Source organism: Catellatospora tritici, from assembly GCF_019083965.1.
Taxonomy (GTDB): domain Bacteria; phylum Actinomycetota; class Actinomycetes; order Mycobacteriales; family Micromonosporaceae; genus Catellatospora; species Catellatospora tritici.
On the sequence record NZ_JAHRCY010000003.1, the window covers coordinates 194377 to 252047 of the forward strand.

The following is a 57671-nucleotide window of genomic DNA, read 5'->3' on the forward strand; positions in this document are numbered from 1 at the left end:
GACCGGCACCGACGCCGCTCGGCAGGCCTATGAGCTGCTGCCGCACATGCTCAACATGATCGCCCTGCACCCCGAGGCCGCGATCGCCGCTCCGATCATGAAGGAGCTGCTCGACACGGTCGTCAGCCCGGACGCCAAGGCCTACGGCGAGCGCCTGGACCAGGTCGCCACCGCCCAGTTCGAGTACGACCAGTTCCAGCGCCTCTACCCGGTGCAGGACATGATCTGGCGCCGCATCACCGCGCTGGCGCAGCAGGACCAGTCGTTCTCGGCCGCGTGGGACGGCAGCTTCGGCGCCCACCTGGGCGTGCTGTCGACGGCGTCGCTGGACCAGCTCGCCGCCGACCCGATGATCTCGGTGTACCTGAACGTCGACGCGATCCTGGCGCACCAGCAGAACACCGAGCAGTACCTGGCCGAGGCCAAGGCGCAGCTGCTCAACGCGATGCACCGGCTCGAAGAGCAGAACACCGTGATGGTGTCGACGGTCGGCCAGCTCAACGCGGCGTACCCGGCCACCGGCATCGGGCCGCGCCCGGACACCACGGTCTTCAACCGGGAACGTGACGCCGCCGCCGCGCGGCAGAAGATCATCGACGGCGCGGGCAGCGCGGTCGAGGTGCTGGCGAAGCTGATCGGCTACGTCGACGCCAAGTCCGGCCGGATCGCGGCGGGGCTCGGCAAGGCGGCGGTGCAGATCGCCACGTCGATCAACAAGTACATCCCGTCGATCGCGGGTCTGAGCCTGGGCCAGGCGCTCACCTCGATGAGCACCGTGGCGCTGACCGGCAACATCATCGGCGCGATCGGCGCGCTGCTGCCGGTCTTCGCCGAGCAGGTCACCCCCGAGCAGATGATCATGGATCAGATCCACCAGCTCCGGCAGGAGGTCGGCGCGCTCGCCACCACCATGCAGAGCCGCTTCGACCGGGTCGAGCACGCGCTGACCGTCGTCTACACCGACATGCTCGACAAGTTCGACGAGGTCATCGAACTGCAGAACGCGACCCTGGCCCAGCTCGCCGAGCTGGAGCGCGGGCTCTACCAGCTGAACACCACGGTGGACAACTGGGGCGTGCAGATCATGCAGTCGCTGCAGCAGGGCCAGCTCAACGCGGTCAAGGAGCGCATCAACTGGGGTATCGGCCACAAGCAGACCTACGGTGAGCCGATCCAGAGCTACGGCGACTACCAGACGGTGGAGAACCCGCTGCACCTGATGGCGACCGACACCGCCTTCAACCCGCCGTTCGCCGGGCCGGACGCCTCGACGTACGCCTCGCAGAACCCGATGACGGTACTGCAGACGTACCAGGCCAAGGGTGCGGTGGACTACCTCGACTGGTACGCCCGCCAGTACTTCGGCTGGCAGGCCCCGCAGGTCAACCAGCCCGCCGACGTGGTGCCGTGGATCGTCGCGGCCCGCGCCTACGCCCGGCTGGTGGCGGAGAACCCGACCTACGCCAGGCAGGTCAACCAGGCGCGCACCGGCAGCATCCTCGGCGCGGGCCAGGGCATCATCAACTCCACCACCCAGTTCAGCAAGCCGCTGTCGACTCCGGACGCCAACGGCAAGCGCACCAACGCGCTGTTCACCGGCCTGTCGGCCGAGTACCGCGCCGCGCTGCAGAACTTCTCGGGCCAGCTCGCGGCCATCCGCGGCACCAACCCGGGCGGCAAGACGTACAACATGTTCGGCAACGGCGACCAGTTCACCGCCGCCACCCTGCCGGACGCGGCCAAGATGAGCGACCCGACGAAGGTGCCGCCGTGCACCGGCACCGGCCCGTCGCTGACCCGCCCGTCGACGGTCACCCTCAACGGCACCCCGGCCAGCCTGCTGTTCGCGCAGTACGCCCACCCGGACGCGCCCACGGTCAAGCTGTGCTACTCCGGCGGCCTGGCCAACGTGGAGACCTACGACGACATCAAGTGGCACCACGAGTACGCCGACCTGCAGGTCATCATCCGGGTCTGGGTCCGCTGGGCGGGCCAGGAGTACGACTACCGCGCCTGGTCCATGACCTGGAACCTGGGCGAGGTCTGCCGCCAGTACCTGTCCGGCGCTCCCGGCGGGTTCTGCCGCAACTCCGCGTACTACCTGAACCAGTGGGACGCCAACTACCTCACCGGGTTCACCAACGGGGCCCTGGACCAGGCGAACTACAGCCTGGGCACGATGGCCCGCGACCGGATGAACGAGTACCTGTCCGGGCGGCAGAAGGTGTACTACGACCGCGTCCTGGGCGCCCTGGGCGACTCCAACAGCGCGCTGTTCGCGGCCGACGCGCGGCTGAGCAAGGCGGTGCGCCTGATCCAGGCGTACACCCAGCTCGGCTTCGCCAAGGCCCTGATCAACGACGACGTGCTGGCGGTCATCACCACCGGCATCGAGCGGCTGCCGACCGACCTCGACGGCGTCCAGTTCATCACCAGCTCGTTCGCCAAGGCGCAAGCCAACTACGCAGGCTGCAACCCGGTGACCCCGGGCGGAGCCTGCGCCCCCGGCACCGGCACGTTCAACCCGCTCGCGGGCCAGGCGTACCTCCCGACTAACTGCAACCCGGGCAACCCGGCCGGTGCGTCGGGCGATCCGATCGGCGACTGCGTGCTGTCCATCGGCAACGTGCGCGACGCCGTGTACGACCAGCGGATCGAGCAGCACTCGCAGGAGCTCGCCACCGGCGTCTACGCCGAGGGCCTGCCGGACGTCCTGGCGATCCTGGAGGAACTGACGCTGGCCGACACGGTGGTCCGCCGCTGACCGCGGCAACGTGAGACCCGTGCGGCGGGACCGGTGACCCCGGCCCGCCGCACGGGCATTTCCGCCTCTGTTCAGTCGCGCGACACGCTGCTGTACTCATATGCATGAATACAAACATCACTCGATTCATGTCGGCGGTGATGCTGGTCCTCGCCGCCACCGCGGTCGCCGCCAGCACCCCGCACGTGCCGACCGATGTGACCATCGGCTGCACTGCCGAGAAGGCCGAGGCGGCCGAGGAGGCCGAAGAGGCCCGCGAAGCCGAACGGGCGGCGCGGGGCGAGCCGGAGAGCGAGGAGGCCGAGGAGGCCCGCGAGGAGCGGGAAGCCGAGGAAGGCTGCGGCGGCGAGGAGGAAGAGGAAGAGGAGGGCGTGGAGGGCCCCGCCGGGTCCGACGGCTGGTTCGCGTTGCAGCGGGTGTACCCGCACACCTCGCTCGACCTGGCCACCCTCGACAAGTCAGCCCGCGACCAGGCCGTCAAGCTCGCCTCCGCCCGTCCGCCAGGACTGGCCGCCGCGGCCTGGACCGCGCTCGGCCCGGCCAACATCGGCGGCCGCATCACCGACCTGGCCGTCGACCCGACCCACGCCAACACCCTGTTCGCCGGAGCCGCCACCGGCGGGGTCTGGAAGAGCACCGACGCCGGGGCCACCTTCAGCCCGGCCTGGAGCTCGGCCAACCCGCCCGCCATCGGCGCGCTGGCGATGACCTCCACCGGCGTCCTGTACGCGGGCACCGGCGAGGCCAACCCGGGCGGCGGCAGCGTCACCTTCGCCGGTAACGGCGTCTACCGCAGCACCGACGGCGGCGTCACCTGGACCCAGTCCGGACTGGCCGGTTCGGCGCGCATCGGGCGCCTGGCGATCGACCCGACCAACGCCAACCGGGTCTTCGCCGCCGCCACCGGCAACCTGTTCGTCCCCGGCGGCACCCGCGGCCTCTACCGCACCACCGACGGCGGCACCACCTGGCAGCTCGTGCTCGCCGGAGCCAACAGCACCACCGGCGCCGTCGACGTCGCGATCGACCCGGCCAACCCCAACCGGGTGTACGCCGCCATGTGGGACAACTCCCGCCAGCCCGGCGTACGGATCTACGGCGGCACCGGCTCCGGCATCTACCGCAGCACCGACGGCGGCGGTACCTGGACCCGGCTGGGCGGCGGCCTGCCCGCCGCGAGCAGCAACCTCGGCCGGATGAGCGTCGCGCTGGCGCCCAACACCCCGACCCGCCTCTACGCCATGGCCGTCGACACCTCCGGCGACTTCACCGGCTTCTGGACCTCCGCCAACGGCGGCGACACCTGGACCGCCATCACCAACACGTCGTACCTGTCCTCGTCCCAGTCCACCTACGGCTGGTGGTTCGGCCGGATCTGGGTCGACCCGGCCAACGCCCAGCACGTCTTCGTCCCGGGCGTGCCGATGCTGGAAACCCTCGACGCCGGTGCCACCTGGCGGCGCAACTCCAGCACCTTCCACGCCGACCAGCACGCCATCGCCTGGGATCCGGCCAGCTCCGGCCGCGTCTACCTCGGCAACGACGGCGGCGTCTACCGCTCGCAGGCCAACGGGTCACTCACCGGCGCCTGGACCAAGGGCACCTACCAGCCGTTCAACCAGTTCTACTCGGTCGCGGTGTCGCGTCAGGACATCACCCGGGTGCTCGGCGGTGCCCAGGACAACGGTTCGCTGCGCTCGTGGGGATCCACCGCGTGGAACTCCATCAACGGCGGTGACGGCACCACCAACCTGATCGACCCGACCAACCAGAACAAGGTCTACACCTGCTCGCAGTACGGCGCGTGCAGCAAGTCGACCACCGGCGGCGGCAGCCTGTCGAGCTTCGGCAGCACCACCTCCGACCGCCGGGGCTGGCTCACCCCGGTCGTGTTCGACCCGAGCAACCCCGCGATCATGTACTACGGCGGCAACCGCCTCAACCGCTCCACCAACAGCGCGGTCTCCTTCACGGTGATCAGTCCGGACCTCAGCCGGGGCGTGGGCGGCACCGACGGCTACCCGTTCGGCACCATCACCACCGTCGCCGTGGCCAAGACCAGCGCCGCCACCATCTACGTCGGCACCGACGACGGCCGCATGTGGATCACCCGCAACACCGGCGGCAGCTGGACCGAGATCACGACCGGGTTGCCCAACCGCTGGATCACCCGCGTCGCCGTCGACCCCGGCAACGCCGACCTGGCGTACGTCACCGTCTCCGGCTACCGCAACGGCGAGGCGACCGCGCACGTGTTCCGTACCGCCAACGGCGGCTCCACCTGGACCGACATCTCCGGCAACCTCCCCGACGCCCCCGTCAACGTCGTCGTCCTCGACCCGCTGACCCCGTCCAAGCTCTACGTCGGCACCGACGTCGGCGTCTTCACCACCACCAACGGCGGCACCACCTGGACACCCGTGGGCACCGGGCTGCCGTCGACCCCCATCATCGACGTCGACGCCGTCGCCTCCGGCGGCGCAACCGTCCTCACCGCCGCCACCTTCGGCCTCGGCATGTACCGCACCACCGCCTGACCGCAGGTAAGGAAGGGCACCTTCTTATCGCTTTGCGAGGTAGAAGGTGCCCTTCTCATCGCTCTGTCGCCGCTGGGACCGCAATGACCCCAGGTCCACCGTTCGGCTGAAGCAAGGGTGTCTGAAGGTGCTGTCGTCCGGATCGGGCCGGGCGCGCGTCTACCAAGGCGCAACGCAAACGTACGGCGCCCGGCGGGCGATCTCCCTTCCCCACCCTCGTCTCGATCGGATCAAACATGGACAACCACGGGGATGACTACGCCACGTTTGTTCGGTCTCGAAGTCATGCCCTGCTCCGCTCGGCCTACCTGCTCACCGGCGATCAGCACCTGGCCGAGGACCTGGTGCAGGAGGCCCTCGCCCGGACTCACCGGGCCTGGTCCCGGCTGCACCAGAGCGGCAACGCCGAGGCATACGCCCGCCGGGTCATGTACCACACGCAGGTCTCGGTGTGGCGGCGGCGCAAAGTCGCCGAGGACCTGCCCGGTGACCTCCCTGAGCAGGCGGACCGCTCCACCGACGACGAATCGATCACCCGGCGGATGGCCCTGGCGCGGGCGCTGAGCTCGCTCAGCGCCAGGCAGCGGGCGGTCGTGGTGCTGCGCTTCTTCGAAGACCACACGGAGGTCGAGGCAGCCGACCTGCTCGGGGTGTCCGTCAGCACCATCAAGACCCAGACCGCGCGCGCTCTGGACCATTTGCGCAAACGCGTGCCCGAGCTCCAGGAGTTCCGGACCGCAGAGGGGACCGGACGATGAACGACGACGACCTGCTGCGGGACGGCCTCGCACGGATCGGCGACCAGGTGAAGCCGGTGGATTTCCTCGACCGCTCCCTGTCGCGCTCCAGGCGCATCGGCCGCAACCAAGGGATCATGGCCGGTGCTGGCGCCGTCGCCGTGATGGCGGTGGTCGGCGGGCTCGTCTGGCAACTGGGCGGCCTGGCGCACCGGCCCGCACCGGCCACGACCCTCTCGGCGACCCCGTCCGCCGTCGCCGCCCCGACCTCGGTGCCACCATCGTCGCCGCCGACGGCGTCACCGTTGCCGGGGTTGCCGGGTCGGTTGTTCTACACGGATGCGGACCGGGTGGTCTGGTGGGCGGCGCCGGACGTGGGTGCGGTGCCGGGTGTGCCGACCGATACGGCGAACGTGTCGCCCGATGGCGGAAGTGTCGCGTTCGTCGACGAGAACGGCGATCTGGTGGTGGCCGACCTGCTCGGAGGCCATCGGTCGACGGTCTTGCGGGGTGTGGTCGGGGTCGGGTACGAGCCCGTGTGGTCGCCGGACTCGCGACGGCTGCTGGTGGCCAGAGGCTTGCCTGAGACGCTGACCTACGGGGTGGTGACGGTCGCGTCGGGGGTCTTCGTGCCGTTGGCGCATCAGCCGCAAGGGTTGCACGCGCTGTGGTCGGCCGATGGCAAGCACCTGGGCTATGTCACGGGCCGGTGCCGGCTGGTGACGGCGGACGCGGACGGCGGCAACGCACGTGTGGTGCCGGTCTTCGGGGACCTGGACCGGGCGGTGAACAAGCAGCGGCGGCGCAGCTGTGACCCGTTCAGCATCTCGGCGGACGGTCGGCTGATCGCGGTCCACCAGCGTACGGGCGATGAGCCCGACGGTGACATCGCCCGCGACCAGGTCGCCAACGCGGTCGTCGACACCCGTACCGGCGCCGACGTGCGGTTGCCGGTCGCGGAGCCGGTCACGGCGGTGCTGTTCCTGGCCGACGGCGGCATGCTGGTCCGTACCGAGGGCCGGTTGACGTTGCTCAACCCCGACCGCACCGTCAAGACCCGGTTCACCGAACCGGAGCAGGTGAAGAACCTCAACCTCCTGGGCTACACCGCCGACTGACGGCGCTGTCCACGGCTCTGCCCGCGCCCGCGCGCGGGCAGAGCCCGTGCCTCAGGCCGGGGTGAGGACGGCGGCGGGCAGGGGAGTGACGCTGGGCAGCAGGCGCTTGCCGTTGATGCGGGCGACCAGCGAGGAAGTGTCCTCGTACAGGTGGATGGAGCGGATCCGGCCGTCCGACACGGTCAGCCACATCGCCACCGGGGTGCTCAGGGTGCGGTCGCCGGGCAGCACCGCGTGCGTGAACCGGCCCACCACCACGGCCGACTCCCCGTCGACGAGGATCCGCTCGGACTCGAAGCCACTGCGGCCGAGGTGGTGCCCCGGCAGGCGCAGGCGCAGGAAGTCGGCGGCGAGGCTGCGGCTGGCGTGCCACGGCCCGGCCGTCGCGGCGGGCGAGTCGCACTCGTCGTGCTCGGCGAACAGGTCCCGGAGGCCGAGCTGGTCGCCCAGCGTCATCCGGTCCACGTACGCCTCGGCGACCTCTCGGGTGCTGGCGATCATGGTCTGAAGATTACCGAAGGTGACCGAGGTGGCGAAGTAGTTGAACCGTCATATACATCACAAGGTCAACTGGAATGCCCGCGGCTCTCGTCTTCGGCCCGTTCCAGCAGGGCCTGCCGCTCCGGCTCGGTCCGGGCGGTGGCGGCGGCCTGGCGGAACAGCGCCGCTGCCCGATCATGGTCGCCATCACGCGCAGTGAGGTGTGCCTCGACCGCGATCGTATGCGGATAGTCGTCGAGAGCGCCGCCCGCGCGTGCCCGCGCCAGCAGCGCCAGACCGGCGGCCGGACCGTGCGCGTACCCGTGCGCGACCGCGCGGTTCAGTTCCACCACCGGGCTGGGCGCGAGGCGCATCAGCGCGTCGTAGCAGTCCGCGATCATGGCCCAGTCGGTGTCGTCGGGAGTCGCCGCGACCGCGTGGCAGGCGGCGATCCGGGCCTGCAGCGCGTACAGCCCGTGGTCGGGCACCCCCGCCAGCAGCGCCACTGCGTCTGCGATCGCGGCCGCGTCCCAGCGGGACCGGTCCTGCCGGTCGAGGGTCACCAGCCGCCCCTGCCCGTCGCGGCGGGCGGCCCGGCGCGAGTCCTGCAGCAGGCACAGCGCGAGCAGCGCCCGCACCTCCGGCTGCTCGGGCATGAGGTGGGCCAGCAGCCGGGCGAGCCGGATCGCCTCGGCGGCGAACGCGGGCTCCCCGTCGGGGTTGTAACCGTGCGTGAACAGCAGGTACAGCACCGCCAGCACGCCCGGCAGGCGCTCGGTCAGGGCGGATCCCCGCGGCACCCGGTACGGGATGCCCGCCTGGGCGATCTTCGTCTTCGCCCTGGTCAGCCGCCGGGTCATGGTCGACTCGCGGACCAGGAACGCCCGTGCGATGTCGCCGGTCGGCACGCCGCAGATGGTGCGCAGGGTCAGCGCCACCCGGGCCTCCAGCGGCAGGGCCGGATGGCAGCAGGTGAAGATCAGCCGCAGCCGGTCGTCGACGACCTCCCCGTTGGCGGCCGCCTCGCCCGCGCCGAACTCCTCGGTACGCGCCAGCACGGCCAGGTCGTGCAGCTTGCGGCGCTCGACCGCGGCCCGGCGCAGCACGTCCAGGGCCCGGTTGCGGGCCACCGTCATCAGCCAGCCGCCCGGATTGTCCGGCACGCCGTCGCCCCACCGCCGCACCGCCTGCGCCAACGCGTCCTGGGCGCAGTCCTCCGCCAGCGTCCAGTCGCCGGTGAGCCGGATCAGGGTCGCCACGATGCACGGGTACGACTCCGCGGCCGCGGCCGCGACGGCCGAAGCCGCCGCGGCCCCCCGATACGCGGATGCGCTCACTGCTCGAAGACGGCGAACGGCCGCAGTTCGATCCGGCCGCCTCGGGCCATCGGGTGGGTCCGGGCCACCTCGATCGCCTCGTCCAGGTCGGCGCACTCGATCAGGTCGAAGCCGACGATGATCTCCTTGGTCTCGGCGAACGGGCCGTCGGAGACCAGCAGCTGCCCGTTGCGCACCCGCACGGTCGTGGCCGCCGACGGCGGCGTCAGCTCGTGCCCGTCCAGGCGGCGTCCGGCGGCGTCGTTCTCGGCCACCCACGCGTGTATGTCGGGCTCCGGGGCCCGGTCGGTGTCGGGCTCGGTGTCCGTGCAGACGAACATCATGTACTTCATCCTGCTGCGCTCCTTGTTTCAGGCTTGCTTACGCCACTCTGACGAACACTCACCGCCGTACCGGACAACCCCGCCCCGGAAATTTTCGACTTTCTTTCCCGCGCCGCGATCTTCGCCCCAGCACTCGTGCGGTTTCCGGGAAAGCGCAGGTAAGAGGCCCAAGATTCCCGCACTTTCCCCGCAACCGCCGCCGCAGTGGCGCGGTGAAGGATTTTTTCGTGTGGTGAAGGTTAGGGGAAAGTATTGACCGGGCCGGGGATTGGGAGAAGGGTGGCTCGCATCGGACATCGACAAGGAGTCATGCGTGTCACCCCGATTCCCCCTGCGCCGGTTGGCGCTGCTCACGACCGCCGGGCTCGCCCTCGGCACCGCCGCGGTCCCCGCCCCGGCCGGTGCCGAACCCGCCCCGGACACCCGCCAGGCGACCTACCAGGCCGCCGCCGACGAATTCGGCGTACCCGTCGACATCCTGTTGGGTGTCTCCTATCTGGAGTCGCGCTGGGACGCGCACACCGGTGAACCCAGCACCTCCGGCGGCTTCGGCCCGATGCACCTGACCGACGCCGACTACGTCGCCGCCCTGCCCGTGCCGGAAGAGGTCGCCGTCGCGGCGCCCGAGGACGCCCGGGGCGACGACAGCCGCCCCAAGCAGGTCGGACATCCGGCGGAAGCACCGGCACCCAGCGACGAGTCGCTGCGTACCCTGGCCGCCGCGGCGGAGCTGACCGGCCTGGACGCGGCGGTGCTGCGTACCGACGCGCAGGCCAACATCCGTGGCGGAGCCGCGCTGCTGGCGTCGTACCAGCAGCAGTTGCAGGCCCCGGTCGGCGCGGGCAGCGACCCCGCCGCCTGGTACGGCGCGGTGGCCCGCTACTCCGGCGCCGACGACGAGGCCACCGCGGCCGCCTTCGCCGACGAGGTCTACACCACCCTCGCCGAGGGCGCGGCCCGCACCACCGACGACGGCAACGCGCTCAGCCTGCCCGCCCGGTCGATCACCGCCGACAAGGGCTGGCTGTCCCACCTGCGCCTGCGTCGGCTCGAGCGGCCCGACGGCATCGAGTGCCCGATCGACGTCTCCTGCGAGTGGCTGCCCGCGCCGTACCAGGCGTTCGGCGACGGCGACTACGGCAACCACGACCTGGGAAACCGGCCGCAGAGCCAGCGCATCGAGTACATCGTCATCCACGACACCGAGGCCAGCTGGGCCACCACCCTGAAGCTGGTCAACGACCCGACCTACCTGGCCTGGCACTACTCGCTGCGCTCGGTCGACGGCCACATCGCCCAGCACGTCAAGGCCAAGGACGTCGGCTGGCACGCGGGCAACTGGTTCGTCAACGCCAAGTCCATCGGCCTGGAGCACGAGGGCTTCGCGGCCCAGGGCAGCTGGTACACCGAGGCGCTGTACCGCACCTCGTCGAAACTGGTGCGCCACCTGGCGCTGCGGCTGGGCATCCCGCTGGACCGCCAGCACATCATCGGCCACGACAACGTCCCGGGCACGGTCACCTCGACGGTGGCCGGGATGCACTGGGACCCGGGCCCGTACTGGGACTGGTCGCACTACTTCGAGCTGCTCAAGGCGCCGTTCCGGGGTCTGCCGGACGTGCTGGCCCCGCACGCGGGCCTGGTCACGCTCGACCCGGACTACGCCACCAACAAGCCCGCCTTCACCGGCTGCACCGGCGCCGCGAGCAACCCGTGCCCGCTGCGCCCCAGCTCCGCGGTGATCCTGCGGACCGCCCCGGACCTGACCGCGCCGCTGGTGCGCGACCCGGGCCGCTGCGGCACCAAGGCGAGCACGATGGTGGTCAGCGACCACTGCGCCCGCGCCTCGGCCGGGCAGACATACGCGGTCGCCGAGCGCTCCGGCGACTGGACCGCGATCTGGTACCTGGGCCAGAAGGCCTGGTTCCGCAATGCCGACGCCGGTCCGCGCTGGAACATCGGCTTCGTGGTCGAGGCCAAGCCGGGCGTGGCCGTGGTGCCGGTGTACGGCCGGGCCTACCCGGAGGCGGCCGCCTACCCGGCCGGGGTGCCGGTCCAGGCGGTCAGCCCGTTCGCCCAGTACACCTTCGCGGCCGGGCAGCGCTACGCGGCCGGACCGGTGCTGAGCCCGGAGTACTACCGCGCCACCACGTTCGACTGGTCCTCGCCCGGTGACGGCACCGTGATCCGGGGCGCCGACAAGTACGTGCAGATCCAGTTCGGACAGCGCATCGCCTACGTCCGTCTCGCCGACGTGGTGATCCGCCCCTCGGTGGTGTCCTGACGAGTGGGCGGGCGGGGTGTCGTATCGACGCCCCGCCCGCCCAATGGGTCCCGTTCTGTCACGTATGTCGATCACATACCCGCCCTGACGTGCGGCGACATGATCATTCCAGATACATCTTGGACAAATAGCGCGCACCTGAGATCCTTGTCACAGCGGACTTTCGCTGCTCAGTACGCGCGTCGTGCGACCCGTCACGGGGGTTGTCGCGGCAAGCCACGCTGGGATCCGTCCACCACACACGAGGCGGTGACCCCTATGCGTAAGCGCCCCCGGGACGTCCTGGTCAATCTCGCCTACCTACTGATCTGCGGCCTGCTCGCCGGAGTGGTGGTGGCTGCCGCGGTGTTCCCGGCGGCGGCCCTGTCCGGCTACGCCGCCGAGATCGGCGGCCACGCCCTGGGCCAGCTGCCCGACGACCTGATCGTCAAGCGCTCGCCCCAGATCAGCTACCTCTACGCCGCCGACGGCGAGACCCTGCTGGCCAGCATGTACGACGAGAACCGGCGCGACGTGCCGCTGTCGCAGATCCCGACGGTCGTCCGGCAGGCGATCCTGGCCGCCGAGGACCAGGCCTTCTACAAGCACGACGGCGTCGACATCAAGGGCATCGCGCGCGCGTTCATCGCCAACAAGCGGGCCGGTGACGTCCAGCAGGGCGCCTCCACGCTGACCATGCAGTTCGTGCGGCTGTCCATCTCGTACTCGGCGGACACGCCGGAGGAGGTCGTGGCCGCCACCGAGGACACCCCCCAGCGCAAGCTCCGCGAGATGCGGTACGCGCTGGCCATCGAGCAGCGGCTCACCAAGGACGAGATCCTCGAGGGCTACCTGAACACCGCCTACTTCGGCAACCGGGCGTACGGCATCTTCGCCGCGGCGCACGTCTACTTCGGCAAGGAGCCCAGGGACCTCGGCACGGCCGAGGCGGCGTTCGTCGCGGCGCTGGTCAAGTTCCCCGGCGACTTCGACGCGATCACGGGCAAGGGCCAGGCGCTGGCCGTGGACCGGCGCAACTACGTGCTGGACGAGATGGCGCAGACCGGGTCGCTCACCGACGCGCAGGCCGCGGCGGCCAAGGCCGAGCCGCTGAAGGTGGTCGGCGAGTTCACCCCGAACGGCTGCGTACAGGCCACCAACATCAAGTGGGGCTTCTTCTGCGACTTCCTGGAGCGGTGGTGGAACCAGCAGGAGGTCTTCGGCGCCACGCCCTTCGACCGGGAACGGCAGCTGCGCTCGGGCGGCTACCGCATCATCACCTCGCTGGATCCGGCCACGCAGAGCGCCATGGACCGCAGCATCGACCGGGCGCTGACGAAGAATCCGGACCTGGACAAGAACCGCTGGGCGTGGCGGTCCGACGCGGTCATGCTGGCCGGGGTGGAGCCGGGCACCGGCAAGGTGCGCGGGCTGGCGGTCAACCGCAACTTCCGGCTGGACAGCAAGGTCAAGCCGCAGAACGGTCCGGCGTCGAATCCGGCGCTGGCCCGGCGCGGCATCCGTGGCTCGTACCCGAACACCACCAACCCGCTGATCACCGGCAGCCCTGATCTGGGCGGCTACCAGGCCGGATCGGTCATGAAGATCTTCACGCTGACCTCGGCGCTGGAGAACGGCTTCCCGCTGTCGTACACGATCAACACGACGGTGCCGTACGTCTCCCGGACCCACATCACCGGCAGCCCGAGCTGCGGCGGGCGCTGGTGCCCGACCAACTCCGGCGGCAAGTCCTGGGGGGCGATGAACATGTGGACCGGCTTCGGCAACTCGGTCAACACGTTCTTCGTGCCGCTGTTCGAGCGGGTCGGCGGCACGAAGGTCATCGACACGGCCAAGCGGATGGGCCTGACCTTCCACGACAACCCGGGCGTGGAGATCGACGACTACTACTGGTCGAACCACGCCGAGCTGTGGGGCCCGTTCACCCTCGGCGCCTCCGACCACACCCCGCTGCAGATCGCCAACGCCTTCGCCACCCTGGCCGCCGACGGCCTCTACTGCGAGCCGATCCCGGTCGACGCGGTCTACAACAGCAAGGGCGAGAAGCTGGGCGTCGGCGACCCCCGGTGCAGCCAGAACCTCCCGGTCGACGTGGCGCGGGCGGCCATCGACGCGGCCCGGTGCCCGATCGGCGACCAGTCGCTGTACGGCCGCTGCAACGGCACCACCGCCCGCGACTCCAAGGAGATCATCGGCCACTGGATCGCGGGCAAGACCGGCACCACCGACAACTCCAAGTCGGTGACGCTGACCATCACCACCAAGCAGTTGGCCATCTCGGGCTTCCTCACCGACCCGGACTGGGCCCAGATCAGCACGCACAAGATGTCGCACCGGGTGGTCAACCCGGCGGTGCAGTACGCGATGAAGTGGGCCATGCAGGGCAAGAAGAACATCCAGTTCAGCAAGCCCGGCAACCAGAAGGTGGTGTTCGGCAACTCCCCGCCCGCCCCCACCACCCAGTCCAAGCCCAAACCCAGCGCCAAGCCGAAACCGAGCGCCAAGCCCAAGCCGAGCACCCAGCCCAGCCCGGTGACGCCGCCGCCACCCGGCGACGGCACCGCCCCGGTGCTCCCCGACGCCCTGCCCGCGCTGCTGCGTCGACTGCTGCCGTGACGTGAGCAGGCCGCCCCACCTCAGCCCAGGTGGGGCGGCCTGCGGTCGCGCAGGTCAGGGCTGCGCGACCAGGCGGAACGACTGAGCCGCGGTGCCGTTGCAGGTGTACTGCTGCAGCTGCACGCTGTCGGCCGTGGACGCGGCGGGCACATCCAGGCACTTGCCGCTGTGCCGGGCCACGAAGTGGTAGTAGCCGCCGCCCTCGTCGACCGGCAGCCACTGCTGGTTGTTGCCGCCGCCGTAGGCCCACAGGTTGATCAGGGCACCGTCGGCGGTGGACACGCCCGACACGTCCAGCACCTGCGCGGCGTTGTTGCGGTTGTTGATCCGCACGTAGCCGTTGCTGGTCGGCTGGAACTGGTACTGCTGGGCGTAGCTGTTGTTGCAGGTGTACTGCTGGATCACGGTGCCGTTGGCGGTGCCGGAGGACCGGGCGTCGACGCACTTGTTGCTGTTCTTGTTGATGACGGTGTTCCAGGTGTTGGCGGGGATGCCGCCGCCGCCACCGCCGCCGCCCGCGCCGAACGGGCTGAGGATGATGCTCGCCGAGCGCGGGTCACCGTCGTTGACCAGCGACTCGAACGCGCCCACGTCGTCGAACGCGAACGCGTACGCCTTACCGTCCACCATGTTCGCGTGGATGATCTTCGCGTACTGGTTGGTGGGGTTGTTCTGGTAGAACTGGGCCGCGTTGGTGCTCGGCTGGGTGTCGATGGTGCCCAGCGTGCCGCGGTTCAGCGCCGCGCACAGCGTGCGTGAGATCGGCCCGACGACCTGGTCGTTGGGGGCGGCCAGGTTGCCGTCACAGCCCCACACGTTGGCGCTGCTGGGCTTGTTGAACGAGGCCACCTGCGCGCCGGAGCTGTTGGTGAAGTTCATGACGTTGCCGCTGGTGCGCCCGAAGTACTTGGTGTTGGGCTGGTCGGCGAACGGCACCACGGTCAGCGTCTTGGACGCGTACGCGTTCCACGCCGAGGTGATGTAGGAGTCCAGGTACGTGGCGCTGAACAGCCCCGCCCCGGCGGCCTTGCCGGGTGCCAGCACCCGCAGCACCGTGCCGTCGGACCTGGTGTAGGCCGTGTTGCCCCACCCCGACTGCGCCTTGATCGAGTTGATGGTCTTGTTGCGGCCGTCGCTGACCACGTCGCCGGTGCGCTTGGTGACCCCGGTCGCGCCGGTGACGGTCACCGCGTGCGGGATGGCGAACATGTCCACCTGCGAGCTGTTGAGCCACAGCCCGGCGTCGTTGTAGGTGAACTCGCTCCAGTCGAACAGGATGTTGTAGTTCGGGTCGCCGGAGGCCCACGGCGCGGGCTGGACCAGGCCGTCCGGGGTCAGGAAGAACTTCAGCTTCTCGCCGAACGAGAAGTAGACCCGGCCGGAGAAGCCGCGCGGGAACCGGATGGTCGTGCTGCCGCCGTTGCCCGGCCCGGCGATGGACACGTCGGGAGCGGGGGAGGGCGGAATCTGGCCGCCACTCCAGGCGGTGAAGGTGCCGGCGGAGTTGACGTAGCCGAGGCGGCCGGTGGACAGGTCGATGCCGATGACGTACAGGAACGTCGCGTCGGCGCGGCCGGTGCTGTTGGTCACGGTGACCGGGAGCAGGGTCGGCCCGATCGCGTGGGCGGGCGTCGCCGTGGCGGCGGCCGCGGGCACGGCCAGCGCCGCGGCGGCCAGGGCGCCGAGGATTCTTCGTCGGGTACGCATGTCGTTGAGCCCTCACATTCCGAGAAAGGGACGGCGGTACGGGGCGGTGCCCGAGCCGGAGCGGGACGCGGGCATACGAGGGGCGAGTGGCAGCGCCTGCTCGCATGGGCCGATGCGAGAGCGCTCTCTCACTGCGGACAGTAAGCCGCCCACGTTCACGCGACACTTCGGCCCGAAGCTGCGGCGCAACGCTGGCGACATCTTGCGTTCATGAGAGCGCTCTCACGATACGCTCCGCGCAAAGAGGGCGTCAATAGACCACAGGCGATGGCGGGCAACGATGGCGGGCCGGGCGGGCGGGCGCGGGCGGGGTGGGGGTTGGCTGCAGTTTCGGGGAAAGTGCTGGAATCTCGGGCCGAATTCGTGCATTTTCCCCGAAACTGCACGCATCTCCTCGCCGGAGAGGGGGCGCCTAGGGACGGGGCGGTTGTCCAATTAGTGGGACGCCGGGATTCGTGGTGGTGGGAGGACATCGCCCTGGTGTAGGCGCGACTCTCATTGTTGGCCGTGGATTGGTGTTTCGGAGGGTGAGACGATGGATCTGGATGGCGCGGTGAGGTGCCCTAGACTGAGACTTCGAGCACCAAATCGACTTCTTCTGCGCTAGGTGGGCCGGTCATGACGTTCGACTTCGCGAATCCCTACTGCCTCGTGCACAACCAGGGGACCGTGACGTACACGACCGGCTCGATCGTGCGGAACCCGCTGCTCGCCGACGTCCCGAAGTCGACCGGCCTGCCGGTCATCAGCATGGTGCCGTACGCCCAGCTGCGCGAGCGCGGCTTCGTCTGCCACGACGGCGGTGAGCCGATCATCTCGCTGGTGCCCGCCGAGAGCCGCGAGGTCGAGCTGTCGTCGTTCGCCGACGTGGCGGTGCCGATCCACATCGCGGGCGAGCCGCGATACTCGCCCGGCGACGAGGAGTTCGAGCAGATCGTCCGCCGCGTCGTCGAGCAGGAGATCTGCCGGGGCGAGGGCTCCAACTTCCTCATCTCCCGCCGCTGCGACATGGACATCGCCGACTTCGGCCCCGAGGTCGCCCACGCGATCTTCGCCCGGCTGGCCCGCAACGAGTTCGGTGCGTACCTCACCTTCTGCTTCTTCGATGGCGAGCGCTACTTCATCGGGTCCTCGCCCGAGCGGCACCTGACCTACCGGCGCGGCACCGTGACCATGAACCCGATCTCCGGCACGCTGCCGCGCTCGGCCCTGACCTCCCGCGCCGACCTGGTGCAGTTCCTCTCCGACCCCAAGGAGATCAACGAGCTGTTCCAGGTCGTCGACGAGGAACTGAAGATGATGTCGCGCATCTGCCGCGAGGGCGGCGTCGTGCACGGGCCGTACCTCAAGGAGATGAGCTCGCTCGTCCACACCGAGTACGTGCTGGAGGGGACGTCGTCGATGGCCCCGATCGACGCCTTCCGCGAGTCGATGTTCGCCGCGACCATGATCGGCGGCCCGCTGGAGAACGCGGCCCGGGTCATCCACCGCCACGAGACCGAGTCCCGTCGCTACTACTCCTCGGCGCTGCTCATCACCGGTCTCGACGACGAGGGCGAGGAGTGGCTCGACAGCGCGATCACCATCCGGACCATGGAGGTCACGCCCGCCGGGCACGCCATGATCCGCTCAGGTGCCAGCATCGTGCGCGACTCGGTGCCGTGGAAGGAGGCCCGCGAGGTCCGGGCCAAGGCCGAGGGCATGATCACGGCGATCACGTCGACGGAGTCGCCCGGCCGCTTCCTGCAGCAGTACGTCGACCCGTTCGTCACCGACCTGCTCCAGCTGCGCAACAAGTACCTGTCCCGGTTCTGGACCGACCGGCAGGCCGACGACCGCTACGCCTCGCCGCAGCTCATCGGCCGGACTGTGCTGATCATCGACAACGAGGACCAGTTCACCGAGATGCTCAAGCACGCGCTGGAGCACCTGGGCATGAAGGTCACCATGTCCGGCTACCGCGACCCGGAGATCGCCCTCGACGGGTACGACCTGGTCCTGGTCGGGCCGGGGCCCGGCGACCCGAACGACCTCGACATGCCGAAGATCGCCCGCCTGAACGAGCTGACCCGCGAACTGCTCGACCGGAACCTGCCGTTCCTGGCGGTCTGCCTCGGCCACCAGATCCTGTCGCGCAACCTTGGCCTGAGCGTCATGGTCAACGACCCGCCGATGCAGGGCGTGCAGCAGACGGTCGACCTGTTCGGACGCAGCGAGCCGGTCGGCTTCTACAACACCTTCTTCCCGCGCGTCCCGGACGCCGCGCCGACCGGGGTGGAGATCGCGTCCGAGGCTGACGGCCGGGTGATCGCGCTGCGCTCGGAGAAGTTCTACAGCTTCCAGTTCCACGTCGAGTCGGTCCTCACCACCAACTGCATCTCGATCCTGCGCGAGGCGCTGCTGTGGCTGGTGCGCTGAAGGGCGTACCGCCGGCAGTCGCGTGAATGCGCGCTCCCGGTCACTCCGGGACGCCGGACAGGGCGGCGCACACCTGCGGGCGGTGCGCGGTCCACCAGCGCAGCGTCCGCTCGTTGGCGACGAACTGGTGATCACAGGACGTGTCCCCGTGGTCGTAGCGCCGGTCCAGTGGCCAGAAGTTGGTGAACCACTGCCACCACGCCAGCTGGACGAGGTTGGCGAGAACCTCGCCATCGACCGGCCGGATCGCGCGGTAGCCCCGCACGACGGCGGCGATCCGATCCAGATCGAGCGTGCCGTCCTCGCCCGCGAAATGCAGCAGGCAGGCGCGGATCAGCTCGGCGCCCGGCGGCTGCCTGCGGACGCGGTCCCAGTCCAGCACGGCGACGACGGCACCGGCCCGCCAGACGAGGTTGAACTGGTGGAAGTCACCGTGGGTCCAGTCTTGCTCCGGCCGCTCTCCGACCGGCCGGACCGCGGTCGCCAGCAGTGCCCGCCGCCAGCGCAGGTGGTCGGCGGCCACCCGATCGACCGGGTCCGGAACCGGTCGGGCCGCGATCGCGGCGAGGTAGCGCTCGATGCGCCCGGCGGCCGCCACGCGGCTGGACGGGTCCGCCGGTGCCGAGGCGGGGACATCCGGCCGGACCGCGGCCAGGGCCGTCTGCACCCGCCCGAGCAGCCTGCCCAGCCGGTCGCACGCGGCGACATCCAGCCGCGCCCCGGCCAGGTGCTCACCGTCGACCCAGGGCGTCACCGTGAACCCCACCCCGGCCACCTGTGCCACCGTCTCGCCTGCGGCGTCCGCGACCGGGAGCACCACCGGGATGCCATGCTCGGCCAGCCGCCCCAGCAACGCATGCTGCGTCCGGGCGTGCGCGGGCGACACGTCGCGCAGCTCCTTGACGGCGTACTCCCGGCTGTCGTCGGTGGCGATCCGCCAGTTGCGGTTCATCAGCCCGTGCGCCAGCCGGATCGAGGAGCGCGGAGCCGGCAGGCCGAACGCTCGACAGACTTCGGCCGGCGGCGGATCACTTGTCACGGCGGCACCCTAACCGGATCGGAAGTCGAACGTCGGCCCATCGGCCGAGCCGGGCGGCAGCGGCTGGCAGACGCTTGATCGGCGGCATCCGCGAGCGTCCGCGACGGTGCCCGGTGGACGAGGCTTCCGTTCGTACGAATCGATCTGCGCCATCGCGTTTTCGCGCCGTCGCGTACGCCGACCGTCCGGCTTTGACCGGCCGATCGACGGGCTCGCCCACATCGATCATCTTCTTATGATCGTGTGCTATGTGGACCGATCCGGTCCCACCTGATCACTGGAGGATCTGTGCGTAAGTGGTATGCGGCGGCAATGGCGGCGCTCGGCCTGGCGGTGCTGCTCGTGGTGCCCGGCACCGCGGGTGCGGAGGCGGACGAGGCGCGTGGGTGCGAGCGGCACTTCGACCAGGCGGTGGCGGACTTCGACGCCGTCTTCCTGGCCAAGGATCTGCCCGCGGTCATGGCTTACTACCACGACGACGCGGTGCAGATCGGCGCGACCGGTGCCTACCGCCCGAACAAGGCGGCGATCGAGGCCAACTTCACCAACCTGTTCAAGTACGACTTCACCGCGACGTTCCCCGCGGTCAAGAAGACGATCGACGCATGCCGCGGGGCGACCCTGGTGGTCGACTTCACGATCGCCATTCCGTCGGTGAACTTCAAGCAGCACTTCTACAACGCGTTGACCTTCGTGCGCGACCGCGGCCAGTGGAAGATCATCCTGGATGTCAGCTCGCCGCTGCCGGTGGTCTGACCACGGTGACTCGTCCCGCCATCGCCACCGGTCATGCGCCGGCGGACGGTGGCGGGACGGCGCTGTGACCGAGGGGCCGCCGCCGCTGCTGAGAGGGCGTCGGAGCAGACCGAAGCTCGCCTATGCGGTCGGTTCGAGTGGCAGCGGGACCGGCCGCTTCGCGCTGATGCCGTCGCCGGAGGACTGACCCCGCGCGTGCCGGACGATCCACGGCCACAGGTGTCCGCGCAGCCAGGCACCCTCGGCGGCGGCCCGCTGCCACACCGTCCGCGCGGGCTCGTCGGGCAGCGGATGACCCCAGGACTCGTCAAAGCCCGGCAGTCCCAGCGCCCACGCCAGCCCTCGCCCGATCCGCTCGTGTCCGGCGCTGTTGGCGTGCAGCCGGTCGAGGCTCCACAGCCGTGGATCTCCGGCGACCGGATACGCCCCCAGGTCCAGCAGGACCGCCCCGGTGCTCGCGCTGACCTCGCGCAGCGCCGCGTTGTACGCGGCGAACCGGCCCCGCAGCGGCCGCGCCAGCGGCAGCACCCGCATCGGGTCGGGCATGGTGAAGGTGAGCACCGTCGCCCCGGCGCCGATCAGGGCCGACTGCATCTGCCCGATCCGCCCGACCACGTCATCGACGTCGAAGCTGCGCCGCAGCATGTCGTTGACCCCGGACACCACCGTGCACAGGTCCGGCCGCAGCTCCAGCGCGACCGGCAGCTGCTCCTGCTGGATCTGCGCGGTCTCGCGCCCCCGGATGGCCAGGTTGGCGTACTCCAGCCCCGGGTGGGCGGCCGCGACGTGGGCGGCGAACCGGTCCGCCCAGCCCCGGAACCCGCCCCGACCGTCCGGGTCGTCGAGCCCTTCGCTGGTGCTGTCACCGATCGCCACGTACCGCCGCCACATGATCGGTGAGGGTACCGTCGCCGGACCGGGCGGCCGCCGGGGGCTACCGGCCGGTCACAAGTCGAGCAGGGCGCGGAGGTGGTCCGGGACGCCGCGGTTGAAATCGGCGCGGCGTTCGGAGTAGCGGGCGTTGCCCGCCGACCAGGCGAGCTGTCCGCTGGTCCAGACGCCCGGGGCGGCGGCGACGGCGCGCACCGCGGCGTCCCATACCGGGAAGACGCGGACGGCTGCTTCGACGGCCGAGACCGCGTCGCGGTAGTCGGCCAGCCGCCGCCGGTATCGCGCGACCAGCAGCTCGGTCGCCTCGCCGAGCGAACACGACTCCTGCGCGGCCAGGATCGGGACCAGGTTCAGGGTGCTGCCCTGGCCCAGTTCCACCTCGGCGGAGAGCAGATCGTTGGAGATGGCGATCAGTTCGATGCCGGAGTCGAGGGCGCTGCGCAGCAGAGGGTCGTCGACGACCGGTTCGGGCAGCTCGATGTCGAGCGCCGCCTCGGTCAGCACGATCGCGATGTGGGCGCCGAGGTAGCGCGGCCGCTGGTCCAGGTATTCGGCGACGGTCGGGGTACGCCCGGCGCGGGCCTGGACCGCCTCCCAGCGGCAGCCGTCGACGTACTCGTGCCAGGCCCGGCGGAAGCGGGCCTGCCACTCGGGGGAGGTGCGCGCGGCCAGCGCCTGCCAGGCGTGCCCGACGGCGGTGCCGAGCACGCTGTCCTCGGTGGTGCCGGGTGGGGTCAGCAGCCCGGTCAGCCGGGCGCAGAGCGCGTCGAGTTCCGGGGTCGACAGCTGCGGCGCGAGGGCTTCGAGCTGGTCGTCGGCGACCGACCACAGGGCCATCCATTGGGCGAGCAGCGGCAACATCTCCGGCCGCGCGTCGGGGTACATGCAGCCGACCATGGCGCCGAAGTCGGTCTCGGCGAGGTAGTCGTCGCCCAGTTCGGGGTCGACGATGGCATGGCGGTAGAGGAAGTCACGCGCGGCCCGGTCGGCCTGGTCGGCGGCGGGGTGCAGCCGGAGCGGCACCGGTGGTTCCAGGTCGGCGGCACGCAGCGAGAACGAGGTCACGTGTCCAGGATGGACGGTCCCGGCCGATGTCGCCAGGCTGTCCCGCCAACGTGGCACGCTGAGCGCTCAGTCTGTCACCCGCAGTAGTGCCGACCTGTTGGGGACGCCGTAGCGGCGGTACAGTCGGGTCAGGTTCGCCTCGACTGCCTTGACCGACAGGTGCATCGCCCCGGCGATGGCCCGGTTGGTGGCGCCGGAGCGCAGCAGGTCGAGCAGCCGCCGGTCGGCGTCGCTGAGATCGGTCTCGCCCGCGTCCAGCCGGGCCAGCTCCTGCCGCGCGAACAGCGCGTACGGGGCACACCCCGCCTGCTCGTACCCGTCCAGGGCCTCGGTCAGCGCCGCCCGAGCCGCACCGCGCCGCCGCGCCCGCCGCTCCAACCCGGCCAGGGTCAGCGCGCACCGCAGCCGCTCCAGCGGGTACGGGTGTGGCGCCGCCATCAGCGCCCGCAGCCGGTCGGCGGCCTGCCGGGCGTCCCCGGCCGCCCCGTCCACCAGTGCGTCCACCCGGTCGAGTCCGAGCAGGACCACGGTGCGGTTCTGCCGCAGTGCCGCCGCCCGCGCCTGGGCCAGCACCTCCCGGGCCCGCCCCGGTTCGCCGCCGGTCGCCAGCGCCTCGGCCAGGTCCGCGTCGACCAGGATCATCGTCGGATCGTGGTAGCCCAGCTCGGCCAGCAGTTGGCGGCCCCGGTCGAGGTTGCGCGCGGCGGCCGCGGCGTCACGGCGTAGCAGGTCGCAGCGGCCCAGGAAGATCAGCGCGTACGCCTCCCACTCGCGGTCGGCCAGCGTGCCGCCGAGCACCACCGCCTCGGCCAGGTGCGCCGCAGCCCGCTCCACCGTCCCGCTGTTGAGCTCGGCCGCCCCGGCCATCACCAGCGCCCCGGTCGGCGGCAGGTCCACCTCGCGCCACAGCAGCGCGCACAGCCGTCCCGCCTCCCCGGCGTCGGCGCACAACCCGGCCCGGTTGTACACCGACGACGCCGTGTACAGGGTGCGGGCCAGGTCGCGGGTGCGCCCGGCGCGTTCGGCGTCGACGACGAAGCGGCGGGCCGCGTCGACCGCCGCGCCCATCTCGCCCCGGCGCATCTGGACGATCGCGTACCCCATCCGCACCCACACCGACGCCTTGTGCAGCGGCAACGCCTGCGCCAGCGTCAACGCCTCGGCCAGCGCGGGCAGCTCGCCACCGGTGTCGGCCTGCATCTCGGTCTGCAGCCGGTGCGCCATCACCTCCAGCAGCAGGTCGGGGTCGCCGGACTTGCGGGCCAGCCGCTCCGCCTCGTCGACCTCCGACACCGCCACGGCGACGCCCAGATCGCGGGCCAGCACGTCGGCGCGCATGGCGTGCAGCAGCCCCAGCAGCCGGGGGTCGCCCTCGGCGTCGGGTTCGGCCGCGTCGAGCATCGCCCGGATCGCCTCCGGGGTGTCGGTGAGCAGCTCGGCCAGCAGCAGCCGGGCGCCGACCCGGGCCGTACGGTCGGGGCGGCGCAGCACCGCCGCGCAGGTCGCGCGGGCCTGCTCGGTCAGCCCGGCGGCGGCCGCGTGCTCGGCCGAGGCCAGCAGCCGCCGGGCCGACCGGCCCGGGTCGGGACTGCGCGCGGCGGCCAGGCGGCACAGCGCGGCGGCGGTGGCCGGGGCGCCCCGGTCGCGAGTGATCCGGGCCGCGGCGACGAGCTGCTCGGCCAGCGCCTCGTCCGGGCGGGCGGCGGCCAGCGCCCGGTGCCGGGCCGACTCGACCGGGTCGTCGACCAGCGCGGCGAGCCGGGCGTGGGCGGTACGACGGGCGCGTGGTGTGGCGTCGCCGTACACGAGTTCGGCCAGCAGGGGGTGGCTGAACCGCAGCACCCCGTCCCGCTCGACCAGCAGGATGCCCGCCGCCAGCGCGGCGGCCAGCCCGGGATCGTTGTCGGGCAGCATCTCCCGGCCCGGCTTGGCCCCGGTCGCCACCAGTAGTAGCGCCGGTCCGGCGGCGGCGGGCAGCGCGGCCAGCCGGTCGGCGAGCAGGTCGCGTAGCCGCTGCGGCACCGGCAGCGGGTCGTCGGGGCTGTCCCCGGCGCGGGCGTGCAGCGCCGCCCGCGCCAGCTCCAGGGCGAACAGCGGGTTGCCGCCGCTGGCCGCGCAGACCCGGTCGGCGGCGACCGCGGGTAGCGCCTGGGCCATCCGGTCGGCCAGCAGGCGGCGCAGCGCCGTGGCGGGCAGGGCACTGACCTCCAGCTCCAGCAGCGGAGTCGGGCACAGCCGGGCGCTGTTCGCGGTGGCGCCCTCGTCGACGAGTTCGGCGGCCAGCACCCGCACCCGGGTGCCCGCCAGGCGCCGGGCGGTGAAGGCCAGCACCTCGGCGCTGGCCTCGTCCAGGAACTGGGCGTCGTCGAGCACCAGCAGCACCGGCTGCGCGGCGGCGAGCAGGCGCAGGCCCTCGACCACGGCGACCCGGATGGCGAGCTGGTCGGTGGCGCGCCCGGTCGGGGGAGCGGCCCGCAGCAGCGCGCTGTCCAGCGCCTCGCGCAGGTGCTGGGGCAGGCCGGACAGCCGCGGCAGGACCGGTCCGAACAGGTCGATCAGCGCCAGGTACGGCAGCTCGCGCTCGGCCGCGGTCGGGCAGGCGCGCAGCACCAGCTCACCGGCGTGCACCGCCTGTGCCGCCAGCGCCGCCAGCAACGTCGACTTACCGATCCCCCCGGGCCCGCGCAGCAGAACGCCACCACCGGTGCGCAGATGCGCCCAGCATTGCTCCTGCTCGTCGGCGCGGCCCAGCATCGCGCCTGAGTCCATCACCGCACAGTGTTGCGCCTGCGAACGATTCGCGCGAGACCCGTGGACACGACGGTGCTCCCCGCACTGAGCCAGGTGCGGGGAGCGGTCCGGTTCGGACGGTGGTCAGGCTCAGGTCAGCGACACGTCGTCGAGGTTGAACGCGGTGGCCAGGTTCGAGTCCTCGGTGCCGTAGAACCGCAGCGTGACGGTCTGTCCCCGGTAGGCGGACAGGTCCAGGGTGCGCAGCTGGTAGCCGCCACCGGCGTTGAGGTTCGAGTAGGTCAGCTTGGTCACGCCGTTGACCTGCACCCGCATGTAGTCGTAGGCCAGGGCCTCCCACTCCTGCGTGGTGATGTTCAGGTAGAACGACAGCGTCGCGGTGCCGGTCGTCGGCACGGTCACGTTCTGGGAGACGTACTCGGTGGCGGTGAAGCCGTTGCCGAGGATCCAGGCGTACCGCGAGCCGCCGTGGGCGTTGGCGGCGTTGGTGGTGACGATCTGCGACCCGGTCCAGCCGGTCTGGCCCGCCTCGAAGTCACCGTTGACGATCACGTTCGTGCCCGGGTTGCCGGTCGGTGACGGGCTCGGCGAGGTCGGCGGGGTGCTCGGCGAGGCCGACGGGGAGGGCGAGGACGGCGCCGACGGGGACGCGGTCGGGCTGGTGGTGGGCGACGGCAGGGCGGTGCCGACGCTGCACGCGGCCCACGCGACCGAGACCTGCCAGTACTCGACGCTGTTGGCGCCGTAGAGGTCCTTGGCGGCGTTCAGCGACGCGGTGCGGGCCGCCGCGTAGTTGGTGTTGGACGTCATGTACGTGGTCAGCGCCCGGTACCAGATCCGCGCCGCCTTGTCCCGGCCGATGCCCGCCACGGTGGAGCTGTTGCAGGTGACGCCGTTGTGCGCGCGCCCGCCGATGGTCTTGCTGCCGCTGCCCTCCGACAGCAGGTAGAAGAAGTGGTTGCCGATGCCGGAGGAGTAGTGCACGTCGAGGTTGCCGACGCCGGAGTACCAGCAGCCCTTGCTGTTGCCGTCCAGGGTCGGGTCGTCCATGCGGCGCAGCGCCCCGGCGTTGCCGGAGTTCCAGTTGATCTTCTCGCCGATGTAGTAGTCGCCCGGGTCGCTGCTGTTGGCGGTGTAGAACTCGACCACGGTGCCGAAGATGTCCGAGGTGGACTCGTTGAGGCCGCCGGACTCGCCGCTGTAGACCAGCCCGGCGGTGTTGGAGGTGACGCCGTGGGTCAGCTCGTGCCCGGCCACGTCCAGCGAGGCCAGCGGGGTGGTCTGGTTGCTGGAGTTGCCGTCGCCGAACACCATGCAGAAGCAGCTGTCCTGCCAGTACGCGTTGAGCAGGTTGCTGCCCACGTGCGCGTACGCGGTCGCGCCGACGCCGTCGCCCCGGATGCCCGAGCGGCCGAACGTGGTCTTGTAGTAGTCCCAGGTCTTGGCCAGGCCGTAGTTGACGTCCACGCCCACGGTCGCCCGGTCGGTCTTGGCCCCGTTGCCCCACACGTTGTCGCTGTCGGCGTAGAGCGTCGCGCCCGAGGAGGGGTTGTTCTCCGAGGCACCGTGCGCGTCATAGATCTTCGTGTTGCCGCGCACCGGGTCGGTCATCGTGTACTGGCTGCCCGACTGCGTGGTGTCGATGCCGACCTGCCCGACGAGCAGGCTGTTGCCGGTGCCCTGCACCTCGTGGATCAGGTCGTACCCGCTGAGCACGGCGCCGGAGGCGGCGTCGGTGATGACCGCCTCGCGGGCCAGGTTGCCCGTGGCGTCGGTGCCGTCGACGGTGGTGCGGTAGGCCAGCACCGGCGCGCCCAGACTGGCGAACACGATCAGGTCCGGCGTGGCCGCCTTCGGCTTGCGGGCGTGCCGGGCGTGCCCGGGAGCCGCCGCGGCGGCCTGCTGACGGGTCAGCTTCGGGGTCGTGGTGGGCAGCGAGATCGCGCCGCGCACCGCCGCCGCCCAGTCGGAGCCGGTCAGGCCGCCGCTGGGGGCCAGGTGCACCACCAGGTCGCCGCCGACCACCGGCAGCCCCGCGTACGTGCGGTCGAAGCGCAGGTGGCGGCTGCCGTCGGAGTCGACGACCACGTCCTTGGCCACCAACCGCTCGGCGGGGCCGAGGCCCAGCTGCTTGGCGACGGACGTCGCCTCGGCGCCCGCCTGGCGCAGCTGCTGCGCCAGGGTCGCCGGGTCCAGCCGGACCTGGCTGATCCCTGCCGACACGCTCGTGGCGGTGTCGGCGTGTGCCTGGGCCAGGCCGATGCCGACGGCGCCAAGCGCCGTCGCCATCGTGGCGGCCGCGGCCACGATTGCTCTGCGTGACATCGTGTGTCCTTCCTCTGGGCCCGCGAGTCGGGGTTGGTGACCGGGCGGTGAACGTCCGGCGACGGGCCCGAAGCGAAAGCTAGAGCCGCTGGCCGGGGCACCAGAAGGTCCGCAAGGGACGCGCAAGGGTAGGGCGAGGGGTGCCCCGGGGAACCCGGCCCGCGCGACGGCGTCGCGGCAGGGGCATCGACGGATGTCGTACGGGTGCGCGAGGCTGATGCGCATGTTCGACTACTACGAGGTTCAGGACGAGCACCTGGACCCTGAGCGGCTCGCCGCGACGGCGGCTCGGGCCGAGGCCGGGGACGCCGCGGCGGCGTACCGGATCGGCCGCCACTTCCTGGGGCAGAACGACTGGGACCTGCGGGACCGGGCCGAGCCGTGGTTCGTGCGCGCCGCCCAGCTCGGCGGCCCCGAGGCGGCGTGGTGGATCGTGCAGGCCTACGCGGGTGCCCTCGACGGCCGGGCCCGGCAGTGGCTGCGACGGGCGGTCGGGACGGAGAGCGACCCGGGCGGCATCGAGGTCGATTACGGCACGCTGCCGATCGAACTCGACCACGGCCACGCCGTCGACCAGGACTGGCGCATCCGGGTGCGGTCCGACGACCGGCCGCGTACGGTCGCGGCGCTGCACGCCGCCCGGCCCCGGCTGATGCAGGTGGGAGAGGACGGGCGCGAGTACGGCGACGCCGAGTGGCCGCCGCGGCATCCCGGTGGCGGCGACCTGTACACGCCCAACACCTGCCAGGTCGACGACCGGGGCGAGGTGCCCGAGATTTGGCTGGACTGCAAGAGCGTCATCTACCCGCTCATGGCCCGGACCGTGATCCGGATCGTGGCGCAGGAGCTGCGCGCTGCCGGGCTGTCTCGGGCGCTGCTGTTCACCGAGAAGATAGCGTGACCTGCGAACCAGGTGACACACCAGAGGGCCGGGTCAGGCCATGCCGAAGTCGCCCCTGCGGCATAGGTCGTCCACCTCGGCCGTATTCTCCGGATGAATTCTCGTCTGCTCTGCGTCTGAGTGGTCCGACCTGGGCAAACGGCAGTCCGACGGCGATGGCGACGGCAAGGAGTCCCCGCAGATTGTGGCCTATCGGGCTCATCAGCGGCGCTGCGTTCGACAGCCACGAGCCGATCGGCAGTGTCATGACGGCCGGCGTCGCTACTCGCCAGGCATGTGTGACCCGAGCTTCGGAGAAGCTCGCGGCCAGCGCGAGCAGGATCCAGACCTGGTGATGGTTCCAGGAAACGGGTGATACGCAGATCCCGGCCGTGCCGGCGATCGCCGCACCGACGATCGGACTTCCGGTACGTGCGGCTCGCGCCGCTCGCCGAAGGGCGATGACCACGATCAACGCCGAGATCAGGACCTGGAGCGCAATCCTGGAGTCATCAGGCAATTCGAGCCGAAGCAGTATCCCGTTGACGGATTGGTTGCCTCCGTCGGCGAGGTCACCGATCCGACTCGTCCGGACGACGGCGTCGAACCAGAAGCGCGCTGAGTCACGTGGAAGCAGCAGCCAGGCAAGGCCGGTGCAGGCCGCGAAGGTGCCGGTGGCGGTGACAGCGTCTCTGCGCCGCCCGGCAAACCAGTAGTACGGGATGAAGACGAGCGGGGTGAGCTTGATCGCGGCGGCCACGCCCGTTGCCACACCCCGGTACCGAGGTCCGACCAGGGACAGTGCGTCAAGGCCTACCAGAACCACCAAGAACCAGCTGATCTGCCCGAATCGGATGTTGCTCGCGACCGGGGCGGATACCAGCAGCAGCAGAGCGATCGTGGGCGTCATGAACCGCGCCGAAGACGTACGAAGGTCAGGCCGATTCCTGGCCACGACCCACGCCGCCGATACGATCGTGGCGATCAGCGCCACCGTCCAGATCATGCCTGCGACATACTCGGGGACCAGGTTCAGGGGCGCCAGGACGAGGCCGGCGAACGGCGGGTATGTGAACGGATCCCCGTTTTCCGCGGTGAAGCCGTAGAGGCTGCCATCGCTGAACAGGGCCCGGATCGAACCGTAGTAGACGTGCAGGTCCGGGAGGTGATCCCACGGAGGGCGCCGGAACGCCGCGACTACCTCGACAGCCGCGGCGACCAGGACGGCGAACCACAGGAATGGCACAAGACGCCTTCGGGACGCCGGCCATCCTGCGGCGGATTCGCCCTCGCTGTCGGTGATCATGCCGTCTCCTATACGAACAGTGGTGAGCCCCCATGTCGAGGCTCACCACCCGAGTGCGCTGCGAGTGTGCCAGCGGTGGATCATCATTCCCGTAGGCCGGCCCATCCTGCCAGGCCCCTACGTCGGCAGGCTGACCAGGGCGCGAACCCACACGAGGTGGCTGGCGGCGAGCTGTTCTCGTCGCCGGCTGGTCACCGAGGAGATACCGTCACCTGCGAACGAGACGGCACGCCGGAGGGAAACAGCCATGCTGCAGCGCTACGACCAGCGCAACGCCGATGTGAAGTACTGGGTGAACGGGGTGCTGCGGCACCGTGACGAACCCGGGATCTCCCCGTTCGACTCGGTGGTGCAGGGCGGCGACGGGGTGTGGGAGGGGCTGCGGCTGTACCAGGGGAGGATCTTCGCCCTGGACGCGCACCTGGCCCGGCTGCGGCGCTCGGCGGCCGCGCTCGGGTTCGCCGCCGTGCCGTCGGACAAGGAGATCACCGACGCGCTGACCGAGACCCTGCGCGCCAACGACATGACCGACGGTGTGCACATCCGGCTCACCCTCACCCGGGGCGTCAAGGTCACCAGCGGCATGGACCCGCGCCTCAACCAGTCCGGCTGCACCCTGATCGTGCTGGCCGAGCACAAGGCGCCCGTGTACGACACCGCCGGCCTGACCCTGGCCACCGCCAGCGTCCGCCGCCCCGGCCCGGACGTGCTCGACCCGAAGATCCACCACAACAACCTGATCAACTCGATCCTGGCCAAGATGGAGGCGACCGTCGCCGGCGCCGACGACGCGCTGATGCTCGACGGACGCGGCTTCGTCGCCGAGACCAACGCCACCCACCTGTTCGCCGTGACCGGCGGCGCGCTGGCCACCCCGCGCACCGTCGCCTGCCCCGAGGGCATCACCCGGCTGACCGTGCTGGCCCTGGCCGCCCAGGCGGGCATCGCGGCGGTCGAACGCGACATCTCCCTGGCCGAGATGTACGCCGCCGACGAGGTGTTCTGCACCGGCACGATGGGCGAGATCGCCGGGGTCACCGTGATCGACGGCCGCACCATCGGCGAGGGCGGCATCGGCCCGGTCACCCGCCGCGTCGCCGAGATCTACCTCGCCCACGCACGGGTCTCGGGCACGCCGGTGCTGTGACCACAATGTCCCTGAATTGGCCTTAAAAGTCCTTTTTGCCACTTAGGATGGGAGGCTGGCGGATACCGCAGGTGATGTCCGCCCGACGGAAGGGATGAGGAGCATGCAGGTCTTTCCCACGCTCCAGGAGGGGTCCAGCCAACCGACCCTGCGCCGTACGCATATCCAGACGCTTCAGCGGGCACTGCTGCGCGCGGGATTCAATCCCGGACCCGTCTCACCGGGTGGAGTCGGTGACCCGGACGGGTTCTTCGCCGGATCTCCGACCTCCACGGCCCTCAAGGCCTTCCAGAACGCGAACGGAATCCCGGCCAACGGCACCGTCGGCCCCGAAACGTGGGAAGCGCTGCCGGACGAGAACATGGACGGGATGCCCACGCTGGCGCTGGGCTCGGAGAGCGGGGCCGTGGCGATGCTCCAGCGGGTCCTGCGAGACTCCGGCTTCGATCCCGGGCCCATCAACGGTGTCTTCGGGCAGCAGACGGACGCGGCGGTCAGGGGCTTCCAGGGGTTGATGGGCATCGTCGTGGACGGGGTGGCCGGCGACCAGACCTGGACCGTGCTCAACCCCTAGCGGTTCGCTCGCCCGTGTCGTCAGGCGGCGGTGACGCGGTGGGCGTGCAGCTCGTCGTAGTACGGCTGCGCCGCCTCGACCAGGTGGCGTAGCCGGTCCGGCACCTGCGCCGGGGACGGGTCGTAGGCGGCGAAGCCGGTCGAGGCCTCCACCGAGGCGTACCAGTGCGGCGCCCAGACCCCGTCGGTGACGCGCGGGCCCGGCGCCCAGCGCAGCATCGCCGGGGTGTAGCCGATGCCCAGCGCCGCGCACAGCCGCGACAGCACCCCGGCCGGGTCGCGCAGCAGGTCGGCCGAGTCCACCACCGGCCCGCCGTACGCGCGGAAGATCTCGGCCTGCTGCACGAAACCCAGGTCGGCCAGGGTCGGCTCGCCGCGCACCTTCGCGTACGAGGCCACCACGTGCGCCGGGTCGCGGATCAGGTACGCGTTGGCCAGCTCGCCCAGCCAGTCCCGTCCCACCTCGGGCAGCAGGTGGTGGGTCATGTGCTTCTGGTAGTGGACCGCGACCCCGTCCGGCAGCGGGCCGGTGAGCTCGGCCGCCACGTCCTGCCACCGCCGGGACTGGGAGGCGATCACCGCGTCCCGGCCGGGGTGATCCAGGCCGGTGGCGAGCAGGTAGTGGGCGTACAGCGGCTCGTCGACCACAAGGGTGTCCGGGCGGGCGCCGAAGCTGCGCATCAACGCCGTCGACACGTTGCGCGGCCCCGACCACATCGCCACCCGAGTCACCATCTGCGTCACCCTCCTCTGCGCCGCAGCGTACCCCCAAGATCCCTGGTCGGACACCGGCTTCGCCCCGCTGATCATCGTCGTTGTCTGAGGGCCTAGAGTTCGATCAAGCGCGCCGTCCTCTTCGGAGGACGGCGCTCGCGCGTGAAACACCCCACGGGACGGAGAACATCCATGCGGTACCCCCTCGCCCTCGCCCTCGCAGCCGGGCTGCTCGCCCTGGCCGCCTGCGACTCCAGCGGCACACCGACCGCGGCGCCGTCGGCCGCCGCGTCGGTGGCGGCATCACCTTCCGGCGCCGCCCCGGCCATGACGATCGAGACGGCGTGCGAGGTCGTCGACGCGGCATACCACGAGCTGGGGCCTGCGGCGCAGGCGCAGATCGTCAAGGGCGTCACCGCCGAGAAGGACGGCGACACCGCCACCGCGACGAAGGCGTTGGAGGCCCTGCGCCCGCTGTTCTCCGCCACCGCGCAGGCGTTCCACGACGCGTCCACCAAGGTCGCCGACCCGCAGATGCGGGAGGCGCTGGACACCCTGGGCACCGTGGCGGCCCGCGAGACGCTGTTCGTGACCTTCGTGGAGTTCGAGTCGGTGGCGGTGGCGGCCGCACCCGCCGAAGCCGTCGTCAAGCGCAAGTGCGCCGAGGCCGGTCGACCACTCAAAAACCTTGACCAGTAACGACTGACCCGGCCGAGCCGCCGATCGGGACGTGGCTAGAGTGTCCCCTCTGAACAGACCGCAGCGCCTCCCCCTCCCTGCGTTCGAAGGACACTCCGCCATGTCCCGGAAGGTCAGCACCCGCGCCAAGCTGCGGTACTGGTTCGACAACACCATGTCGCGCGGCACCACCGGTCTCATCGGCTGGCTGGCGATCGCGTCGGCGGGGCTGATCATCGTCCTCACCACGGCGATCGAGCTGGTCCAGCCCGATGGCGACCGCGACAACCCGCTGCTGCTGCTGTGGCAGACATTCATCACCACGTTCAGCCTGGCCGCCCCACCCAACGGCCGGTGGCAGGAGCTGGCGCTGTGGTTCGTGCTGGCGCTGGGCGGCATCTTCATCGTCAGCGCCCTGGTCGGTCTGCTCACCAGCGGCGTCAACCGGCGGCTGGAGCAGCTGCGCAAGGGCCGCTCGCAGGTGGTCGAACGCGACCACACGGTGGTGCTGGGCTGGTCGGACCAGATCTACACGGTCATCAGCGAGCTGGTCGAGGCCAACGCCAGCCGCCGCCGCGCGTCCGTGGTGGTGCTGGCCGACCAGGACAAGGTCACCATGGAGGACCGGGTCTGGCACCGCCTCGGCGACACCGGCCGCACCCGGCTGGTGTTCCGTACCGGCAGCCCGTTGGACCTCAAGGACCTGGAGATGGTCAACCTCAACGAGGCCCGCTCCATCATCGTGCTGGCCCCCGACGGCGGCACCGCCGAGGACGCCGACGCGTACGTGCTCAAGACCCTGCTCGCCATCAACAAGGGCCCGGCGTTCCGGGGCCGCCCGCACCACGTGGTCGCGGCGGTGCGCGACAGCCGCAACCGGGCGGTGGCCAAGCTCGCCGGCGGCGACGCGATCGTGCTCGACGGCGACGACATCGGCGCCCGGCTCATCGTGCAGACCGCCCGGCAGTCCAAGCTGTCGGTGGTCTACCACGACCTGTTCGACTTCGGCGGCGACGAGATCTACATGACCGTCGAGCCGACGCTGGTCGGCAAGCAGTTCGGGCAGGCGCTGCTGTCCTACCGGGAGTGCTGTCCGCTGGGGCTGCGACTGGCCGACGGCAAGACCGTGCTCAACCCGCCGCCCGGCACCGTGATCAGCCCCGGGGACCAGCTGGTGCTGCTGGCCCGGGACGACTCGATGATCAAGCTGGCGCCGCGCCCGCTCACCGCGGACCCGTCGGCGATCCTGCACGCCGTACGCGGCCCCGCCGCTCCGGAGAGCACCCTGATCCTGGGCTGGAACCGCCGCGCGGGCCGGATCATCGAGCAGCTCGACATCTACGTCGCGGGGGGCTCGACCGTCGACGTCGTCACCGACCGCGCCGACGCCGCGGCCGCGGTGGCCAGGCTCGCCCCGAAGCTGCGGCGGCTGCTGATCCGCTCCAAGGCCGGGGACACCCGGGACCGGGGTGTGTTGGAGACGCTGGACGTCCTGGCGTACCACAACGTGATCGTGCTGGCCGACGACGACCTCGACGCGCTCACCGCCGACTCGCGCGTCCTGGTCACCCTGCTGCACCTGCGTGACCTGCTCGCCGGACGCGGCCCCGGCATCGTCAGCGAGATGCGCGACGACCGCGACCGGGCGCTGGCCCAGCTCACCAAGGCCGACGACTTCGTGGTCAGCGAGCAGTTGGTCAGCCTGCTGATGACGCAGATCTCGGAGAACCGCGACCTGGAGTCGGTGTTCGAGGACCTGTTCGACGCCGACGGCGCCGAGATCTACATCCGGCCCGCCAGCTACTACCTGCGCCCGAACGTCTCGGTGACGTTCTCGACCGTGGTGGAGGCGGCGTACCGGCGCGGCGAGGTGGCCATCGGCTACCGCGTCACCGAACCGGGCGACGGCCACGGCGTGGTCCTCAACCCGGACAAGGAGCAGGTCATGCCCGCCATCGACCGCGTCATCGTCCTGTCCAGCAGCTGACGCCGTCCGCCCGCGCTCAGCGGGGTGGCGTGCAGTTTCGGGGAAAGTGCTGGAAACGGGTCATGATTCGTGCAGTTTCCCCGAAACTGCACTCTCACTCGGAGTCCGGTGAGCGAACCGGACTGGCCGTTCGTCCATTTAGGACTCCACTCGTTGGGGTGAACGAGTGGACGAAGGAGCGTTCTGCCTGCTCGGATACCACCATAGGCTGGCTCGGTCCGCTTGGCGCCCCGGAGGTCCGTGAGTGAAACTGCCTCGTCGTCTCGGGCTGGCCGTCGCCGTGACCGGGTTCCTCGGCGTCAGTGGCAACCTCGCCACGAACATGGTCAGCAATCTGCTGCCCGAGAACCGCCACCCGTGGGACTTCCTCGCCGTGGCGGTGATGCTGCTGGCGGCCTTCGGCGGGGCGCTGCTCGAACAGCGCTCCGAGCCCGCGCCCGCCGTGTCTCAGCCCGTGCCGCACAACGCCGCGGGCGCCCCGCCGCGCCGCCGCTTCGTGCCGTCCGACCAGCGGCCGCCGACCCGGGCGCCGCTGTTCTTCGCCCTGGCCGCGCTGCTGGTGGCAGCGGTGTGGGGCGCCGTGATCGTGCTCGACGAGCCTGGCGCAGGCGCCGACAAGTCGGGCGGCCTGCACGTGTCGACGGCCTGGTGCATGTACAGCGGGGAGAACTGCGACTACGCCCGTGATCACCTGTACGTGGCCGGGACGGCCGCGGCGCTGCGGACGACGCTGGCCGCCGGGGGCGGTGGCACGGTCAAGGACTTCCAGGACGGTCACGAGGTTCCCGCCGGGCAGTCCCAGCTGAACGTCACGGTGCAGACCGACAGCGCCGAGGCGATCATCCTGGAGGAGATCCGGGTGCGGGTGCTCGACCGCAGGGAGCTCAAGCCCGCCGACGGCTTCGTGGTCACGATGCCATGCCTGCAGTGTGGCGGCGGGGTGATCCCGCGCCCGTTCCAGGTCACGCTCGACGACGCCGAGCCGGTGTTGCGCCCGCTGGAGAACGCGCGCGGCTTTCCGTACGAGGTGTCGCTGACCGATGTCGAGGTGTTCAACCTCGACCTGCGGGACAACGCCTGCGACTGCACGTTCGACCTGGTGCTGGAGTGGGTGTCCCAGGGCAGGCATGGGAGCACCGTCCTCGACAACGGCGGCGCGCACTTCCGGATGGTCGGACCGGCCGGGCTGGACCACTACCGCCTGGGCCTGTCCGGCCAGGCGTTGGCCGTGCCCGCGGCCCCGGCCGCGCCGCTGACCTGCCTGGTGAAGGGTGAGAAGCAGTGCGCTTGAGCACGATCGGGACCGGCCGCCTGGTCGCCGCCTGCGTGGCGGTCGGGCTGCTGATCGTGGGTGGGGCCGTGGTCGTGCGGATGCTGCGCGACGAACCGGGCGGGTCCGGCACCACGTCCGCCGCCATCCCGCCGGGCGCCAGCGTGGCCGAGCCGGTACGGGTGGTGGTCGACGGTCCGGTGCAGATCAACGTGTCGACCGGTGCCCGGGTGTGCCCGTCCCTGCGGTACGTCAAGCAGACCGAGGCGCAGGTACGCGAACGGGCGAAGCACGCGCGCCCCGGCGACGTGCAGACCTTCTTCGGCGAGCTCTACCCCCAGGAAGTCAACGCGCCGATGCAGGTGGCGGTCTACGGCGAGGGTGACCTGCCGGTGCGCATCACCGGATTGGCGGTCGACGTGGTGCGGGCGGAGCCCGACCAGGCCCAGCACGGGATCTATCTGATCTTCGACCCGGTCTGCGACTACCTCGTGCCCGGCGAGCCGATGCCGGGCGACGCTCCCGACACGCTGGTCCCGAACGTGTACGCCCGGTTCGGCGGCGACCGGGTGGCGCTTGGCAACTACCAGACGTTCGTGGCGGCACCCACCGAGCACGTGTCCGAGCTCGTGCTGCGGCCGCAGGGCTGTGGCGGCCAGGTGACGGACTTCATCGTGACCGTCGACTGGGCCGCCGGGGACCGCACCGGCCGTTCGGTGTTCGGCCCGTTCCGCTCGCTGCCCCAGCAGGACCTGCCGGAGTTCAAGCTGGGCCAGCGTGAGTTCAAGGCGCCGCCCACGCTTACCCGGCTGACCGGTGGGCGCGAGGTGCGGCCGTGCCGCAGCGGGCCCGTGCCCGATCCGCAGCAGCCGCAGGCCGCGCCGTACTGCGGTTCGGTGCCGGTGGACGGGCCGGGCGGCAGCGTGTATGTGCGGATCGCCAAAGGCATCGTCGACTGCGGCAAGGCCCGCGAGCTGATCGACACTTACCTCAACCATCCACCGACGCAACCGCAGGGCAGCGGCCATTTCGTCGCGCTCGACGACTGGGAGTGCACCTCGCAGGGATGGGTGTACAAAGCGGTGTCGGCCGTCGGCGGGGACTGCTCGACCAAGGAGTCGTCGGTGGAGTTCAGCGCGCTGTGACCGCCTGACGCCACGCTCCGTGTCAAGGTCCGAGCGCTGCGCAGGGGTGTCGGTGGGCAGGGTGAACCGCTTTCCCCGGTCACCGCCCGCCAGCTACGATCGTCGCTGTTCTCGACGGTGCGTCCCGCGGGCTGGGTGGCACCGGGACGGATCCGGCCACGGGACCCGCGGCGCGCAGACTCAGGGTGGGGAGAGCGTCATGACGGACAACCGATTGAAGGGCCGGGTCAAGGGGCTGTTCGGCAGCGGTCAGGCCGAGCTGGAGGCGCTGCCGGAGCAGGTGGAGTCGGTGCTGGCCGATCCCGAGGCCGAGCGGCAGGCGCTGCAGGTGCTGGTCCTGGCGCGGCGTACCGCCGACGAGCACATCGCGACGGCGCAGCAGGAGGCCAGTCGCATCCGGCAGGAGGCGCGGGCCAAGGCCGATGACACCGCCCGGGAGGCGCGAGCCCTGGTCGAGGGCGCCCGCGAGGACGCCGCGAAGATCATGTCCGCGGCGCAGGCGAAGGCAGTCGAGACCGCGCGTGAGGCGCAGGCTCACGCCGAGAGCGCGCGGCGCGAGAGCGACCTGGTGCTGTCGGAAGCCCGTCAGCGCGCCATGAAGATCGGCGAGGACGCCCGCGCCAAGGCCGACGAGTTGGAGCGCGACGCCCTGCAGCAGTACGAGGACGTGGTGGGCAGCCTGGAGGCCAAGCGGGACGCGCTCACCGAGCGGATCGACGCGCTGCAGCAGTTCGACCGGGAGTATCGGGCCCGGCTGCGTCGGTTCATGAACAGCCAGCTCGACGCGCTGGCCCAGGACGACCCGGGCAACGAGGCGGACACGCGCGGCGAGGCCGACCCCCGCGAGGCCGAGCCCCGGCCACCGGTCGGTCGCCAGCGCAAGCCCGCCGCCGAGGGCAACGTGGCCGTCTGACCCACCCGCCCTGCTATCTTGTCAATGGAAAGATAGCGTGAAGGGGTGAGGGCGATCGCGTACCACCACGGAGACCTGCGCCGGACCATCCTGACCACGGCCGTCGACGCCATCTCCGAGTCCGGAGTTGACGGCTGGAGCCTGCGCGAGCTGGCCCGTCGCGCCGGGGTCTCGCACGCCGCCCCCGCACACCACTTCGGCGACCGCACCGGCCTGCTCACCGCCGTCGCCGCCGAGGGTTACGAGCTGCTGGCCGACACCCTGCAGGCGGCCGAACCCGGCTTCCTGGAGGCCGGACTGGCCTACATACGCTTCGCCACCGAGCATCCAGCCCACTTCACCGTGATGTTCCAACCCGCCCTCTACCGCGCCGACGACGACGTCGTCGTTCAGGCGCGAGACCGGGCAGGGCGCCTGCTGCGCCAGGGCGCGCAGGAGGTCGCCGGTGAGCGGTCCGATGCCGACAGCACCGCGCTGGCGGGCTGGTCCATCGCGCACGGCTTCGCCAGCCTGTGGCTGGCCCAGGCCCTGCCCGCACACACCCGCGCCGACGCGGTCGCCGCCGCCCGACCGGTGCTGCGACGACTGATCGAACGCTGAGGGGTACGAGTGGACCGGCGAGCCGAGTTGCTGACCGAACTGGCCGCGGGCATCGTCGCCGTCGAACGGCCGCACCCGCTCCGGGTGGCCGTCGACGGCTGCTCCGCGGCGGGCAAGACCACGCTCACCGACGAACTGGCCGTGGCGGTGCGCGCGATCACGGACCGCGAGGTGGTCCGGGTCGGCCTCGACTGGTTCAAGAAAGCCCTGCCCCTGCGTACGGCATACCCGGTGGAATCGCCGGAGAGCTACTACCTCGACACCTGGGACTACGCCGCGATCCGCGATCTGCTGCTCGTCCCGCTCGGCCCCGGCGGCGACCGGCGCTACCGCGAAGCGGTCATGCACCCGTCCGGGGCGCAGGCCGTCGACGGAGCCGCGCGCACCGCGCCCGCCGACGCTGTGCTGCTCGCCGACGGCGGCTTCCTGCAGCGACCCGAACTCGACCCGTACTGGGACCTGCGGATCTTCCTCGACATCGGCCTCGACGACGTGCTGCGCCGAGGGACCGCCCGGGACCAGGCCTGGATGGATTCGGCCGAGGCGGCCGCGCACCGCTACCGCACCAGATACATCCCGGGCGAGCGGCGTTACCTGGACGAGGTGCGTCCGGCCGAGCGGGCCCAGATCGTGATCGACAACCGCGACTTCGCGGCCCCGCGCCTGCTGCGCGCCGACTGGCCCGGCTGAGTCGGCAGCGCCGCCCCGGCCCACGTCGGCATGTCTCGCCGCGTGTGCGTTTGCTCTGCACCCACGGCCTTGCTCTGCACCCACGGGCGCACTCGCCGCGATGCGTTTGCTCTGCACCCACGGCCTTGCTCTGCACCCACGGGCGCACTCGCCGCGATGCGTTTGCTCTGCACCCACAGCCTTGCTCTGCACCCACGGGCGCAACGGCGGGAACATGGTCGTGATGTGGGCTGACCGGCTTGGGTTCGTGGTCTGTCGCGTGGGCGGGTGCAGAGCAAGCGGACAGGTGCAGAGCAAAGGTGCGCCGACGCTACGTACCACCTCAGGTCGGGCGGCTGCGGGACGACGCGCGCCAGCCGGGCGAAGGCGCCGGACGCAGTGCGCAATGTCCGATTACTCCTGTTAGGGCATCGGCCAGGTGTACCGGATTCGTTGCGAACACGCAGGCGGCTGGTACTTTCCCTCGGCCGGGACGCATAATGCCCTCCGGTGCGGCATCCGCGCCGGCGTCGTGGTCGTATGGAGAGGTTGACGCAATGTCCCAGGGTGAGGAACTGTACGCAACACGTGACCACGTGTCCGCGCGTCCGGCCTTTGACGTCGCGATGCGCGGCTATGAGAAGCGCCAGGTCGACCAGTACGTCGCCCGCGCCGACAGCGAGATCTCGACTCTGTCGGCCGAGCGCGACCGGGCTTTCGCCCGCATCCAGGACCTGACCTCGCAGTACAAGCAGCTGTCGCTGGAGATGGCCGAGCTGCGCCAGAAGCCCGCGCAGGTCGAGCGCGCCTCGTTCCGCGACCTCGGCCCGATGGTCGAGCAGATCCTGGACCTGGCCGAGAAGCAGGCCGAGGCGATCACCACCACGACCGCCCAGCAGATGGCCGCGCACAAGTCCGACGCCGAGAAGCTGCTGGCCGAGGCCCGCGAGCACGCCGAGAAGCTGCGCGCCGAGAGCGAGGCCGCCAACGAGCGGGCCGAGCAGGAGGCCAAGCGCATCAACGACGTCAGCGCCCAGCAGATGGAGCACGCCCGCGCCGAGGCCGACGCCCTCGTCGAGGCGGCCCGGCTGCGGGTGCAGCAGGAGGTCGAGGCCGCTCACGCGCAGGTCCAGCAGGAGGTCTCGCAGTGGAAGGCCAACGCCGAGCGTGAGATCGCCGAGCTGCGCGCCGGTGCCGAGCGGGACCTGGCCGCCCAGCGCACCGCCACCAATCAGAAGAACGCCGCGCTGCACGCCGAGGCCCAGCAGTACACCACCGATCTGCGCCGCCGCGCCGACGAGCAGACCGCCGCGCACCAGCAGCAGCTGACCGTGGTGCAGCAGGAGATCCGAGCCCGCCGCCAGGCGCTGGCCCAGCTGCAGGCCGAGCTGGACATCGCCCAGCAGCGCCTGGCTCAGTCGCGTCAGGAGGGCTCGGCTGCCGAGCGCGAGGTCGCGCAGCTGCAGCAGCGGCACAGCCAGGTCAGCCAGGAGTTGGGCGCCGAGATGAACCGCCTGGAGGAGGCGCGCCGCCAGGCCGACTCGGCCGAGCGGCACGCGCTCGCGGTGCGGGCCCGGGTGCAGCGCGAGGCGGAGCGCGTGGCCAACCTGGCCGCCGCCGCCGTCATGGCCGCCGCCACCGGCTCGGCCGAGACCGGCGAGTACCCGCGCGTGGTGCCCCGGGACCTGCAGGACCCGGGGCCGGTGCACGCCATGCAGGAGGTGCAGGAGGCGGTCGAGCAGCTGGCCGAGGAGGTCGCGGAGTTCACCGACTTCCCCGAGGACGAGGACGCCGACCAGCAGCCGCTGAGCCGCCACGCCCGCCGCGAGGACGAGGAGGCGCAGGTGCCGATGCAGCGCCAGCCGCACGACGAGCTGCCGCAGCGCCAGCCCTTCAACGAGCTGCCGCAGCGGCAGGCGTACGACGAGCTGCCGCAGCGCCAGTCGCGCGATGAGATGGTCGCCGCCGACGCGGAGTGACCCCGGTCGTCCGAGCAGACGAACGGAGCCCGGTACAGGACTCAGTCCCGTGCCGGGCTCCGGCGTTTCGGCGGCGGGTCAGCCGCGGGCGCCGCCCAGGCCGAGCAGGGCGGCCAGGCCGAGGGCGCTGCGCGGGGCGTACGGCATCCGCCACAGCCCACCGTGTGCCGCCCCGTCGGCCTCCTCCTGCCACACGTGCTCGCGCACCGGCGGCGGGTTGCGCAGGTCGTGCACCAGCAGCGCCGCCATCAGCGTGTTGCTCGTCGCCGGGTCGAAGATCTCCACCCCGAACGCCGGCGCCCCCGCGTACGCCGCCGCCAGCACCCGGTTCTTCACCACCGACCGGGTCCGGGTCGGCGGCGCCACCTTGAAGCTGACCGTGGCGCCCTGCTGCCGGGCCACCGCCGCGCGCCATCGCTGCAGCCGCTTGGCCAGCGCGTAGTTCGGCCCCTGCTGGGCGACCAGGCTGTCGCAGACGCCCGGGTCGGCACCGGGGGCGTAGTTGCGCCGCAGCAGCCGTCCCGCCGACAGCATCCGCAGCGGCCCGCGCAGCGTACGCAGCAGCGAGGACTCGTGGTAGTTCTGCTCGGCCCGGGCCACCGCCTCGGCCGGGACGGCGAACACGTCGGTCGGCGTGGCCAGGAACGACAGGGCCGTGTCGGGCCGGTGGGCGCGCAGGTGCTCGGTCAGGGCGTCGACGGCGGTGCAGACGCGGACGTTGACGGCACCGTCGGCGTAGACGTAGTTGCCGACGACCAGGCGGCCCTCGATCCCGCGCAGCCAGGCGGCGACGGCGGGCAGCTGGTGCAGCAGGTCCGCGCCCGCGACGGCGGCCAGGTCGCCGCTGCCGTCGTGCCCGGCGGGCACCGGCAGGTGCACCCGCCCGCCGGAGCGCCGTACGACCTCCAGCAGGTCGCGCCACAACCCCGGCCGGGGCAGGTCGACGGCGACCACGTCGGCGCCCCAGCGCAGCAGCGACCGCGTCGGGCCCATCTCCGCGCCCGCGCCCAGCACCGCCACGCGCAGGTCGGACAGGTCCAGCCAGTCCGGGTTGGCCTGTACGGCGCGCACCGCCTCGGCGCAGCTCGGCTCGATCACGCCCGCCTCGGTCCACCCGTCCAGGCGTCGCAGCAGCGCGTCCCCGCGCAACCGCTCGCCCCGGTACGGCAGCGACAGCTCCCGGTCGACCGGCCCGTCGCCCGCCACCACGGCCGTGTCCAGTTCGACCCCGGGCTTGGCGTCGAACGCCTCCCGCAGCCCGACCTCGGTGCCGTCCGGGTCGGCCACCCGCATCCGGTCGTGCAGCGAGGCCAGGCCCGCCGCGGCGACGGCCCGCGCGGTGTCGCCGGAGCCCAGCCCGGCCTCGACCAGCCGCCGGAAGTGCACCAGGTAGTCCGCGCGCCAGTTGGTCTCGTGGTCGGCGGCGCGGGCACCGACCGGGTCGGCCGCCCGCAGCGCGTCGGCGACGACCGCGCGTCCGAGCGCGGAGGTGCTGCGGTTCGTGCCGTCGCTGACCGGGAACACCACACCCGTCGTCATGTCCTGTGCCTCCTCTGGCGGCACCCGCGCCGCGCGCGAGCGGACCCTACCCGCCCACCCCCACCACAGCAACGCCCCGCACCGAAGGAAGGGCACCTTCTTATCGCTTTCCGAGGTAAAAGGTGCCCTTCTTAACGGGGCGCCCCGTGTGCTGTGTGGCGGCTCAGGCGGGCCGTACCTCGATCGGCCGGGTGCGTTCGGCCCAGCGCACGGCCGCCGGGGCAGCCAGCCCCACCAGTACGAACAGCGCGCCCATCAGTAGCCAGCCGGGCGCGCCCCAGCTCACGCACAGCAGCCCGAGCAGGGTCGGCGCCATCGCGTGGGCCAGGCCGGTGCCCAGCCCGGACACGCCCGTGTACTGCCCCTGCGCGTACGCGGGCACCAGCCGGAACCGCAGCTCCAGCGATCCGGCCGCGTGCCACAGCTCGCCGACGGTGTGCACCGCCACGCCCACCAGCACCAGCGTCGCGGCCAGCCAACCCGGCAGCCCCGCGGTCACCGAGATCACGGCCATCCCGGCCAGGAACGCCCAGCCGCAGCGGCGCAGCGCCCGCGCGGCGGCGCGACCACTGTCCACCCCACGGCTGGCCCGCACCTGGAACGCCACCACCATCGCGGTGTTGAGCAGCGCGGTGACGCCCACGAGGCCGCGCGGCGCGTCGGTGTGTCCGGCGATCCACAGTGGCAGCGCGAACACCAGCACGCTGCCCTGGATGCCCAGCACGCTGTCCAGCGCGGTCACCGCCACGAAGGCGGGGTCGCGCAGCGCCAGCCAACGTCCGGCGGCCGACGGCACCGGCACCGGGGGCAGCGGCGGCAGCGTACGCACGATCGCGGCACACGCCACGAAGCTGACCGCGTTGCCCAGCACCAGCGTCAGGTACGCCGGGCGGCTGTCCAACTGCACCGCCAGTCCCGCCCCGACGGCACCGAGGCTGGTCGCGAGGTTGGCCACCGCGCGCAGGTACGACCGGAACCGGGGCAGCTCGTCGCCGCCGAAGCCGCGCACCAGCGGGCCGCGGGCCGCCGCCCCGGCCGCGCGGGACAGCTCCACCAGGCACAGCACGGCCGTGAACTGCCAGAACGTGTGCACCAGCACCAGTGCGCCCATCGCGGCGGCCTGGACGAGCTGGGTGGCCAGGTACACCTGGCGCGGTCCGCGCCGGTCGGCCAGGTGGCCCACCGGCACCCCGGCGAGCAGGCCGACCAGCCCGGCGGTGCCCATGCCGAGGCCGACCTCGGCCACGGACAGGCCGACCGACTGGGTGAAGTACAGCGCGGCGGCGACAAGGTAGACGCCGCTGCCGAGCATGGTGACGAAGGTGGCCAGCGCCAGCGTGCGCTGCGGCCCGATCGGGGGCAGCAGCCCGCGGGCGCCCCATCGGCCCTGATCGTGATCGGACGTGGTGCCGGGCAAGGCGGTATCGGTCGACTCAGGCAAGACCCCGTAATCCCTTCCGTAAGTCAGGCACGAACCTAACCGGACCGGGCCGCGGCCGGAGTCGATCTTCTGTCCGATACCGGAAAGGGCTTGGGGCTGCTAGTTTTCTTGTGTGGCCGGGAGCCGGTGCAGGGTCACCTCGGTGAGTCGACCCGAGACGACCGAGGCGGTCAGGTAGCTGGCGAACGGCTGGCGGCGCCGGTCGGTGGGGGAGCCGGGGTTGAGCAGCCGCAGTCCGCTGTCGGCGGTGCTGTCCCACGGAATGTGCGAGTGGCCGAAGACGAGCACGTCGGTGTCGGGGAACCGCTCGGCGCAGCGGCGTTCCCGGCCGGTGGCCGGGCCGGTCTCGTGCACCACGGCCAGGCGCAGTCCGTCGAGGTCGGCGTAGGCGATCTCGGGCATGCGGGCGCGCAGCTGCGGGCCGTCATTGTTGCCGTACACCGCGATCAGGCGGCGCGACCGGGCCGACAGCGCCTCGTACGCGGCCAGGTCGACCCAGTCACCCGCATGGATTACCACGTCGGCGCGGTCCACCGCGTCCCACAACGGCACGGGCAGGTCCCGCGCCCGCTTCGGCAGGTGCGTGTCAGCCATGATCGCGAGCAGCACCCCCCGACGCTACGATCCTTCGCACAGTTTCGGGGAAACTGCAGGAAACACCGCCAAGATTCGTGCACTTTCCCCAAAACTGCATGCGCACTACGCGCAGTACGCGCACTACGCGCAGTACGCGCACTACGCGCGCTACACGACGCGGTCGAGGATCAGGGGGCCGACGGGGCGTAGGGCGATCGCGGCCGACGGGGTCGGGTCGCCCGCCACCTGCGCCAGCTGCCCGTCGCACCACGGCGCCAGCGCCGCGAGCAGCATCGCGCGGGCCAGGTGCGCGCCCAGGCAGGTGCGGCGGCCCGCGCTGAACGGCAGGAACCCCCAGGCCGGACGGCCGTGGTCGGCGAAGCGCCACGGGCGGAACTCGTCCGGGCGCGGCCACAGCGCCGGGTCGCGGTGGGTGAGCAGCGGGGAGTACAGCACCAGCGTGCGCGCCGGGATCGGCACCCCGGCGACCTCGGTGTCGGTCGAGGTGATCCGGCTGCCGAGCCACCCCGCCGGGTACAGCCGCAGGATCTCGTCCAGCACCAGCGGCAGCGCGTCCCTGGTACGCCACTCGGGCGCGGCCGCCAGGTGCCACAGCGCCCAGGCGAGGGTGTGCGCGGTGGTGTCGTACCCGGCGGCCAGCGCCACCCTGGTCTCGGCCACGGCGTCGTCCATGCCGGACAGCGCGGCGGCGAGGCTGCCCTCGGGCGGATCGGCCAGCACTCGCGCGATGGCCGCGTCCAGGCGCCGGAACAGCAGCGGCCGGGGCAGCATCGGGCCCGGCACCGGGCCCTCCAGTGGGTGCAGGAACGCCGCGAGCAGCCGGTCGTCGAGCACGCCGCCGAAGAAGGCCGCGTTCAGCATCCGCCGCACCGTGTCCCCGGCCCAGCTCAGCGCCTCGAACCGGCCGTCGGGCAGCCGTGCCGCCGCCACCTGCGCCAGCCGGTCGCGCAGATGCGCCAGGCCGCGCGAGTGGAAGTGCGGGTTCAGCTCGCGCCGCCTCGGGTCGTGCGCGGGCACGTCGGTGTAGACCACCCCCGCCGACAGGTACGGCGTGAGCCCGCTCAGGCTGCCCCGGCTGCGGAACGTGTCCAGGTCGCCGAGGACGGCCCGGTTCCACTCCGGCCGGTAGCCGACCACGGCGGGCCGCCACAGCCGCAGCCGGAACACCGGCCCGGTCCGGGCGCCCTCGACCAGCAGCCGCACCGGGTCGCGGGTCCACCGCCACAGGTGGCCGAACACCGGCGTGGTCGCCGGTGCGGGCAGCCGGACCGCCGTGGACCTGGCCGGCAACGTGGTCACGGGTACCGGCGTCCCTTCCAGACGGCGGTGCGCCGCAGCGCCAGCGCGTACACCGGCAGGGCGGCCGGGGCGGTGAACGGCACCAGTGCCGCCTCGGCGTACGCGCCGCGCCCGGTCTTGGCGTTGGCCAGCAGCCGCTCGGCCAGGCCGAGCACCGCCGCGAGCCGCCACGCCGCCCCGCGCCGCCACAGCAACCACGGCACCGTGTACGCGGTGACGTTGACCGCGGCACTGGCCGCCAACAGCAGGTCACTGCCGCCGTGCGCGGCCCGCATGCTCTTGCCCATGCCGCGCACCGTGGCCCGGTAGCCGTCGTACATCCGGGTGCTGATCAGGTCGCCGCCCAGGGCGAGGCCCAGTTTGAGGCCCTTGCGGCGGCTGAGGCGGGCCAGTTCCAGGTCCTCGACGATCTGGTCGGCGACCGCCGCGTGCCCGCCGACGTGCTCGTACGCCGCGCGGCGGAACGCCAACAGCTGCCCGTTGGCCACCGCCGCGGCTCGGATCGGCAGGTCCAGCAGCTGGTGCGGCAGGAACGCGAGCAGGTTCTCGTCGATCAGCGGCACCAGCATCCGCTCGCCGAGGGTGCCGGTCTGCTGGCGCGGGAAGACGCTGAACACGTCGGCCCGCTGGCGGCGCAGCTGGGCCCAGACCGCGTCGAGGGCGCCCGGCCGCAGCGTGACATCGGCGTCGGCGTACACCAGCAGGTCGCCGGTGGCGGCCTGGGCGAGCTGGTGGCAGGCCCAGTTCTTGCCGATCCACCCGTCGGGCCGGGGCGCCCCGGTGCTCAGCCGCAGCCGGGGGTCGGCGAAGCCGCGCACGATCGCCGCGGTGTCGTCGGTGGAGCCGTCGTCGAGGATCAGGATCTCCTCGGCGGGCTGGGCGAGCAGACCCGGGATCGTGTACGGCAGCCGCCGCGCCTCATCCCGCGCGGGCACCAGCAGCGACGTCCGGGGCCGTCCCGGCGCCGACTGCCCGCGCGTCAGCGTCGGGAACGAGCGCGCGTTGGCGACCAGCCCCGCCGTCTTGGCCAGGTGGAACGCCGCGACCAGGGTGCCTACGACCGCCACGGCAGCGCCCCGGTCAGCCGGTCGATCCGCTCGTCCCGGGCCACCCGCCCGGCCACCACCCGCCGGAACCCGGCCAGCGGGGTACGCGGATCCGCCACGGCCAGTTGCCCGTCGAGGTTGGCGAGGTCCTGGGCGAGCGTCTCGGTCAGCCGTTCCGTGGTGTGGGCGATCCTGCCCTTGGCCGGGACCTCGGTGCACGAGACGTACGCCTCCGGGCGGTCGTGGCCGCGCAGCACGACCCGTACCGCGACCGACAGCAGGGGCAGCCCGGCGCGGTCGGCGTACCAGGCGGCGCCGGGCGACAGCGGGCCGGGCGGGGCCGCCGGGCGCAGTTCGCCCTCGGGGAAGATGACCAGGGTGCGGCCCCGGGCCAGCAGGCGCAGGCCGGTGCCGAGTTCGGCGGTGCCGAAGACGCCCGCGTGGCGGAAGAACCGGTAGCGGTCCAGGTTCTCCTGGAGCATCAGCAGGCAGGCGGGGCGCCCGGCCCGGTGCAGCACCGCCGAGGCCACGAACGGGTCCCACCAACTGTGGTGGTTGGCCGCCCAGACGAACGGGCCGACGGGCAGGCCGCCGCGCAGGTACACCCCGCGCAGCTCGTGGCGCACCATCCGGTCGAAGCCGATCCGCAGCAGGCCGCCGAGCAGACTCGGCTCAGTCATCGGCGCCCCGTTCGGCGCGGGCCGGGCGTAGCCACAGCCACAGCGACAGCGACAGCGTGACCAGCGCGAACCCGAACCCGTAGTCCTCCACGGGGATGTGCCACGGGGCCCGCAGCCCGGAGACGGCAGCGTCGCCATAGTGCACGACGGTCGCGTCCCGCCTGGTCAGCCAGCCGTCCACGGGCACCTGGAACGCGAACGCGATGGCCAGGGTGATCCAGTAGCGGGGGCTGCGCAGCAGTCCGGTACGCAGCACCCCCAGCTCCAGCGCCACCACCGCCAGCGGCGCGACGATCGCGGCGACGGTGTACTCACCGCCCACGGCCGCCCCCACCGGAGTCGGACCGCGCCACCGTCTCGCCGCTGGCAAGGAAGGGCACCTTCTTGTCGGATTCCGTAGTGGAAGGGCCCCTTCCAAACCTGAGCAGGTGGCGGGAGTGCTCGAGGACCTCGAAGGTCAGCAGCGCGCAGAGGGGTACGACGACGAAGAACAGCCACTCCTCGACAGGCAGCCCGAGCAGCCGGACGCCGGTGGTGTAGCGCGGGTCGAACCACCAGTGCCCGCGTGCGACCGCGGCCAGGTCCCACAGCACGAACAGGGCGACGACCGGGGCGAGCGCGGCCAGCAGGCGGCGCGGGCGGCGGTAGACGCGGGCGCCGAGCAGCAGTTCCAGCGGCAGGGTCACCGCCAGGCAGGCGGCGAGGATCAGCAGGTAGCGCAGCCGATCCATCACGGCACCGGTTGCGGGGACAGCACCGGCGGCGCGGTGACCGGGGTGCCGGGACGGGTGAGCAGGCAGCGGGCGGCCACCGCCAGCCGCCGCCGGTTCGGCACCACCGCGCGGCGGGCGAACACGTCGTGGTCGGCCGCCTCCACCTCGTCGAGGATGCCCGCGTACAGGTGGTAGGCGGTGCGGATGCATGCCTGCGAGGTCGGGGCGAGCATGGTCACCCCGGGCGCGGCCAGGGCGTAGTGCTCGCGGGCGCGGGCGATCTCGAACCGGACCAGCTCGCGTACGGCCGTGGTCGAGGTACGACGCTGGGCGCACAGCCGCAGGTCGGCGGTGCTGACCCCGAATCGACGCAGGTCCTCCTGGGGCAGGTAGACCCGGCCACGGTCGAGGTCCTCGGCGACGTCGCGGATGAAGTTGGTGAGCTGGAAGGCCAGCCCGAGCTGCCGGGCGGGTTCGCGGGCCTGGGCCGGGTCGGCCGGGTCGAGGATCGGCAGCATCATCGTGCCGATCACCGCCGCCGAGCCCTCCATGTACTCCAGCAGCGCGTCGTAGTCGGCGTACTGCGCGATCTCCAGGTCCATGGCCATGGAGTGCAGGAACGAGGCGAAGTCGGCGCGGTCGAGGTCGAACGCGGCGATGGTGTGCAGCACCGCGGGCAGCAGCGGGTCATCGACGCGGGCGCCGTGCAGCCCGGCCACGAACCGGTCCGACCAGTCGCGCAGCAGCCGGGCCCGTTCGGCGGGCGGCAGCTCCTCGGTGCGGTCGACGATCTCGTCGGCGTGGCGGGTGAAGCCGTAGAGGGCGTGGACATGAGGCCGCTTGGCGGCCGGCAGTAGGCGAGTGGCCAGGTAGTAGGTGCGGCCGTGCTGTCGATGCAGCTCCCGGCAGCGGGCGTACGCCGCCGTCAGCTCCGCCTCCATGACTTGCGGCTCCACAAGCCCTCCCCAAATCGACTCAGTAATCGACGCAACTTCGACTCTACGCTAGTCTTGCCCCGTGGCAAACGACACCTCTTCCGCTCCTGCCTCCATGCTCGCCGCTCCAACTGTCGCCACCTGCGAAAACGGCCATCGTGCCGTAGTGGCCGGTCCGGCGGAGCTGCCCGCCGTCGTCGAGCGCGTGCTGGCCGACTTCGTCCGCGAGGAGAGCGCCGCGCTGATGGCGGTGGATTCGGCCCTGCAACCGCTGGTCGCCGCCGCTCGGGCCGCGGTGCTCGGCGGGGGCAAGCGGGTACGGCCGCTGTTCGCGTACTGGGGTTGGCGCAGCGCCGCCGGGCCGCACGCGCCGCTGCACCGGGTGCTGCCCGCGCTGGCGGCCCTCGAACTGCTGCACGCGTTCGCGCTGGTCCACGACGATGTGATGGACCGCTCCGCGACCCGACGCGGCCGCCCCACCGCGCACCGGCAGCTGGCCGCCGCGCACGCCACCCAGCGGCTGCGCGGCGACGCCGACCGGTTCGGCGACGCGGGCGCGATCCTCGTCGGTGACCTGTGCCTGGTGTGGGCCGACCGGCTGATGGCCCGCGCCGACGTGCCCGCCGCGGTGCTGGCCACCGCCCGCGCCGCCTACGACCGGATGCGGGTCGAGGCGGTGGCCGGCCAGTTCCTGGACGTGCTCGGCGACCATGCCCGCACCTGGTCGCCCGAGCGGGCCCTGCGCACCGCCCGGCTCAAGACCGCCGGGTACACCGCCACCTGGCCGCTGCACTTCGGTGCCGCGCTGGCCGGATCGGGCGGGGCCGCGTTCGCGCACGGGCCGCTGGGCCGCGCCTTCACCAACTACGGCCTGGCCGTCGGCGAGGCGTTCCAGCTGCGCGACGACCTGCTCGGCCTGTATGGCGAACCCGCCGTCACCGGCAAGCCCGTCGGCGACGACCTCGGCAAACCCACCATGCTGCTGCTGCTCGCCCGGCAGGCGGGCACCGCCGCCCAGCGCGCCGAACTCGACGCGATCCTGGCCGCGCCGCGCCCCGACGTGGCCCGCCTGGCCGCCGCGGTCCGGGTCACGGGCGCCGCCGAGCAGCTCAGTGACATGATCGGCGAGCGGGTGGCCGACGCCCGCGCCGCGCTGGCGGCGGCGCCGATGCCCGAGGTCGTCCGCGACGGGCTGGGCGAGCTGGCCGCCACAGTCGCCTGGCGCGCGGCATGAGCACGAGGAAAGAGGCGGGGATGCGTACCGTGACCGGGCCGACGGAGCGGGTGGTGGTGGTCGGCGCCGGGCTGGGCGGCCTGGCCTGCGCACTGCACCTGGCGGGCACCGGACGGCAGGTGACCGTGCTCGAACGCGAGACCGAGCCGGGCGGCCGGGCCGGGCGCCTGCTGCGCGACGGGTACGAGTTCGACACCGGCCCGACCGTGCTGACCATGCCCGAACTGATCGCCGAGGCGTTCGCCGCGGTCGGCGAGGAGCTGGCCGACTGGCTCACCCTCACCCCGCTCGACCCGGCGTACCGGGCCTGGTTCCCGGACGGGTCGAAGCTCGACGTCATCGCCGATCCGGCCCGGATGGCCGAGGAGATCGCCGCGGTGTGCGGGCGGGCCGAGGCCGACGGGTACCTGCGCTTCGTCGCGTACGCCCGCCGCCTGTGGGAGCTGGAGCGAAACGACTTCATCGACCGCAACTTCGACAGCCCCCGCGACCTGCTCACCGCCAACCTGCTGCGGCTGGTCGCGGCCGGTGCCTTCGGCCGCCTGCAGTCGCGCATCGGCCACTTCCTGAAGGACCCCCGCACCCGCCGGGTCTTCTCCTTCCAGGCCATGTACGCGGGCCTGTCCCCGCACAAGGCCCTGGCCGTCTACACGGTGATCTCCTACCTGGACTCCGTCGCCGGGGTGTACTTCCCGCACGGCGGCATGCACGCCGTCCCGCGCGCGCTGGCCGCGGCGGGGGAGAAGCACGGCGTGGTCATGCGCTACGGCACCGAGGTGGCCCGAGTCGAGTCGCGCGGCGGCCGTGCCACCGCCGTGGTGACCACGTCCGGGGAGCGGATCCCGGCTGACGCGGTGGTGCTCAACCCTGACACCACCGCCGCGCACGCGCTGGTCACCGGTGCCGTGCCACGTCGACGGCTGCGTTACTCGCCCTCGTGCGTGGTGCTGCACGTCGGCTCCGACCGCGAGTACACCAAGGCCGGACACCACAACATCCACTTCGGGCGGGCGTGGCGGTCGACGTTCGACGAGGTGATCACGCGCGGGCGGCTGATGAGCGACCCGTCGCTGCTGGTCACCAACCCCAGCCGCACCGACCCGACCGTCGCCCCGCCCGGCGGGCACACGTACTACGTGCTCGCGCCCGTGCCGAACCTGGTCACCGGGGACCAGGACTGGCGCGGCGGGCTGGCCGAGGCATACGCCGACGAGCTGGTCGAGGTGCTGGAGCGGCGCGGGTACGTCGGCTTCGGCGACGGCATCCGCACCCGCCACGTGGTGACCCCCGCCGACTGGGCCGACGCCGGGATGGCGGCGGGCACCCCGTTCGCGGCCGCGCACACGCTCACCCAGTCGGGCCCGTTCCGGCCCCGCAACCTGCACCCGACCCTGTCCAACGTGGTCTTCACCGGTTCGGGCACCACGCCGGGCGTCGGCGTGCCGATGGTGCTGATCTCGGGCAAGCTCGCCGCCGCCCGCATCACCGGCTGACCGGCCCGGTGCCGTCGCGCCGAGCAAGGGACCGGCGCGACGGCACCCGGCTCACGGCGCCGGTTCGGTGATCCGCTTGCCGAGGTTGACGAAGAACAGGATCAGCCCGACCGTCAGCGCGAGGTGCCCGAGCCCGGAGATCCAGGCCAGGGCCTCGCCGGTCGGCTTGCCGTAGACCGTGAGCGTGCCCTTGACCGCCATCATGGCGGTGGTCAGCGCCAGGCCCGCGTTGTACGTCCAGAAGAAGCCGTCGAACAGCTTCCCCGCGCTCAGGGTGAAGGCCTTCTCCAGGGCCAGCACGATGAGGAAGAACAGCATGCCCAGCGCGAGCAGGTGCGGGTGCAGCACGCTCAGCTGTGTCGGTCCGGTGTAGTCGGCCAGCTTGGTGACCTCGCGGTACGCCAGACCGCTGACCAGGCCGAGGATCATGTACGTGTGCGCGGCGTAGTAGCTCTTTCTCATGCGCGCACCGGCTTTCCTCCACGCAATGTGGACTCCGTTGGTTCGATCGCGAGACAAGACGAATCGTCTTGTCTCGCGAGCATGAACCCGAAGGTGAGTTGCTGTCAAGACGAGACGTTGCGTTTCGTCAGGCGGCCGCCCGGCCCTCGGGACACTGTCTTCCGACAGGGCGGACTCCTGTCTTTCGTCAGCTGTCGAAGTGCTCGACCTGCGGAATCGTTGGCAGTGCCCGGGTGACAGCGTGGTCACCCGGGACACCGGGCGCAGCGACCGCTCGGTCGCTTCCAGGAGGTCCGTGGACGCCGCGATGGCGGTGGTCCGGCACTGGGCGCCCGTCCGGCAGCGCCGCCGGGCGGGGCGGCACGCACCCCTGATGAGGGTCGGGGTGGGGAAGCGCGGGCGCAGGGGAGGCACCGAGCCCCTGCACCCGCGTCATTTCGGCCATATGCTAGCCATGGCTATAGTAGCCATGTACATTAAATGACATGAGCGAAGCGGGCACGCGGGTCGCGACACCGGGGTTCCTGGTCTGGCGACTGTCCATGAAGTTCCGGGTCGCGGTCGACCGCGCGGTGGCGCCCCTCGGCCTCACCCACGCGCAGTACTCCGTGCTCGCGTCGCTGTACGGCATGCAGCACGCGGGCGAGAGCCCCAGTCAGCGGCGCCTGGCCGACCACACCGGCCTCGAGCCGCTCTACATCTCCAAACTGGCCCGCGGCCTCGAAGTCGCCGGGTTGGTCGACCGCGCCCCCGACCCCGACGACACCCGGGCGGTGCGGCTCACTTTGACCGACCGCGGCCGCGAAACCACCGCACAGGCCGTCGTCATCGTCCGTGACCTCCAGGAACGCCTGCTCGCCCCGTTGGGCGGCCTCGGCGGCGAGCGCGCCGCGGCGTTCGTACGCGACCTGACCGCCCTGCTCGCCACCCCGCTCGACCCCAGGGAGAAGCCATGACCACCCTCAACGGACAGATCCTCGGCCAGGCCGAACGCGCCACCCGTGCCGTGCTCGACCGGCTGCTCGACCAGGCCGGGACCGACTTCCACCGCTGGGTCGCGCTCAACGTGACCGCGAACGCCGCCGAGCCCGTGCCGGTCGCCGCACTGGCCGCGCGGATGGCCGCCGGACTGAAGATCGCCGAACCGGAGGCGGCCGCCGCGATCGACCGGCTGGTCGGGGCGGGGCTGCTCGCGGCCGCCGCCGGTGGTCTGACGCCCACCGCCACGGGAGCGCAGCTGTACCAGCGGATCAGCGCGGGCATCGGCGAGATCACCACCCGGCTGTACGGTGACATCCCCGCCGCCGACCTGGCCGTCGCCGGACGGGTGCTGCAGCTGGTCACCGCCCGTGCCGACGCGGAGCTCGTCGCCTGACACCGGTCACCCGCGCGAGGGGTTACCGCCCCCCGCGCGCGTGACACCGGGGCATCAGGGCATTGTGCGTACACCGACGTAACGGGCATTTTGGACTCCATTGGCTGAGGGGGTCTGAGATGCGGGCACGGCAGTCACTGGCAGCAAGCGCGGCGATCCTGGTCGCGTTCGCCTGGGCGCAGGCCGGGGCGTCACCGGTTGGGCGAGCGGCGGCGCTGCCCGGAATGGCGACACCACCGCTGGTCGCGTACGCGGGACGGGCGTTCGGCGGCGACTGGCAGTCGTACGGCACGGGCATCTTCGACAACGCCCGGGGCGAACTCGGCACCGTGGACAACGACGAGATCAGCTCTCTGCGGGTCGCGCCCGGCTACCGCGTCGTGGCCTGCGTCGAAGGCGGCTCCGAGGGCCGGGTCGACGAGGGAGACCTCGGCGAGTGCCGCGTCTTCGGGCCAGGTGGCCACGACTCCGTGGGCAACGACCTCGACGACCGGATCTCGCTGCTGGCGGTGTACGGCGGCCCCACCCGGCACGCGGTCGCCACCGCGTACCAGGGACCAGGGTTCACCGGCGCCGACCTGCCGCTGGGCCCCGGCGGGTTCGAGGCCGCCACCGGCGCGCTCGACCGGCTCGGCGCGACGATCTCCTCGCTCGCCATCGACGAGGGCTACCGGGCCCTGGCCTGCGACCGCGACAGCGTCTCCGCCGGAACCGACGCCGACCTCGGGCTGTGCCGCCTGTTCGGCCCCGGTCGTCACAGCGGCGTCGGCGACGACCTGCTGCGCAAGATCTCGCTGGTCGCGGTCGGCGGTCCCGCGCTGATCGCGACCAGCGACGCCGGTATGGGCGGCCTCACCCAGACTTTCGCCCCCGGCATCCACCAGGCCCTCACGAGCGAGCTGTCCCAGGTCGGCAACGACACCATCACCTCGCTGCGGGTCGCCGACGGCTACCACGCCATCGCCTGCGAAGACGACCGCACCGACCTCATCGGACAGGGCGACCTCGGGCTTTGCCGCCGGTACGGCCCCGGCGACCGCGACCTGTCCGGCGGCCGCCTCAACGACGAGGTGTCCCTGCTCGCGGTCTATCCGGGCGGGGCGAGCGGCGACACCGCCCTCGCCTACGCCGACCGGGACCTCAACGGCGTCTCCGCCGCCTTCGGGCCCGGCTGGTACCCGGCCGCCGACCTCGGCAAGGTCGGCAACGACACCGTCAGCTCGCTCAAGGTCCGCTCGGGTCGCGTCGTCGCCTGCGAACACGACCGCGAGAAGCTCGGCACCTGCCGCCTGTTCATCTCCGGCGACCACCCCTTCGTGGGTACCACCCTCAACGACCGCACCTCCCTCCTCGCCGTCTCACCCTGACCGCGTCCCGCGTCCCGCGTCCCGCGCATCCGCGTCGAGTTCGTGCAGTTTCGGGGAAACTGCACGAAAGCGGTCCAAGATTCCTGCAGTTTTCCCGAAACTGCAGGAATCTTGGCGCGCCCCAGACGGTCCCGGACCCCCCGACACCGCCCGGCCGGTACCGCTACGCGCTGCTGCGCGCGTTGAGAAGGGGCCCTTCTACATCGGAAAGCGATAAGAAGGGGCCCCTCCTTACCTCGGGGTAAAGGTGGGTGGGGTGGTTGGGCGTTGTCCGTGCGACAGTTCTTCCCCTGGGACAGGTGGAGTCGATGGACGATTTCGGAGAGTTCTACGCCGCCCGCAAGGACGCGGTCTACCGGGCGGTGTTGGTGGCGAGCCGGGGTGCGCCCGGCGCCGAGGACGCGGTCGCCGAGGCGTTCACCCGGGCTTTCGCGCACTGGGAGACCGTGCGCGCGCATCCGAACCCGGTGGCGTGGGTGCTGCGTACCGCGCTCAACGAGCAGCGGTCCTGGTGGCGGCGGCTGCGCCGGGAGGTGCTGGGGGAGCCGCCCGAGGTGAGCGTCGAGACCGGTCCGTACGCGGGCCTGGACGCCCGCCTGCGGGCCATGGTGCTGACCCTGCCCCGCCGTCAACGGGAGGTGCTGGCGCTGCGGGTGCTGGCCGACCTGTCGGCCGAGGAGACCGGCGGGGTGCTGCGGATAACCGCGGCGACCGTGCACGTGCACCTGCACCGCGCGCTGACGGCGCTGCGTACCCGGTTGGACGCCGCGCTGCCGGACGGTACGCGGCTGGTCGAGGAGGCGATGTGATGGCGGTGGAACTGGACGACGAGCGCCTGGCCGAGCTGGTCCGCCAGGCACACCGCGACACCCATCTCGCGGTGCCGCTGTCGCGGATCACCCGGGGTCGGCCGGTGCCGCGCCTTCGGCCGCTGTCCGCGGTGCTCGCCGCGGCTGCCCTGGCCGTGCTGGTGCTCCTGGGCACCTGGTGGCTGACCGGCGACGGGGGGCAGCAGCCGCAGCCCGCGTTGCCGTCGGCCGCGCCGGTGCCGAGTCCGGCGCCGGCGACGGGCAAGCCGCCCCGGCCGTCATCGGACGCGGTGGAGCCGGCGGCCCGGTGCGCCGACTACGCTGCGCCGGACATCGGGCCGGACGGGGTCGGCGCGCTGCCGCCGCTGCGGTTCCAGTTGGAGTTGGTGTCCGGCGAGCTGTCGCTGCTGCTGTACGCCAGTGACGGCTGGGGCGCCGCCTGCTGGCTCACCCCGGACGACGGTCGGGTGGACGCGAACGCCTCCACGTTGACCACGCAGATGAATCCGAGCTACCCGCCGGGGCGGCTGTCCAACAGCTCCTCGGCGCACGGGACGAATCCGCGCGCGGCGTACACGTTCGGGCGGGTGCCGCCGGGCACGACCCGGGTGGAGGTGCACTTCCCGGGCGGTGGCAAGGTCGACGCGCAGCTGCGCGACGGCTGGTACGTCTACGCCGCCGCCGGGGACGACTCCGATCCGATCGCCGAGATCACCGAGATCGTGGCGTACACGCCGAGCGGGGCACAGACCCTGCCGATCGAGCACGGCTGAGTCGCCGGGGCGCCGCCCCGACGCGGCGGCGCCCCGGCGCGGTCGGCTCGTTACGATGCGCCGATGCAGCCTGACCTGTCCCGGCCCTGTTCGTGCCGCCTGTGCGTGCCCTCGGCGGAGGAGTTGCCCCCGCATCGGCAGACGGTCGTCGACCATGTCGCCGAGTTCGGCTGGCACGCGGCCGGGGTGCTCGCCGACGACCAGTCGCCCGGCTGGGCGTACACGGTGGGGTTGTGGCACAGCCTGGGGCGGCCGGAGGTGGCGGTGTTCGGGCTGCCGGTCGAGAAGGCGATGGACATCGTCAACGTGGCCGGGCGGCTGGTCCGCGACGGGGGTGCGCTGGACGACGGGCAGCACAGCGACGACATCCTGCGCGGCGTACCGGTCGCCGTGCGTACGGCCCATGTGAGCTGGTACGGCGACCTGTTCGGCCAGGCCGTCGGCTTCTACCAGGGCAAGGTCCCGCCGATGCGGCAACTGGTCTGGCCCGACCGCGCCGGCCGCTGGCCCTGGGACGCCGAAGTGGAGGCGTCCTGCCGCGAGAGCCAGCCGATGCTGTGGCTGCCCTGGGACGACCACCCCCGCAACGCCTGGACCGCCCTGCGCGAGGAGGGCTGATGGAATCGGCGTGGCCGGAGGTGCTGGCGGCGGTGGCGGCTGCGCCGTACCCGGTGGAGGTGTTGGGCGCTGAACCGGAGCGGGCGCTGCGCTGCCTGGCGGGGTTGGAGATCTCGGCGCGGTCCTGGCTCGGGGCGGTGACTTTGCACAGTGGCGGCCTGCTGGTCGACCACGGCTGGCTGCGGGTGCTCGGCGGCGGCACCGACACCCTGCCCGACGTGCTGGCCGAGGCCGATCCCTCCCACGGTGGCCTGGTCATCGCGTACGACGTCCTCGGCGGC

General features: G+C 71.9%; 49 protein-coding genes (2 of these 49 only partly in view). 28 read left to right on the top strand and 21 right to left on the bottom strand.

Going from position 1 to position 57671, the window contains the following annotated elements:
* From KUA19_RS08105 to KUA19_RS08120, 4 genes are all read left to right on the top strand, one after another.
* Positions 1 to 2764 carry the 3' portion of a hypothetical protein gene (locus KUA19_RS08105; RefSeq protein WP_217395526.1) on the top strand. 332 nt of this gene lie to the left of the window's left edge, so 2764 of the gene's 3096 nt are visible here — the last part of the coding sequence; the start codon falls outside the window, past its left edge; the stop codon is at positions 2762 to 2764.
* Positions 2765 to 2868: 104 nt separating this feature from the next.
* Positions 2869 to 5301, top strand: coding sequence for a WD40/YVTN/BNR-like repeat-containing protein (locus KUA19_RS08110; protein ID WP_217395527.1), 2433 nt, complete (start codon positions 2869 to 2871; stop codon positions 5299 to 5301).
* A gap of 236 nt (positions 5302 to 5537) precedes the next feature.
* Entirely contained in the window at positions 5538 to 6059 is a 522-nt protein-coding gene (locus KUA19_RS08115) for a SigE family RNA polymerase sigma factor (RefSeq protein WP_217395528.1), read from the top strand.
* Positions 6056 to 7156, top strand: a complete 1101-nt coding sequence (locus KUA19_RS08120; protein ID WP_217395529.1) for a hypothetical protein — start codon at positions 6056 to 6058, stop codon at positions 7154 to 7156. The genes KUA19_RS08115 and KUA19_RS08120 overlap by 4 nt, the downstream gene beginning before the upstream one ends.
* A gap of 51 nt (positions 7157 to 7207) precedes the next feature.
* On the opposite strand, the gene KUA19_RS08125 is transcribed toward KUA19_RS08120, so the two are convergent.
* The 3 genes from KUA19_RS08125 to KUA19_RS08135 form a co-directional block, all read right to left on the bottom strand.
* Positions 7208 to 7657, bottom strand: a complete 450-nt coding sequence (locus tag KUA19_RS08125) for a nuclear transport factor 2 family protein (protein ID WP_217395530.1) — start codon at positions 7655 to 7657, stop codon at positions 7208 to 7210.
* A gap of 65 nt (positions 7658 to 7722) precedes the next feature.
* Positions 7723 to 8895, bottom strand: coding sequence for an RNA polymerase sigma factor (locus KUA19_RS08130; RefSeq protein ID WP_372451776.1), 1173 nt, complete (start codon positions 8893 to 8895; stop codon positions 7723 to 7725).
* 74 nt (positions 8896 to 8969) lie between these two features.
* Complete coding sequence (locus KUA19_RS08135; RefSeq protein ID WP_217395532.1) at positions 8970 to 9305, bottom strand: YciI family protein; 336 nt, start codon at positions 9303 to 9305, stop codon at positions 8970 to 8972.
* Between the two features lie 304 nt (positions 9306 to 9609).
* On the opposite strand from KUA19_RS08135, the gene KUA19_RS08140 reads away from it, so the two are divergent.
* Positions 9610 to 11580 carry an N-acetylmuramoyl-L-alanine amidase gene (locus KUA19_RS08140; protein ID WP_217395533.1) on the top strand — a complete coding sequence of 657 codons (1971 nt, stop codon included), beginning with the start codon at positions 9610 to 9612 and terminating at the stop codon, positions 11578 to 11580.
* 258 nt (positions 11581 to 11838) lie between these two features.
* Positions 11839 to 14196: a transglycosylase domain-containing protein gene (locus KUA19_RS08145; RefSeq protein ID WP_217395534.1), complete on the top strand. Its 2358-nt coding sequence runs from the start codon at positions 11839 to 11841 to the stop codon at positions 14194 to 14196.
* 54 nt (positions 14197 to 14250) lie between these two features.
* Here KUA19_RS08145 and KUA19_RS08150 read toward each other — a convergent pair whose 3' ends face one another.
* Positions 14251 to 15903 carry a beta-1,3-glucanase family protein gene (locus KUA19_RS08150; protein WP_217395535.1) on the bottom strand — a complete coding sequence of 551 codons (1653 nt, stop codon included), beginning with the start codon at positions 15901 to 15903 and terminating at the stop codon, positions 14251 to 14253.
* Positions 15904 to 16521: 618 nt separating this feature from the next.
* Between KUA19_RS08150 and KUA19_RS08155 the strand changes: the two genes are divergently transcribed.
* Positions 16522 to 18321, top strand: coding sequence for an anthranilate synthase family protein (locus KUA19_RS08155; RefSeq protein WP_217395536.1), 1800 nt, complete (start codon positions 16522 to 16524; stop codon positions 18319 to 18321).
* 40 nt (positions 18322 to 18361) lie between these two features.
* Here the strand turns inward: KUA19_RS08155 and KUA19_RS08160 are convergent, their stop codons facing one another.
* A complete protein-coding gene (locus tag KUA19_RS08160) occupies positions 18362 to 19360 on the bottom strand; it encodes a phosphotransferase (protein WP_217395537.1) in 999 nt (332 codons plus the stop codon).
* Between the two features lie 288 nt (positions 19361 to 19648).
* On the opposite strand from KUA19_RS08160, the gene KUA19_RS42515 reads away from it, so the two are divergent.
* Positions 19649 to 20116, top strand: a complete 468-nt coding sequence (locus KUA19_RS42515; protein WP_217395538.1) for a YybH family protein — start codon at positions 19649 to 19651, stop codon at positions 20114 to 20116.
* A 120-nt stretch (positions 20117 to 20236) separates the two neighbouring features.
* On the opposite strand, the gene KUA19_RS08170 is transcribed toward KUA19_RS42515, so the two are convergent.
* The 4 genes from KUA19_RS08170 to KUA19_RS08185 form a co-directional block, all read right to left on the bottom strand.
* On the bottom strand, positions 20237 to 21007 hold the full coding sequence (locus KUA19_RS08170; protein WP_254548975.1) for an SGNH/GDSL hydrolase family protein: 771 nt from the start codon (positions 21005 to 21007) through the stop codon (positions 20237 to 20239).
* 54 nt (positions 21008 to 21061) lie between these two features.
* Positions 21062 to 22072, bottom strand: coding sequence for a terpene synthase family protein (locus KUA19_RS08175; protein WP_217395539.1), 1011 nt, complete (start codon positions 22070 to 22072; stop codon positions 21062 to 21064).
* Positions 22073 to 22138: 66 nt separating this feature from the next.
* Positions 22139 to 24841 (bottom strand): AAA family ATPase, encoded by a 2703-nt coding sequence (locus tag KUA19_RS08180; RefSeq protein ID WP_217395540.1) that lies wholly within the window; start codon positions 24839 to 24841, stop codon positions 22139 to 22141.
* 111 nt (positions 24842 to 24952) lie between these two features.
* Positions 24953 to 27148: a M4 family metallopeptidase gene (locus KUA19_RS08185; RefSeq protein WP_217395541.1), complete on the bottom strand. Its 2196-nt coding sequence runs from the start codon at positions 27146 to 27148 to the stop codon at positions 24953 to 24955.
* A 223-nt stretch (positions 27149 to 27371) separates the two neighbouring features.
* Here KUA19_RS08185 and KUA19_RS08190 point away from each other — a divergent pair, with 223 nt between their 5' ends.
* Positions 27372 to 28049, top strand: a complete 678-nt coding sequence (locus tag KUA19_RS08190) for a hypothetical protein (protein ID WP_217395542.1) — start codon at positions 27372 to 27374, stop codon at positions 28047 to 28049.
* Here KUA19_RS08190 and KUA19_RS08195 read toward each other — a convergent pair.
* Positions 28030 to 29334 carry a glycosyltransferase 87 family protein gene (locus KUA19_RS08195; protein WP_217395543.1) on the bottom strand — a complete coding sequence of 435 codons (1305 nt, stop codon included), beginning with the start codon at positions 29332 to 29334 and terminating at the stop codon, positions 28030 to 28032. The two genes, KUA19_RS08190 and KUA19_RS08195, sit on opposite strands and share 20 nt — an antisense overlap.
* Positions 29335 to 29581: 247 nt before the next feature.
* Between KUA19_RS08195 and KUA19_RS08200 the strand changes: the two genes are divergently transcribed.
* Positions 29582 to 30481, top strand: coding sequence for an aminotransferase class IV (locus KUA19_RS08200; RefSeq protein WP_217395544.1), 900 nt, complete (start codon positions 29582 to 29584; stop codon positions 30479 to 30481).
* 103 nt (positions 30482 to 30584) lie between these two features.
* The gene (locus KUA19_RS08205; RefSeq protein WP_217395545.1) at positions 30585 to 31055 is read left to right on the top strand and encodes a peptidoglycan-binding domain-containing protein; all 471 of its coding nucleotides are present in this window, start codon (positions 30585 to 30587) and stop codon (positions 31053 to 31055) included.
* A gap of 20 nt (positions 31056 to 31075) precedes the next feature.
* Here KUA19_RS08205 and KUA19_RS08210 read toward each other — a convergent pair whose 3' ends face one another.
* On the bottom strand, positions 31076 to 31789 hold the full coding sequence (locus KUA19_RS08210; RefSeq protein ID WP_217395546.1) for a sulfotransferase-like domain-containing protein: 714 nt from the start codon (positions 31787 to 31789) through the stop codon (positions 31076 to 31078).
* Between the two features lie 171 nt (positions 31790 to 31960).
* On the opposite strand from KUA19_RS08210, the gene KUA19_RS08215 reads away from it, so the two are divergent.
* The 8 genes from KUA19_RS08215 (at position 31961) to KUA19_RS08250 (ending at position 41009) form a co-directional block, all read left to right on the top strand.
* Complete coding sequence (locus KUA19_RS08215; RefSeq protein ID WP_217395547.1) at positions 31961 to 32467, top strand: hypothetical protein; 507 nt, start codon at positions 31961 to 31963, stop codon at positions 32465 to 32467.
* Positions 32468 to 32567: 100 nt separating this feature from the next.
* A complete protein-coding gene (locus KUA19_RS08220; RefSeq protein WP_217395548.1) occupies positions 32568 to 34433 on the top strand; it encodes a CASTOR/POLLUX-related putative ion channel in 1866 nt (621 codons plus the stop codon).
* Positions 34434 to 34677: 244 nt separating this feature from the next.
* Entirely contained in the window at positions 34678 to 35724 is a 1047-nt protein-coding gene (locus KUA19_RS08225; RefSeq protein ID WP_217395549.1) for a hypothetical protein, read from the top strand.
* Complete coding sequence (locus KUA19_RS08230; RefSeq protein ID WP_217395550.1) at positions 35721 to 36848, top strand: hypothetical protein; 1128 nt, start codon at positions 35721 to 35723, stop codon at positions 36846 to 36848. The genes KUA19_RS08225 and KUA19_RS08230 overlap by 4 nt, the downstream gene beginning before the upstream one ends.
* A 199-nt stretch (positions 36849 to 37047) precedes the next feature.
* Positions 37048 to 37761 carry a coiled-coil domain-containing protein gene (locus tag KUA19_RS08235; protein ID WP_217395551.1) on the top strand — a complete coding sequence of 238 codons (714 nt, stop codon included), beginning with the start codon at positions 37048 to 37050 and terminating at the stop codon, positions 37759 to 37761.
* Between the two features lie 45 nt (positions 37762 to 37806).
* The gene (locus tag KUA19_RS08240) at positions 37807 to 38361 is read left to right on the top strand and encodes a TetR/AcrR family transcriptional regulator (protein ID WP_372451777.1); all 555 of its coding nucleotides are present in this window, start codon (positions 37807 to 37809) and stop codon (positions 38359 to 38361) included.
* A gap of 9 nt (positions 38362 to 38370) precedes the next feature.
* Positions 38371 to 39051 (top strand): nucleoside/nucleotide kinase family protein, encoded by a 681-nt coding sequence (locus tag KUA19_RS08245; RefSeq protein ID WP_217395552.1) that lies wholly within the window; start codon positions 38371 to 38373, stop codon positions 39049 to 39051.
* 536 nt (positions 39052 to 39587) lie between these two features.
* A complete protein-coding gene (locus tag KUA19_RS08250; RefSeq protein WP_217395553.1) occupies positions 39588 to 41009 on the top strand; it encodes a coiled-coil domain-containing protein in 1422 nt (473 codons plus the stop codon).
* 78 nt (positions 41010 to 41087) lie between these two features.
* Here the strand turns inward: KUA19_RS08250 and KUA19_RS08255 are convergent, their stop codons facing one another.
* The 9 genes from KUA19_RS08255 to KUA19_RS08295 all read right to left on the bottom strand — a co-directional run bounded on the left by KUA19_RS08255 (position 41088) and on the right by KUA19_RS08295 (position 49265).
* Positions 41088 to 42548 carry a hypothetical protein gene (locus KUA19_RS08255; RefSeq protein WP_217395554.1) on the bottom strand — a complete coding sequence of 487 codons (1461 nt, stop codon included), beginning with the start codon at positions 42546 to 42548 and terminating at the stop codon, positions 41088 to 41090.
* Positions 42549 to 42711: 163 nt separating this feature from the next.
* Positions 42712 to 43989 (bottom strand): MFS transporter, encoded by a 1278-nt coding sequence (locus KUA19_RS08260; protein ID WP_254548977.1) that lies wholly within the window; start codon positions 43987 to 43989, stop codon positions 42712 to 42714.
* A gap of 99 nt (positions 43990 to 44088) precedes the next feature.
* A complete protein-coding gene (locus KUA19_RS08265; RefSeq protein WP_254549058.1) occupies positions 44089 to 44583 on the bottom strand; it encodes a metallophosphoesterase family protein in 495 nt (164 codons plus the stop codon).
* Between the two features lie 150 nt (positions 44584 to 44733).
* Positions 44734 to 45885, bottom strand: a complete 1152-nt coding sequence (locus tag KUA19_RS08270; protein ID WP_217395556.1) for a cytochrome P450 — start codon at positions 45883 to 45885, stop codon at positions 44734 to 44736.
* Complete coding sequence (locus tag KUA19_RS08275; protein ID WP_217395557.1) at positions 45882 to 46952, bottom strand: glycosyltransferase family 2 protein; 1071 nt, start codon at positions 46950 to 46952, stop codon at positions 45882 to 45884. Before KUA19_RS08275 ends, KUA19_RS08270 begins: the two co-directional genes overlap by 4 nt.
* Positions 46940 to 47611: a lysophospholipid acyltransferase family protein gene (locus KUA19_RS08280; RefSeq protein WP_217395558.1), complete on the bottom strand. Its 672-nt coding sequence runs from the start codon at positions 47609 to 47611 to the stop codon at positions 46940 to 46942. The genes KUA19_RS08275 and KUA19_RS08280 overlap by 13 nt, the downstream gene beginning before the upstream one ends.
* Positions 47604 to 47933, bottom strand: a complete 330-nt coding sequence (locus KUA19_RS08285) for a lycopene cyclase domain-containing protein (RefSeq protein WP_217395559.1) — start codon at positions 47931 to 47933, stop codon at positions 47604 to 47606. Before KUA19_RS08285 ends, KUA19_RS08280 begins: the two co-directional genes overlap by 8 nt.
* Positions 47923 to 48342 carry a lycopene cyclase domain-containing protein gene (locus KUA19_RS08290; protein WP_217395560.1) on the bottom strand — a complete coding sequence of 140 codons (420 nt, stop codon included), beginning with the start codon at positions 48340 to 48342 and terminating at the stop codon, positions 47923 to 47925. The genes KUA19_RS08285 and KUA19_RS08290 overlap by 11 nt, the downstream gene beginning before the upstream one ends.
* A complete protein-coding gene (locus KUA19_RS08295; protein WP_217395831.1) occupies positions 48342 to 49265 on the bottom strand; it encodes a phytoene/squalene synthase family protein in 924 nt (307 codons plus the stop codon). Before KUA19_RS08295 ends, KUA19_RS08290 begins: the two co-directional genes overlap by 1 nt.
* Positions 49266 to 49341: 76 nt before the next feature.
* Here KUA19_RS08295 and KUA19_RS08300 point away from each other — a divergent pair, with 76 nt between their 5' ends.
* Both KUA19_RS08300 and crtI read left to right on the top strand, forming a co-directional pair.
* Positions 49342 to 50493 (top strand): polyprenyl synthetase family protein, encoded by a 1152-nt coding sequence (locus tag KUA19_RS08300; RefSeq protein WP_372451779.1) that lies wholly within the window; start codon positions 49342 to 49344, stop codon positions 50491 to 50493.
* Positions 50494 to 50513: 20 nt separating this feature from the next.
* Positions 50514 to 51986: a phytoene desaturase family protein gene (gene crtI / locus KUA19_RS08305; protein WP_217395561.1), complete on the top strand. Its 1473-nt coding sequence runs from the start codon at positions 50514 to 50516 to the stop codon at positions 51984 to 51986.
* A gap of 51 nt (positions 51987 to 52037) precedes the next feature.
* On the opposite strand, the gene KUA19_RS08310 is transcribed toward crtI, so the two are convergent.
* Positions 52038 to 52448 carry a DUF2871 domain-containing protein gene (locus KUA19_RS08310; RefSeq protein WP_217395562.1) on the bottom strand — a complete coding sequence of 137 codons (411 nt, stop codon included), beginning with the start codon at positions 52446 to 52448 and terminating at the stop codon, positions 52038 to 52040.
* Positions 52449 to 52933: 485 nt separating this feature from the next.
* Between KUA19_RS08310 and KUA19_RS08315 the strand changes: the two genes are divergently transcribed.
* The 7 genes from KUA19_RS08315 to KUA19_RS08345 form a co-directional block, all read left to right on the top strand.
* Positions 52934 to 53404 (top strand): MarR family winged helix-turn-helix transcriptional regulator, encoded by a 471-nt coding sequence (locus tag KUA19_RS08315; RefSeq protein WP_217395563.1) that lies wholly within the window; start codon positions 52934 to 52936, stop codon positions 53402 to 53404.
* Positions 53401 to 53823, top strand: coding sequence for a hypothetical protein (locus tag KUA19_RS08320; protein ID WP_217395564.1), 423 nt, complete (start codon positions 53401 to 53403; stop codon positions 53821 to 53823). Before KUA19_RS08315 ends, KUA19_RS08320 begins: the two co-directional genes overlap by 4 nt.
* A gap of 119 nt (positions 53824 to 53942) precedes the next feature.
* Positions 53943 to 55190 (top strand): hypothetical protein, encoded by a 1248-nt coding sequence (locus KUA19_RS08325; protein WP_217395565.1) that lies wholly within the window; start codon positions 53943 to 53945, stop codon positions 55188 to 55190.
* Positions 55191 to 55498: 308 nt separating this feature from the next.
* Positions 55499 to 55999 (top strand): RNA polymerase sigma factor, encoded by a 501-nt coding sequence (locus KUA19_RS08330; RefSeq protein ID WP_217395566.1) that lies wholly within the window; start codon positions 55499 to 55501, stop codon positions 55997 to 55999.
* Entirely contained in the window at positions 55999 to 56772 is a 774-nt protein-coding gene (locus KUA19_RS08335; protein WP_217395567.1) for a hypothetical protein, read from the top strand. The genes KUA19_RS08330 and KUA19_RS08335 overlap by 1 nt, the downstream gene beginning before the upstream one ends.
* 63 nt (positions 56773 to 56835) lie before the next feature.
* Entirely contained in the window at positions 56836 to 57390 is a 555-nt protein-coding gene (locus tag KUA19_RS08340) for a DUF4262 domain-containing protein (protein ID WP_217395568.1), read from the top strand.
* Positions 57390 to 57671, top strand: partial view of a DUF2625 family protein gene (locus KUA19_RS08345; RefSeq protein ID WP_217395569.1) — the 5' end (the start) only. Its footprint extends 330 nt past the window's final position; 282 of the gene's 612 nt are visible here — the first part of the coding sequence; its start codon is at positions 57390 to 57392; its stop codon lies beyond the right edge, outside the window. Before KUA19_RS08340 ends, KUA19_RS08345 begins: the two co-directional genes overlap by 1 nt.

Excerpts from the sequence above, each read along its gene's own strand:
- KUA19_RS08215 (WP_217395547.1), top strand. The coding sequence starts at position 31,961 with ATGCGGTACCCCCTCGCCCTCGCCCTCGCAGCCGGGCTGCTCGCCCTG.
- KUA19_RS08250 (WP_217395553.1), top strand. The coding sequence starts at position 39,588 with ATGTCCCAGGGTGAGGAACTGTACGCAACACGTGACCACGTGTCCGCG.
- KUA19_RS08120 (WP_217395529.1), top strand. The coding sequence starts at position 6,056 with ATGAACGACGACGACCTGCTGCGGGACGGCCTCGCACGGATCGGCGAC.
- crtI (WP_217395561.1), top strand. The coding sequence starts at position 50,514 with ATGCGTACCGTGACCGGGCCGACGGAGCGGGTGGTGGTGGTCGGCGCC.
- KUA19_RS08150 (WP_217395535.1), bottom strand. The coding sequence starts at position 15,903 with ATGCGTACCCGACGAAGAATCCTCGGCGCCCTGGCCGCCGCGGCGCTG.
- KUA19_RS08170 (WP_254548975.1), bottom strand. The coding sequence starts at position 21,007 with ATGTGGCGGCGGTACGTGGCGATCGGTGACAGCACCAGCGAAGGGCTC.
- KUA19_RS08280 (WP_217395558.1), bottom strand. The coding sequence starts at position 47,611 with ATGACTGAGCCGAGTCTGCTCGGCGGCCTGCTGCGGATCGGCTTCGAC.
- KUA19_RS08145 (WP_217395534.1), top strand. The coding sequence starts at position 11,839 with ATGCGTAAGCGCCCCCGGGACGTCCTGGTCAATCTCGCCTACCTACTG.
- KUA19_RS08335 (WP_217395567.1), top strand. The coding sequence starts at position 55,999 with ATGGCGGTGGAACTGGACGACGAGCGCCTGGCCGAGCTGGTCCGCCAG.
- KUA19_RS08315 (WP_217395563.1), top strand. The coding sequence starts at position 52,934 with ATGAGCGAAGCGGGCACGCGGGTCGCGACACCGGGGTTCCTGGTCTGG.
- KUA19_RS08180 (WP_217395540.1), bottom strand. The coding sequence starts at position 24,841 with ATGGACTCAGGCGCGATGCTGGGCCGCGCCGACGAGCAGGAGCAATGC.
- KUA19_RS08320 (WP_217395564.1), top strand. The coding sequence starts at position 53,401 with ATGACCACCCTCAACGGACAGATCCTCGGCCAGGCCGAACGCGCCACC.
- KUA19_RS08310 (WP_217395562.1), bottom strand. The coding sequence starts at position 52,448 with ATGAGAAAGAGCTACTACGCCGCGCACACGTACATGATCCTCGGCCTG.
- KUA19_RS08220 (WP_217395548.1), top strand. The coding sequence starts at position 32,568 with ATGTCCCGGAAGGTCAGCACCCGCGCCAAGCTGCGGTACTGGTTCGAC.
- KUA19_RS08290 (WP_217395560.1), bottom strand. The coding sequence starts at position 48,342 with ATGGATCGGCTGCGCTACCTGCTGATCCTCGCCGCCTGCCTGGCGGTG.
- KUA19_RS08265 (WP_254549058.1), bottom strand. The coding sequence starts at position 44,583 with ATGGCTGACACGCACCTGCCGAAGCGGGCGCGGGACCTGCCCGTGCCG.
- KUA19_RS08195 (WP_217395543.1), bottom strand. The coding sequence starts at position 29,334 with ATGATCACCGACAGCGAGGGCGAATCCGCCGCAGGATGGCCGGCGTCC.
- KUA19_RS08205 (WP_217395545.1), top strand. The coding sequence starts at position 30,585 with ATGCAGGTCTTTCCCACGCTCCAGGAGGGGTCCAGCCAACCGACCCTG.
- KUA19_RS08325 (WP_217395565.1), top strand. The coding sequence starts at position 53,943 with ATGCGGGCACGGCAGTCACTGGCAGCAAGCGCGGCGATCCTGGTCGCG.
- KUA19_RS08115 (WP_217395528.1), top strand. The coding sequence starts at position 5,538 with ATGGACAACCACGGGGATGACTACGCCACGTTTGTTCGGTCTCGAAGT.
- KUA19_RS08110 (WP_217395527.1), top strand. The coding sequence starts at position 2,869 with ATGAATACAAACATCACTCGATTCATGTCGGCGGTGATGCTGGTCCTC.
- KUA19_RS08255 (WP_217395554.1), bottom strand. The coding sequence starts at position 42,548 with ATGACGACGGGTGTGGTGTTCCCGGTCAGCGACGGCACGAACCGCAGC.
- KUA19_RS08330 (WP_217395566.1), top strand. The coding sequence starts at position 55,499 with ATGGACGATTTCGGAGAGTTCTACGCCGCCCGCAAGGACGCGGTCTAC.
- KUA19_RS08235 (WP_217395551.1), top strand. The coding sequence starts at position 37,048 with ATGACGGACAACCGATTGAAGGGCCGGGTCAAGGGGCTGTTCGGCAGC.
- KUA19_RS08185 (WP_217395541.1), bottom strand. The coding sequence starts at position 27,148 with ATGTCACGCAGAGCAATCGTGGCCGCGGCCGCCACGATGGCGACGGCG.
- KUA19_RS08190 (WP_217395542.1), top strand. The coding sequence starts at position 27,372 with ATGTTCGACTACTACGAGGTTCAGGACGAGCACCTGGACCCTGAGCGG.
- KUA19_RS08210 (WP_217395546.1), bottom strand. The coding sequence starts at position 31,789 with ATGGTGACTCGGGTGGCGATGTGGTCGGGGCCGCGCAACGTGTCGACG.
- KUA19_RS08340 (WP_217395568.1), top strand. The coding sequence starts at position 56,836 with ATGCAGCCTGACCTGTCCCGGCCCTGTTCGTGCCGCCTGTGCGTGCCC.
- KUA19_RS08135 (WP_217395532.1), bottom strand. The coding sequence starts at position 9,305 with ATGAAGTACATGATGTTCGTCTGCACGGACACCGAGCCCGACACCGAC.
- KUA19_RS08200 (WP_217395544.1), top strand. The coding sequence starts at position 29,582 with ATGCTGCAGCGCTACGACCAGCGCAACGCCGATGTGAAGTACTGGGTG.
- KUA19_RS08125 (WP_217395530.1), bottom strand. The coding sequence starts at position 7,657 with ATGATCGCCAGCACCCGAGAGGTCGCCGAGGCGTACGTGGACCGGATG.
- KUA19_RS08295 (WP_217395831.1), bottom strand. The coding sequence starts at position 49,265 with ATGGAGGCGGAGCTGACGGCGGCGTACGCCCGCTGCCGGGAGCTGCAT.
- KUA19_RS08155 (WP_217395536.1), top strand. The coding sequence starts at position 16,522 with ATGACGTTCGACTTCGCGAATCCCTACTGCCTCGTGCACAACCAGGGG.